55 protein-coding genes (1 of these 55 cut by a window edge) are annotated in these 55843 nt (G+C 62.3%); 33 read left to right on the top strand and 22 right to left on the bottom strand.

The window, feature by feature from the left end:
* Positions 1 to 222 precede the first annotated feature (222 nt).
* The gene (locus tag FIV38_RS19455; protein ID WP_092235507.1) at positions 223 to 807 is read right to left on the bottom strand and encodes a DcrB/PsbP domain-containing protein; all 585 of its coding nucleotides are present in this window, start codon (positions 805 to 807) and stop codon (positions 223 to 225) included.
* A 73-nt stretch (positions 808 to 880) separates the two neighbouring features.
* Positions 881 to 2689 (bottom strand): monovalent cation:proton antiporter-2 (CPA2) family protein, encoded by a 1809-nt coding sequence (locus FIV38_RS19460; protein WP_070995227.1) that lies wholly within the window; start codon positions 2687 to 2689, stop codon positions 881 to 883.
* Between the two features lie 195 nt (positions 2690 to 2884).
* Between FIV38_RS19460 and FIV38_RS19465 the strand changes: the two genes are divergently transcribed.
* Positions 2885 to 4459 carry a DUF726 domain-containing protein gene (locus tag FIV38_RS19465; protein WP_092235510.1) on the top strand — a complete coding sequence of 525 codons (1575 nt, stop codon included), beginning with the start codon at positions 2885 to 2887 and terminating at the stop codon, positions 4457 to 4459.
* 102 nt (positions 4460 to 4561) lie between these two features.
* Complete coding sequence (locus tag FIV38_RS19470; protein WP_092235513.1) at positions 4562 to 5881, top strand: Nramp family divalent metal transporter; 1320 nt, start codon at positions 4562 to 4564, stop codon at positions 5879 to 5881.
* 1 nt (position 5882) lies between these two features.
* Here the strand turns inward: FIV38_RS19470 and FIV38_RS19475 are convergent, their stop codons facing one another.
* Positions 5883 to 6815, bottom strand: a complete 933-nt coding sequence (locus FIV38_RS19475; RefSeq protein ID WP_092237392.1) for a LysR family transcriptional regulator — start codon at positions 6813 to 6815, stop codon at positions 5883 to 5885.
* Between the two features lie 116 nt (positions 6816 to 6931).
* Here FIV38_RS19475 and FIV38_RS19480 point away from each other — a divergent pair, with 116 nt between their 5' ends.
* The 4 genes from FIV38_RS19480 (at position 6932) to FIV38_RS19495 (ending at position 8631) form a co-directional block, all read left to right on the top strand.
* Positions 6932 to 7423 carry a DMT family transporter gene (locus FIV38_RS19480; RefSeq protein ID WP_208602578.1) on the top strand — a complete coding sequence of 164 codons (492 nt, stop codon included), beginning with the start codon at positions 6932 to 6934 and terminating at the stop codon, positions 7421 to 7423.
* A gap of 4 nt (positions 7424 to 7427) precedes the next feature.
* Positions 7428 to 7883, top strand: a complete 456-nt coding sequence (locus FIV38_RS19485; protein WP_092235516.1) for a DMT family transporter — start codon at positions 7428 to 7430, stop codon at positions 7881 to 7883.
* Between the two features lie 90 nt (positions 7884 to 7973).
* Positions 7974 to 8144 (top strand): metallothionein, encoded by a 171-nt coding sequence (locus FIV38_RS19490; RefSeq protein WP_029293082.1) that lies wholly within the window; start codon positions 7974 to 7976, stop codon positions 8142 to 8144.
* Positions 8145 to 8214: 70 nt separating this feature from the next.
* Positions 8215 to 8631: an SRPBCC family protein gene (locus tag FIV38_RS19495; protein WP_029293080.1), complete on the top strand. Its 417-nt coding sequence runs from the start codon at positions 8215 to 8217 to the stop codon at positions 8629 to 8631.
* A 155-nt stretch (positions 8632 to 8786) separates the two neighbouring features.
* Here FIV38_RS19495 and FIV38_RS19500 read toward each other — a convergent pair whose 3' ends face one another.
* Together FIV38_RS19500 and FIV38_RS19505 are read right to left on the bottom strand one after the other, a co-directional pair.
* A complete protein-coding gene (locus FIV38_RS19500) occupies positions 8787 to 10175 on the bottom strand; it encodes a sensor histidine kinase (RefSeq protein WP_092235519.1) in 1389 nt (462 codons plus the stop codon).
* Positions 10153 to 10836, bottom strand: coding sequence for a response regulator transcription factor (locus tag FIV38_RS19505; RefSeq protein ID WP_092235523.1), 684 nt, complete (start codon positions 10834 to 10836; stop codon positions 10153 to 10155). Before FIV38_RS19505 ends, FIV38_RS19500 begins: the two co-directional genes overlap by 23 nt.
* Positions 10837 to 11231: 395 nt before the next feature.
* On the opposite strand from FIV38_RS19505, the gene FIV38_RS19515 reads away from it, so the two are divergent.
* Positions 11232 to 12119 (top strand): hypothetical protein, encoded by an 888-nt coding sequence (locus FIV38_RS19515; protein WP_092235530.1) that lies wholly within the window; start codon positions 11232 to 11234, stop codon positions 12117 to 12119.
* A gap of 144 nt (positions 12120 to 12263) precedes the next feature.
* On the opposite strand, the gene FIV38_RS19520 is transcribed toward FIV38_RS19515, so the two are convergent.
* Positions 12264 to 13169 carry a MurR/RpiR family transcriptional regulator gene (locus FIV38_RS19520; RefSeq protein ID WP_029293072.1) on the bottom strand — a complete coding sequence of 302 codons (906 nt, stop codon included), beginning with the start codon at positions 13167 to 13169 and terminating at the stop codon, positions 12264 to 12266.
* A 241-nt stretch (positions 13170 to 13410) separates the two neighbouring features.
* Between FIV38_RS19520 and FIV38_RS19525 the strand changes: the two genes are divergently transcribed.
* The 13 genes from FIV38_RS19525 (at position 13411) to FIV38_RS19580 (ending at position 28284) form a co-directional block, all read left to right on the top strand.
* Positions 13411 to 15348 (top strand): bifunctional 5-dehydro-2-deoxygluconokinase/5-dehydro-2-deoxyphosphogluconate aldolase, encoded by a 1938-nt coding sequence (locus tag FIV38_RS19525; RefSeq protein WP_092235533.1) that lies wholly within the window; start codon positions 13411 to 13413, stop codon positions 15346 to 15348.
* 87 nt (positions 15349 to 15435) lie between these two features.
* Positions 15436 to 16329, top strand: a complete 894-nt coding sequence (iolE, locus tag FIV38_RS19530) for a myo-inosose-2 dehydratase (protein WP_092235536.1) — start codon at positions 15436 to 15438, stop codon at positions 16327 to 16329.
* Positions 16326 to 17120, top strand: a complete 795-nt coding sequence (gene iolB / locus FIV38_RS19535) for a 5-deoxy-glucuronate isomerase (RefSeq protein WP_092235538.1) — start codon at positions 16326 to 16328, stop codon at positions 17118 to 17120. The genes iolE and iolB overlap by 4 nt, the downstream gene beginning before the upstream one ends.
* 33 nt (positions 17121 to 17153) lie before the next feature.
* On the top strand, positions 17154 to 19085 hold the full coding sequence (iolD, locus tag FIV38_RS19540) for a 3D-(3,5/4)-trihydroxycyclohexane-1,2-dione acylhydrolase (decyclizing) (RefSeq protein ID WP_092235541.1): 1932 nt from the start codon (positions 17154 to 17156) through the stop codon (positions 19083 to 19085).
* Between the two features lie 19 nt (positions 19086 to 19104).
* The gene (iolG, locus tag FIV38_RS19545) at positions 19105 to 20115 is read left to right on the top strand and encodes a bifunctional inositol 2-dehydrogenase/D-chiro-inositol 1-dehydrogenase (protein ID WP_029293063.1); all 1011 of its coding nucleotides are present in this window, start codon (positions 19105 to 19107) and stop codon (positions 20113 to 20115) included.
* Positions 20116 to 20252: 137 nt separating this feature from the next.
* Entirely contained in the window at positions 20253 to 21299 is a 1047-nt protein-coding gene (locus FIV38_RS19550; protein WP_092235544.1) for a Gfo/Idh/MocA family protein, read from the top strand.
* Positions 21300 to 21443: 144 nt separating this feature from the next.
* Positions 21444 to 21617: a hypothetical protein gene (locus FIV38_RS29990; protein WP_166647900.1), complete on the top strand. Its 174-nt coding sequence runs from the start codon at positions 21444 to 21446 to the stop codon at positions 21615 to 21617.
* Between the two features lie 48 nt (positions 21618 to 21665).
* The gene (locus tag FIV38_RS19555) at positions 21666 to 22601 is read left to right on the top strand and encodes a sugar ABC transporter substrate-binding protein (protein ID WP_029293060.1); all 936 of its coding nucleotides are present in this window, start codon (positions 21666 to 21668) and stop codon (positions 22599 to 22601) included.
* 62 nt (positions 22602 to 22663) lie between these two features.
* Positions 22664 to 24202 (top strand): sugar ABC transporter ATP-binding protein, encoded by a 1539-nt coding sequence (locus FIV38_RS19560; protein WP_092235547.1) that lies wholly within the window; start codon positions 22664 to 22666, stop codon positions 24200 to 24202.
* 21 nt (positions 24203 to 24223) lie between these two features.
* A complete protein-coding gene (locus FIV38_RS19565) occupies positions 24224 to 25261 on the top strand; it encodes an ABC transporter permease (RefSeq protein ID WP_029293056.1) in 1038 nt (345 codons plus the stop codon).
* A gap of 438 nt (positions 25262 to 25699) precedes the next feature.
* On the top strand, positions 25700 to 26104 hold the full coding sequence (locus FIV38_RS19570; RefSeq protein ID WP_010173153.1) for a TraR/DksA family transcriptional regulator: 405 nt from the start codon (positions 25700 to 25702) through the stop codon (positions 26102 to 26104).
* 630 nt (positions 26105 to 26734) lie between these two features.
* Complete coding sequence (locus FIV38_RS19575) at positions 26735 to 27955, top strand: methyl-accepting chemotaxis protein (RefSeq protein ID WP_420874891.1); 1221 nt, start codon at positions 26735 to 26737, stop codon at positions 27953 to 27955.
* Between the two features lie 125 nt (positions 27956 to 28080).
* Positions 28081 to 28284 carry a hypothetical protein gene (locus tag FIV38_RS19580; RefSeq protein WP_029293050.1) on the top strand — a complete coding sequence of 68 codons (204 nt, stop codon included), beginning with the start codon at positions 28081 to 28083 and terminating at the stop codon, positions 28282 to 28284.
* 7 nt (positions 28285 to 28291) lie between these two features.
* Here FIV38_RS19580 and FIV38_RS19585 read toward each other — a convergent pair whose 3' ends face one another.
* Both FIV38_RS19585 and FIV38_RS19590 read right to left on the bottom strand, forming a co-directional pair.
* Entirely contained in the window at positions 28292 to 28528 is a 237-nt protein-coding gene (locus tag FIV38_RS19585; RefSeq protein WP_029293048.1) for a DUF2789 domain-containing protein, read from the bottom strand.
* A gap of 67 nt (positions 28529 to 28595) precedes the next feature.
* Positions 28596 to 28862 carry a hypothetical protein gene (locus FIV38_RS19590; protein WP_092235554.1) on the bottom strand — a complete coding sequence of 89 codons (267 nt, stop codon included), beginning with the start codon at positions 28860 to 28862 and terminating at the stop codon, positions 28596 to 28598.
* Positions 28863 to 29250: 388 nt separating this feature from the next.
* Between FIV38_RS19590 and FIV38_RS19595 the strand changes: the two genes are divergently transcribed.
* The 3 genes from FIV38_RS19595 (at position 29251) to FIV38_RS19605 (ending at position 31029) form a co-directional block, all read left to right on the top strand.
* Positions 29251 to 29700, top strand: a complete 450-nt coding sequence (locus FIV38_RS19595) for a hypothetical protein (protein WP_208602579.1) — start codon at positions 29251 to 29253, stop codon at positions 29698 to 29700.
* Positions 29700 to 29897: a hypothetical protein gene (locus FIV38_RS19600; RefSeq protein ID WP_092235561.1), complete on the top strand. Its 198-nt coding sequence runs from the start codon at positions 29700 to 29702 to the stop codon at positions 29895 to 29897. Before FIV38_RS19595 ends, FIV38_RS19600 begins: the two co-directional genes overlap by 1 nt.
* A gap of 115 nt (positions 29898 to 30012) precedes the next feature.
* Positions 30013 to 31029, top strand: a complete 1017-nt coding sequence (locus FIV38_RS19605; RefSeq protein WP_092235564.1) for an ABC transporter substrate-binding protein — start codon at positions 30013 to 30015, stop codon at positions 31027 to 31029.
* Between the two features lie 147 nt (positions 31030 to 31176).
* Here the strand turns inward: FIV38_RS19605 and FIV38_RS19610 are convergent, their stop codons facing one another.
* Both FIV38_RS19610 and FIV38_RS19615 read right to left on the bottom strand, forming a co-directional pair.
* The gene (locus FIV38_RS19610; protein ID WP_092235567.1) at positions 31177 to 33291 is read right to left on the bottom strand and encodes a TonB-dependent receptor; all 2115 of its coding nucleotides are present in this window, start codon (positions 33289 to 33291) and stop codon (positions 31177 to 31179) included.
* A gap of 95 nt (positions 33292 to 33386) precedes the next feature.
* Positions 33387 to 33776: a DUF2946 family protein gene (locus tag FIV38_RS19615; RefSeq protein WP_070995238.1), complete on the bottom strand. Its 390-nt coding sequence runs from the start codon at positions 33774 to 33776 to the stop codon at positions 33387 to 33389.
* A gap of 90 nt (positions 33777 to 33866) precedes the next feature.
* Here FIV38_RS19615 and FIV38_RS19620 point away from each other — a divergent pair, with 90 nt between their 5' ends.
* Positions 33867 to 34304 (top strand): DUF3995 domain-containing protein, encoded by a 438-nt coding sequence (locus tag FIV38_RS19620; protein ID WP_070995239.1) that lies wholly within the window; start codon positions 33867 to 33869, stop codon positions 34302 to 34304.
* Positions 34305 to 34442: 138 nt separating this feature from the next.
* Here FIV38_RS19620 and FIV38_RS19625 read toward each other — a convergent pair whose 3' ends face one another.
* From FIV38_RS19625 to FIV38_RS19655, 7 genes are all read right to left on the bottom strand, one after another.
* On the bottom strand, positions 34443 to 34811 hold the full coding sequence (locus tag FIV38_RS19625; protein ID WP_029293034.1) for a Na+/H+ antiporter subunit G: 369 nt from the start codon (positions 34809 to 34811) through the stop codon (positions 34443 to 34445).
* Positions 34808 to 35086: a K+/H+ antiporter subunit F gene (locus tag FIV38_RS19630; RefSeq protein ID WP_003211751.1), complete on the bottom strand. Its 279-nt coding sequence runs from the start codon at positions 35084 to 35086 to the stop codon at positions 34808 to 34810. Before FIV38_RS19630 ends, FIV38_RS19625 begins: the two co-directional genes overlap by 4 nt.
* Positions 35083 to 35571, bottom strand: a complete 489-nt coding sequence (locus FIV38_RS19635) for a Na+/H+ antiporter subunit E (protein ID WP_070995240.1) — start codon at positions 35569 to 35571, stop codon at positions 35083 to 35085. Before FIV38_RS19635 ends, FIV38_RS19630 begins: the two co-directional genes overlap by 4 nt.
* Positions 35568 to 37250 (bottom strand): monovalent cation/H+ antiporter subunit D, encoded by a 1683-nt coding sequence (locus FIV38_RS19640; protein WP_029293029.1) that lies wholly within the window; start codon positions 37248 to 37250, stop codon positions 35568 to 35570. The genes FIV38_RS19635 and FIV38_RS19640 overlap by 4 nt, the downstream gene beginning before the upstream one ends.
* The gene (locus FIV38_RS19645) at positions 37247 to 37591 is read right to left on the bottom strand and encodes a Na+/H+ antiporter subunit C (protein WP_003202835.1); all 345 of its coding nucleotides are present in this window, start codon (positions 37589 to 37591) and stop codon (positions 37247 to 37249) included. The genes FIV38_RS19640 and FIV38_RS19645 overlap by 4 nt, the downstream gene beginning before the upstream one ends.
* Complete coding sequence (locus FIV38_RS19650; RefSeq protein ID WP_092235570.1) at positions 37591 to 40518, bottom strand: monovalent cation/H+ antiporter subunit A; 2928 nt, start codon at positions 40516 to 40518, stop codon at positions 37591 to 37593. Before FIV38_RS19650 ends, FIV38_RS19645 begins: the two co-directional genes overlap by 1 nt.
* 180 nt (positions 40519 to 40698) lie before the next feature.
* Positions 40699 to 41622: a DMT family transporter gene (locus FIV38_RS19655; protein ID WP_092235574.1), complete on the bottom strand. Its 924-nt coding sequence runs from the start codon at positions 41620 to 41622 to the stop codon at positions 40699 to 40701.
* A 92-nt stretch (positions 41623 to 41714) separates the two neighbouring features.
* On the opposite strand from FIV38_RS19655, the gene FIV38_RS19660 reads away from it, so the two are divergent.
* Positions 41715 to 42278, top strand: a complete 564-nt coding sequence (locus tag FIV38_RS19660) for a helix-turn-helix domain-containing protein (protein WP_029293015.1) — start codon at positions 41715 to 41717, stop codon at positions 42276 to 42278.
* Here the strand turns inward: FIV38_RS19660 and FIV38_RS19665 are convergent.
* Entirely contained in the window at positions 42275 to 42643 is a 369-nt protein-coding gene (locus FIV38_RS19665; protein WP_092235577.1) for a cupin domain-containing protein, read from the bottom strand. The two genes, FIV38_RS19660 and FIV38_RS19665, sit on opposite strands and share 4 nt — an antisense overlap.
* A 179-nt stretch (positions 42644 to 42822) precedes the next feature.
* On the opposite strand from FIV38_RS19665, the gene FIV38_RS19670 reads away from it, so the two are divergent.
* The 8 genes from FIV38_RS19670 to FIV38_RS19705 all read left to right on the top strand — a co-directional run bounded on the left by FIV38_RS19670 (position 42823) and on the right by FIV38_RS19705 (position 52761).
* The gene (locus tag FIV38_RS19670; RefSeq protein ID WP_081041736.1) at positions 42823 to 44982 is read left to right on the top strand and encodes a TonB-dependent siderophore receptor; all 2160 of its coding nucleotides are present in this window, start codon (positions 42823 to 42825) and stop codon (positions 44980 to 44982) included.
* 4 nt (positions 44983 to 44986) lie between these two features.
* Positions 44987 to 46333: an alanine racemase gene (locus tag FIV38_RS19675; RefSeq protein WP_029293010.1), complete on the top strand. Its 1347-nt coding sequence runs from the start codon at positions 44987 to 44989 to the stop codon at positions 46331 to 46333.
* A gap of 30 nt (positions 46334 to 46363) precedes the next feature.
* Complete coding sequence (locus FIV38_RS19680) at positions 46364 to 47368, top strand: hypothetical protein (protein WP_201975822.1); 1005 nt, start codon at positions 46364 to 46366, stop codon at positions 47366 to 47368.
* The gene (locus FIV38_RS19685; protein WP_070995244.1) at positions 47356 to 48747 is read left to right on the top strand and encodes an MATE family efflux transporter; all 1392 of its coding nucleotides are present in this window, start codon (positions 47356 to 47358) and stop codon (positions 48745 to 48747) included. The genes FIV38_RS19680 and FIV38_RS19685 overlap by 13 nt, the downstream gene beginning before the upstream one ends.
* A gap of 14 nt (positions 48748 to 48761) precedes the next feature.
* Positions 48762 to 49883, top strand: coding sequence for a histidinol-phosphate transaminase (gene hisC, locus FIV38_RS19690; protein ID WP_092235579.1), 1122 nt, complete (start codon positions 48762 to 48764; stop codon positions 49881 to 49883).
* 37 nt (positions 49884 to 49920) lie between these two features.
* Positions 49921 to 50931, top strand: a complete 1011-nt coding sequence (locus FIV38_RS19695; RefSeq protein WP_092235582.1) for a PLP-dependent cysteine synthase family protein — start codon at positions 49921 to 49923, stop codon at positions 50929 to 50931.
* A 59-nt stretch (positions 50932 to 50990) separates the two neighbouring features.
* Positions 50991 to 51497: a GNAT family N-acetyltransferase gene (locus tag FIV38_RS19700; protein WP_092235584.1), complete on the top strand. Its 507-nt coding sequence runs from the start codon at positions 50991 to 50993 to the stop codon at positions 51495 to 51497.
* A 196-nt stretch (positions 51498 to 51693) separates the two neighbouring features.
* Positions 51694 to 52761 carry an NAD(P)-dependent alcohol dehydrogenase gene (locus FIV38_RS19705; RefSeq protein ID WP_092235587.1) on the top strand — a complete coding sequence of 356 codons (1068 nt, stop codon included), beginning with the start codon at positions 51694 to 51696 and terminating at the stop codon, positions 52759 to 52761.
* A 218-nt stretch (positions 52762 to 52979) separates the two neighbouring features.
* Here the strand turns inward: FIV38_RS19705 and FIV38_RS19710 are convergent, their stop codons facing one another.
* From FIV38_RS19710 to FIV38_RS19725, 4 genes are all read right to left on the bottom strand, one after another.
* Positions 52980 to 53249, bottom strand: coding sequence for a DUF3325 domain-containing protein (locus tag FIV38_RS19710; RefSeq protein ID WP_092235590.1), 270 nt, complete (start codon positions 53247 to 53249; stop codon positions 52980 to 52982).
* A 1-nt stretch (position 53250) separates the two neighbouring features.
* Positions 53251 to 54789 carry a PepSY-associated TM helix domain-containing protein gene (locus FIV38_RS19715; RefSeq protein WP_092235593.1) on the bottom strand — a complete coding sequence of 513 codons (1539 nt, stop codon included), beginning with the start codon at positions 54787 to 54789 and terminating at the stop codon, positions 53251 to 53253.
* Positions 54786 to 55073 (bottom strand): DUF3649 domain-containing protein, encoded by a 288-nt coding sequence (locus tag FIV38_RS19720; protein ID WP_092235596.1) that lies wholly within the window; start codon positions 55071 to 55073, stop codon positions 54786 to 54788. Before FIV38_RS19720 ends, FIV38_RS19715 begins: the two co-directional genes overlap by 4 nt.
* Before the next feature lie 195 nt (positions 55074 to 55268).
* Positions 55269 to 55843: the final stretch of a sensor histidine kinase gene (locus tag FIV38_RS19725; RefSeq protein ID WP_029292990.1), read on the bottom strand. The gene runs 766 nt beyond the window's last position; only the last 575 of its 1341 coding nucleotides appear in the window; its start codon lies off the right edge, out of view; it ends in the stop codon at positions 55269 to 55271.

Below are 55843 nucleotides of genomic sequence, written 5' to 3' on the forward strand. Positions count from 1 at the left end.
CGGCGCTTAGGGTAGAAAGGGCGGGACGAGAAGTCTCCCACGGTCCGTACTGGCTAGAGTCGGAATCGGGCTTTTAGTCGCCGCCCACCCCTTCAAGTCTAAACATACAAGCGGGCTTGCTCGCGAAAGCGGTGTGTCAGTCAATACATCTACTGACTGACACACCGCTTTCGCGAGCAAGCCCGCTCCCACATTGGATGTTTGTTGTTTGACCTGGCGGGGTTATTTGCCGCTGGTAATCTGCCTGACCAGCAACTCATGCCCCGTCACATCTTCAGCCCGGGAGATGGCCTGGATCACCAGCAACCGGTTGCCAGAACCCGCTAGAAACATCGAGTTCAAGGTCTTGCCGCCGCCCATGCTGGCGGTGCCATCAACCTGGCGCAGACCCACGCCCTTGACCAGCAGTTTCTTCTGCGCCAGTTTCTTGTAGTCCGGCAGGCTGGTGCCTATCTCCTTGAGGAAACCTTTAACCGCGCTATCGAGAAACAGCGGTTCGTCGTCCTTCAGGTCGATGCCATCGTTGCGCAGGGTCTGGGCCACGACCACCACGCTTTTTGACGCCTTGTTGATATACATCGTGCTGTTGGCGCCCGCAGTGCCTTGGGCTTGTACGCCGGCGGGCAAGGCCTCGGCGACGTAGCCCTTGGGCAGGGTGAAGGTGAACTTGCCGTCCAGGGTCGAGACGATCTGGAATTCATCCGGCGGCACCGGGGCCGGCTTGGCGGCCGCGAACAGCGGGCTGGCGCCCAGGCTGACGGTCAGCGCCAGGGCCAGGCGGGCTGCGGTTTTGCTGAGGCTGAGCATGAGGTCTTCCAATGGATGAACGAAATTGCGTCATATTCTGTCAGAAAATTCGCAACTTCGTTCTGATCCATCCTCAGACCTTCCCGGACTCTTCCTCAAGGCGGTCCATTTCAAACAAACGGGCCAACTCCGCACGGGACTCCTGGGCCGACTGCATCACCTTGGCCGCATCGTCATACACCGCGTGCTGGGCGGTCAGCAGTTGCAGGTCGTGGTGCTTGAAGCGGTTGATCCGCGCATCGGCCTGGGTCTCGCTCAGTCCCAGGCCGACCAGGGTGCGGCGGCTCATTTCCAGGCTGGAATAGAAGGTTTCACGCACCGGTGACGCGTCCAGGTCCACCAGGCGATGCACGTGCTGACGGTTGCGGGCACGGGCGATGATTTTCATGTGCGGGTAGAGGTTGCGCACCAGTTCGGCGGTCTTGATGTTGATTTCCGGATCATCCATCGCGATCACAAAGTACTCGGCCTGGTCGACCTTCGCGGCATGCAGGATTTCCGGGCGCTGGGGATCACCGTAAAACACCGGCATGCCGCCGAAACTGCGGGTCAGCTCGATGGTTTCCACTGAGGTGTCGAGGGCGATAAACGAAATGTTCTGCGCCCGCAGGATCCGCGCCACGATCTGCCCCATACGGCCCATGCCCGCGATCACCACCCGTGGCGCGTCGCTCTCGATGGCGCGGTACTCTTCTGGCACTTCCACCGGTTTGGTCTTGGGTCGAAACAGCTTGGGGCACAGCAGCAACAGCAGCGGGGTGAGGGCCATCGACAGGGTGATGGTCAGCACTAACACGTCGTACAGATGCGGAGCGAACAGGCCCTGGTCGCGGCCGATCTTGAACACCACGAAGGCAAACTCACCACCGGCCGCCAGCACCACACCCAGACGCACTGCGCTCTCGCGGTTGAGTTCGCCGACCATCTGCCCGACCGCGTACAGCAGCGGCAACTTGATAGCGATCAGCAGCAGGGTCAGCCCCAGCACCACAAAGGGCGTGCTGAACAACAGGCCGATATTGGCGCCCATGCCCACGCTGATAAAGAACAGCCCCAGTAACAGGCCTTTGAACGGCTCGATTTGCGACTCCAGCTCGTGGCGGTATTCCGAGTCGGCCAGCAGCAGGCCGGCGAGGAATGCGCCGAGGGCCATGGACACGCCCACCAACTCCATCAGCCAGGCGGTGCCGATCACCACCAGCAGCGCGGTGGCGGTGGACACTTCGCGCAGACCGGTCTTGGCGACGATGCGAAACACCGGGCGCAGCAAATAGCGACCGCCGATGATCACCACGGCGATGCTGCCCAATACCTGCAAACCGTGGTTCAGGTCCTGGGCGGCGGTGGTGGTGTGGTCACTGCCGGCCAGCAGCGGCACCATAGCGATCAGCGGGATTGCCGCGATGTCCTGGAACAGCAGGATCGCAAAGGCCAGGCGTCCGTGGGGGCTGTTCAGCTCCTTGCGTTCGGCCAGGCTTTGCAGGCCGAAGGCCGTGGAGGACAGCGCCAGCCCCAGGCCCAGCACAATCGCGCTGTTCCACGACTGGCCAAACGCCCAGAGCGCCACTGCGCCCATCACCATGGCAGTCAACAACACTTGCGCCAGACCCACGCCAAACACCGCCTTGCGCATCACCCACAGGCGTTTGGGCGACAGTTCCAGGCCGATGATGAACAGCAACAACACCACCCCCAGTTCGGAGAACTGCGCGACGCTTTGCGGGTTGCCCACCAGGCCCAGTACCGAGGGGCCGATAATCACACCGGCGAACAGATAGCCCAGCACCGCACCCAATTTCAGGTGCTTGGCCAGGGGCACGGTGAGCACCGCGGCCAACAGGAACACCACGGCCGCTTGTAACAGGTTGCCTTCATGGGGCATCGCTTACTCCAGGATCTTTGAGGCGAATCGACAGGGCGCTATTAGAACGCGGTTTGGCGTTTTTGAATCTGAATTTTTACTAAAACCTTGGCCACGCGAGTGGCTCTGTCATCAGTAGATTGCTGTCTATCGCCATCCATGCAGGGCGGGTTCTTGCTACTATCTCCCTCCGTCGTCACCAGGAGCCAGCGCCTCATGCAACACCAGTGGGATGAAATGCACCGCACCCGCAAGCCTTCGTTCGTGCTGTGCGGCGAGCCCCAGGGGCAGGTGCTCAATCTCTATGTCCATGGCTATTCTGCGTTTTTCAACCAGCAACAGTTGGCCAGTTTCCAGGCGCAACTGGCGGGGATCGAGGGCTCGACCAACCTGATGCTGTTCTGGCCCGCCGGGCATTTCCTGGAAAACCTGTTCGCGCCCTTCAAGGACATCATCACCTCGATGCTCGGCGGCGGCACCCTGGGTGCGGCCACCGTGGGCCTGGGCAAGGCGGTGGGCTATTTTCTCGATCACTACAAAAGTGTCGAGGCGCGGGTGGACGAAGTGGCCAGGACGCTGTTGGAGGAACTGGCCAACTACCTGCACGCCGAGTCGATCGACGTGCGCCAGATCAACCTGATCGGCCATTCCCTGGGCGCTCGCCTGCTGGTCAAGAGCCTGCTGGCCAACCCGGAACTGGCCCGGGAGCTGCCGCTCAATCACCTGTTGTTGATGGGCGGCGCGATTTGCACGTCCAGCCCCTGGGAACAGGTGTCGGCGCCGCTCAAGGGGCGGGTGATCAACTGCCATTCCAGCAAGGACTGGGCCCTGGCACTCAAACCGGATGCCGAGCGCTGCATTGGCCGTTACGCCATCCCCCTGACGCCATCTCTCAAGGGCAAAGTGACCAATGTGCATCTGGTCACCTTCGACCACGCTGCCTACTGGCCGCAGTTGAAGACCGTGGTGCAGTACACCGACTTGCTGCACGAACGCCGCGGCATGATCCGTGCGGACCAGCGCAGTGCCGAGGTGCGTTTTGCCGAGGAAGACGTGGACCTGTTGCCGGTGCTGCGTCAGGCACGGGCGCCAGAACTGCAGTTTCTCGCCGAGTTGATGGCCGCCAAGCGCAGCGCGACCATCGATGCCCAGGTGCGCGACCCATTGCAACTGGCCATCGAGTTGCAGCGCATGGGCGGTGACAGCTTTATGAACCTGGCCCGTGGGCATGGGGTGAGTTATCGCCAATTGGCCCAGGACGTGGCCCTGCGCGTTGGGCTCAAGTTTGACCAGCCCCTCGACAGTGTGGCCCTGGTGAGCCTGGAAGAGCGGGTCGCCGAGACCCTGATCGAGCAGTACAAGGACAAACTCAGCCTGGCCGACCGCGCGGTGTTCGAGGCCGAACTCCGGGCGGCGGCGCAAAAGGAGCAGGGCTTTTTCAACCGATTCGATGTCGGCCGTTCGGCCACCACTGCCTTGAGCGGCACGGCGTTGGCCGGGCTGACCGGGTTTATCCTGCGCCGAGGTGCGGCCACGGCGATTCCGGTGGTGGGGCAGGCGCTGGCGGCGGCTATGCTGCTGGTGAGCGGGGTGCGGGCGTTTTCCGGGCCGGCGTATTCCATCACCACCCTGGCGGTATTGGTGCTGGGGGTGATTCGCCAGCGTATGGAACGTGAGGCGCTGAATCAGGAAATGGATCTGGTAGCGCAGGTAGTCGAGGCGCTTGATCTCCGTGGCGAGGTGGCTTGTCCCCCGTTGGGCTGCGCAGCAGCCCCAGTAAGCCTCACCTAGATACCGGGATAGCAGGTTTTGGGGCTGCTGCGCAGCCCAGCGGGGGACAAGCCCCCTCGCCACCGGTAACACCGATACCCATATATTTGTCTGGTACCCAACGTGAAATTCAGCCTGCCGAAAATTGCCACTGCCCCGTTCTGCCCTCCGGAAGTGGCGGGCACCATCCCCGTTGATCCGCGCGCGTCGTTTTTCAAACGGGTGCTGCAGTTTGCCGGCCCTGGCCTGCTGATCTCCATCGGCTACATGGACCCCGGCAACTGGGCCACGGCCATCGAGGCCGGCTCACGCTACGGCTACAACCTGCTGTTCGTGGTTTTGCTCGCGAGCCTGGCGGGGATGGCGGTGCAGTGCCTGTGTTCGCGGCTGGGCATCGCCACTGGCAAGGACCTGGCGCAATTGTGCCGCGAACGCTACAGCCAGCGTTCAGCGCGCACGCAATGGGTGCTGGCGGAAATCTCGATCATCGCCACCGACCTGGCCGAGGTCCTTGGCTGCGCCCTGGCGTTTCACCTGCTGCTGGGGGTTTCGCTGACGACCGGCATTGTCATCACGGCCTTTGACACGCTGCTGATCCTGGCCCTGCAAAACCGTGGCTTCCGGCGTCTGGAAGCGATCATGCTGGCGCTGGTGGCGACCATCGGCGTGTGTTTCTTCGTCGAACTGGTGTTGATCAAGCCTTATTGGCCGGACGTCATGCGCGGTTTCACGCCGTCCCTCTCGGCGATCAGTGACGCCGCGCCGCTGTACCTGGCCATCGGTATCCTCGGGGCTACGGTGATGCCCCATAACCTGTACCTGCACACGTCCATCGTGCAAACCCGCCTGTTCGGCAAGGACCTGGCCAGCCGCCAGGACGCGGTCAAGCTGGCGCGCATCGATACCATCGGCTCCCTGGCCCTGGCCCTGCTGGTCAACTCGGCGATCCTGGTGCTGGCGGCTGCGGCGTTCCACCAGACCGGCCATACCGAGGTGGTAGAAATCCAGGACGCCTACCACCTGCTGGACCCGCTGGTGGGCGGTGCCTTTGCCAGTATCCTGTTCGGCATTGCCTTGCTGGCGTCCGGGCAAAGCTCGACCTTCACGGGCACCATCGCCGGCCAGGTGATCATGGAGGGCTACCTCAACCTGCGGATTCCCTGCTGGCAACGCCGCCTGATCACCCGTGGCCTGGCGCTGATCCCGGCGTTCCTCGGGGTGTGGTTGATGGGCGACGATGCCATCGGCAAATTGCTGGTCCTCAGCCAGGTGGTCCTCAGCCTGCAGTTGCCCTTTGCCTTGTACCCGCTGATCCGCATGACCGGCGACCGGCAATTGATGGGGCCGTTCGTCAATCGCCTGCCCACCCGGATCCTGGTCTGGAGCCTGTTCAGCGTGATCAGTGGCGCCAACGCCTGGTTGATCGGCCAGTGGCTGTTCTGATTCAGCGGTCCCAGTAGGGCACGCTGCCGAAGCGTTCGACAAAAAAGTCGATGACCGTGCGGACCTTCACCGACAACCGCCGGCTGCCGGGCCACAGGGCGGCAATCTGCTGCGGCTCCAGGGTGGTTGCCACTTCGTAGTCGGTCAGGACCGCCTGCAAGCGCCCGGCGCGCAGGCTGTCGCCGATCAGCCAGGAAGGAAACACCACGAACCCCAGGCCTTGTTCGGCAGCGCGTGCCAGGGTGTCGGCGTGGTTGCCGGTGATCGGGCCCTTGACCGTGTAGGGCGTCCAGTCGCCCTGTTCGCGGCGAAAGTACCAACGCTGCTGGCCGTTCACGCCCTTGTACGCCAGGCATTGGTGATTGATCAGCTCATCGGGATGGCGCGGCGTGCCGCAGCGCGCCAGGTACTCGGGGCTGGCGGCGATGCGGTAGCGCTGGGGCGCAAAAATGCGCGCCTGCATCCCGGAGTCGTTGAGCACACCGATTCGGAACAACAGGTCGGCGCCTTCCTGCAAGGGGTCGACGTAGGTGTCGGTCTGCTGGATATCCAGTTGCAGCTTGGGGTATCGCTGGCACAACTCGGCCAGCCAGGGCGACAGGTGCCGTTGGCCGAAGACCATGGGCGCATTGATCCGCACCAGGCCGCTGGGTTCGCTTTCCTGTTCTTGCAGGGCCTGCCCGGCCTGTTCCAGCTGTTGCAGCATCAGGCGCGCATGATGCCCGAGCAAGCGCCCGGCTTCCGTGGGGCTGACCGCACGGGTATGCCGATAGAGCAATTGCTGGCTCAGGGCCTGTTCCATCAACTGGATCTGCCGGGAAATGGAGGAGGGCGCCAGGCCTTCGCGGCGTGCGACTTCGGAGAAGCTGCCGTGGTCCAGCACCGCCACAAACAGGCGCAGCGCCTTGAAACTCAACTCGTTGAAGCCCTGCATGGCCACTCCGTTCTGTGCGTGTTGCGCAAAGGTGTTGTCTGCATGCTCCCATTTATCGCACAGCAGGGCCACCGGATAATGCGCGCCATTGTTCTTCTCTGACGTGTAGGTGGTGTATGCAAACTTCTTCTCTCGAGGCCGCGACCCAGACGCCGGCCCGCCCCAAGCACCGGCTGGGCCTGCTGCTGTTACCGCTGGTGATCCTGGCGGGCATGGGCCTGTCGGTGGAAGCTGGCCTGTTGGGCCCGTTGGGCGTCCAGGTGGGGCACCTATGGGCGACCTTGAGCATCTTCGGGGTGGGCACGGCAATCCTGCTGCTGCTCCTGCTGTTCAGCGGCCCGCAAAAAGGCCCGGCCCTCAATGAACTGCCGCGCTGGCAACTGATCGGTGGCTTTCTGGGGCCGATGTATGTGGTGGTGCTGACCCTGGCCACGCCCCATATCGGGATTGCCATGACCATGATTGCGATCCTCTCCGGCCAGGTCGGCAAGAGCGTGCTGATCGACCACTTCGGCTGGTTTGGCACTGCCCGCAAGCGGGTCAATGGCGAACGCTGGATTGCGCTGCTGTTGATTGTGATAGCGCTTGTTTTGATTGCACGGGGTTAAGGCGATGAATCTGATTCTATTGTTGGTGCTGGTGGTTGCCGCAGGCGCGGTGTTGAGTGTGCAAGCGGCGATCAATGGGCGCCTGGGGCAAACCGTCGGCGTGCTGCGCAGCAGCCTGGTGACGTTCTCGGTGGGCACGCTGGTGACCGGCCTGTTGATTCTGTTCTTCGAACCGGCCCAGGCGGTGAGCCTGCTCGAGGTGCCCAAGTGGCAATTGACCGGGGCGTTGTTCGGCGTGGTGTACATGATGGTGATGGTCGGCGCGGTACCCATCGTGGGCACGGCGGTGGCGACGGTGGCGGTCATCGTCGGCCAATTGGCCATGGGCATGCTGATCGACAACTTCGGCTGGATGGGCAACACGGCCATCGAACTGTCTGCCAGCCGGGTGTTGGCGATGCTGTGCCTGGCATTGGCGTTGGTGTTCATGTATCGCAGCAGTACACGCCAGGCTGATTAACGGCGCTGAACCTTGGGTGTCGGCCGGCAGTCACTGCTTAAGGTGCCGGCATTCGCTGCACCGGGACGACCATGAAAAAGGAGTCTGATCATGCCAGATCCAACCTGTGCCTGCCCTCATTGCAAATGTGTACTGGGGCAGAACGCTGTGACCAAAGACGGTAAGGGCTATTGCTGCCAGGGTTGTGCCGAGCATCATGCCCATGGTGAGCCGTGCGAGTCGGCCACCGGGTGCGAGTGTGCCAAGTCGGCCCACGGCTGACCGGCCAATAGCGCCAACACCGCCAGGCAGCGTAAGCTGCCTGACTTTCCCCCTGTCGTGGAGTTTTATCGTGGCCAAAGCAGCTGCTTGCATTGAAATCCCGGTCTCGGCCGATCAAGTCTGGCAACTGGTTGGCGGGTTCAACTCGTTACCCGATTGGCTGCCGCTGATTGCCAAGAGCGAACCGGGCGAAGGCGGGCGTGTGCGCCACCTGCAAACCGTGGATGGCGCGGTGGTGGTCGAGCATTTGCAGACCTTTGATAACGTGGCGCGTACCTACAGCTATACCATCAGTGAGTCGCCGTTCCCGGTCAGTGCGTATCTGGCGACATTGCAGGTTCAAGCGCTGGGCGAGCACTCGGCCAAAGTCACCTGGTCGGGTGTGTTCACCCCGATTGCCGGTGTGACCGATGCAGAGGTTGAAGAGCTGTTCAGCGGCGTTTACACCGGCGGCGTTGAGGCGCTGCGCAAAAACTTCCCGGCCTGATTGCTGTGGCGAGGGGGCTCGTCCCCCGCTGGGCTGCGCAGCAGCCCCAAAACCGGCGCCCTCGAATGAACAGACACACCTCGGCGGTCTTATTGGGGCTGCTGCGCAGCCCAACGGGGGTGTAGCCCCCTCACCACAGGGGGGGGCTAGGGCTTCTACAGAGGGGTTTGTGCGCGGCAGTGCAGGGTCAATCGCGCGCCGCCGCGCTCGCTGCTGCCGACTTCCAGCCCAAAGTCATGCAGGTTGACGATCGCCGCCGCAATCGACAGGCCCAGGCCAAAGCTGCCCTGTTGCTGACCGTCACCAACCCGGTAGAAACGCTGGAACACGGCCACCCGTTCCGCTTCGGGAATCCCTGGGCCGGTGTCCATTACCTCGATGCATGTGCTGCCGGCATCATTGATGCCGCGCAGCAGCACCTCGCCGCCCGGCGGGGTGAACTTGATTGAATTGCTCAGCAGGTTGGCCAGGGCCTCGAACAGCAGCGCCCGGTCGCCGGTAACCGAGGGCAATGCTTCGGGGGCTTGCAACAGCAGTTCCAGCTGACCTTCTTCCGCCAACGGCAGGTAGAAGTCATGGAGTTCCTGGAGCAAGGGCAAAGGATCGAATACCTGGAAACCGGAGCGGCGTTGACGGTCTTCCAGTTCGGAGATGCGCAGCAAACCGCGAAAGCGCGCCATCAACGTGTCGGTCTCGCTGATCACCTCATCGAGCTGCAAAGCCTGGGGCGAGCCGTCGGCGGTCTGCTGCTTGATCCGATACAACTGCGCACGCAAGCGGGTCAGTGGGGTGCGCAGGTCGTGGGCAATGTTGTCGCATACGCCCTTGACCTCGTTCATCAGCTTTTCGATGCGCTCAAGCATGGCGTTGACGATGGCCGCCAGCATGTCCAGTTCGTCGCGGCGGTTGGACAGCGGCAGGCGATGGGTCAGGTCGCCGGCGACGATGGCTTCGGCGCTGGCCTGGATCCCGCGAATCCGCCGCAAGGGGCGCCGGCGTAGCAGGTGCCAGCCGGCGACGCCGGGGATGATGGTCAGCGAGATTGCCCAGAGCAGGGCCTGCAGAATGATCCGGGTCACGCCCAGCAACGAGCCGTTATCGCGTACCAGCACCAGCCAGCGGCCATCCTGGGTGTGGGTCGCCACCGCATCGCAACTGCCCCGGGGCAGTTTCGGGTCGTCCGATTCGGTGCAGTTGGCCAGGGCATGGATGTGCCCGTCGAGGGGCAAGTCTGCCGGGATCTGCTGGATTGGGCCGCTAAGGGGCCGTTGTTGCCCATCGAACAGGCCATAGGCGTCAATGCCCTTCATATCGAAGGTCATGCTGGTGGCCAGGGCTTCATCCAGTTGCGCGCCCTCGAAGCGCTGGAACAGGTGTTGGCGTTGCATCAGCGAGTGGCGCGAGAGGTCGCCCAGGTAACCCGAGACTTCGTAATAGAGCACCCCCATGAGGATGCAACTCCAGGCCACGAACAGCGAGCTGTACAGGGCCAGCAGGCGGCTGCTGGAGGAGCGCCAGCCGTTAGACGGGTTCAGCAATGACATAGCCCGAACCTCGTACCGTGCGGATCAGCGGCGTCAGGCCCGGCGGGTCGATTTTCTTGCGCAGGCGGCCAATGTGCACGTCGATCAGGTTGGTGCCCGGGTCGAAGTGATAGCCCCAGACTTCCTCGAAGATCATCATCCGCGAGAGGATCTGCCCGGTGTTGCGCATCAGGAATTCCAGCAATTTGTACTCGGTGGGCAGCAGGCTCAGTGGCTGGTCGGCGCGACTGGCTTCGCGGCTGATCAGGTTCAGCTCCAGGTCGGCCACGCGCAATGCGGTTTGCGCGGCCTTGAGCGCATTGTTGCGCCGCAGCAGCACCTCGACCCGGGCCGCCATCTCGTCGGAGGCAAAGGGTTTGGTCAGGTAGTCATCGCCCCCGGCGCGCAGCCCGCGCACCCGCTCATCCACGTCGGAGAGGGCGCTGATCATCAGGATCGGCGTCGCCACCCCGAGGGTGCGCAAGGTGGTGACGATGGCCAGGCCATCGAGCTCCGGGAGCATGCGGTCGAGGGTGATCAGGTCGTAATCGCCACTCACCGCCCGCGACAGGCCCTCGCGGCCGTTGTCGACCCAATCCACGTCCAGTCCATGACTGCTCAACTCGGCGACGATCTCGCGGGCCGTCACGGCGTCGTCTTCGATGGTCAAAATGCGCGTCATAAGGGTTACCTGGTCACACGGAAATGGGGGGCATTTTGCCAAGAAATGATCGCGAGGTTTCTAAAAGAAAATTCATGTAGGCAGTTCTTAAGGCTACCTCGGTCAACAGGTGGGAGCGGGCTTGCTCGCGAAAGCGGTGTATCAGTACATGCACCCGGTGCTGATACACCGCTTTCGCGAGCAAGCCCGCTCCCACAGGGGTTGGCGGATGGCTTGGGAATGCATAACGCCCGCCACTTACGCGGCGTTCTTGCAAGTTGCATGATCCTAGGAAGTTCAACTTACTTATCTCATTGAAATTAAAAGGTTTTTATTTTTGTGGCTACTGGCACGGCGCCTGCACTGTCCCTTTTGACAGATGTAACACCATTTTTCATGCCTGGAGCACAACAACAATGATGACATCCTCATCCACTTTGCAAGAGTCGAGCACGCTCTCCGGGGTTTCCTGGGGGGCGATCTTTGCCGGGGCCGCAGCTGCCGCTGCATTGTCCCTGGTCCTGGTGTTGCTGGGCTTCGGCCTGGGCTTTTCGGCGGTGTCGCCGTGGGCCGACAGCGGCATCAGCGCCAAGGGCCTGGGCATTTCCACGATTGTCTGGCTGGCCTTCACCCAGATTGTCGCGGCGGGGCTGGGCGGTTATATCGCCGGCCGGCTGCGGGTCAAGTGGGCCAATATGCATGGCGATGAGGTGTACTTTCGCGACACCGCCCACGGCTTTCTCGCCTGGGCCGTGGCCACGCTGGTGACCGCAACCCTGGTGGTCGGCTCGGTCAGCAGTATTGTCGGTGGCGGTGTACAGGCAGGTGCGAGCGTGGCCTCGGGCGCCGCCAGCGGCTTGACCCAGGCTGCCGGCAACGCGGCCAATGGCGATGACTTCGGCTATTACGTCGACAGCCTGTTCCGCGATGATCGCCCGGCAGCGGCCAGCGATGACGCAGTGCATGGCGTGGTGGCGCGGATCTTCGCCCGCACCCTGGGCAACGATGGCCAACTGGCCCCGCAAGACCGTGCCTACCTGGCGCAGTTGATCAGCCAGCGCACCAACCTCAGCCAGGCCGATGCCGAACGGCGTGTCGACCAGGTCTACGGTGATGCCCGCAAAGCCCTGGAAGATGCCAAGTTGAAGGCCAAGCAGGCCGCCGATACCGCCAGCAAGATCGCCGCCGTGACCTCGTTGTGGACCTTCGTCGCGCTGTTGCTCGGTGCCTTCTTTGCCAGCTTCGCCGCAACCTTCGGCGGTCGCCGCCGGGATGCCGTGGTGTACCTGGAAACCATTCGTTAATTAAAGGAGAACGTCATGCGCTCATTACTGCTGTGGTTCCTCGGTGTGCCTATCCCGGTCATTATCCTGATCGCGATCTTTATGCACTGATCCACTGAGGTGCTTGATCAAGGCCGCTCCTGCATTGCAGGGGCGGCCCTTTTTTTAATCGTCAAACCCCACCTGCTCGTGAATCTCATCGACCTTCAGCTCCAGCCGGTACGCCACGGCAATAAACAGCGCCTGGCACAGGCACAGCGTGGCACTCAGCGAGCGGAACGCAAACGACGACCCTTCATTGACCAGCAACACCGTGTTGGCACGCTTGGCCAGCGGTGACAGGTTGCTGTCGGTGATGATCAGCGTCTTGGCCTGGTGATGCTGGGCGATGCGCAGGCAGTGCTGGGTTTCCTTGCCGTAGGGGGTGAAGCTGATGGCGATCACCAGGTCATTGGCACGCACGCTGCGCATCTGTTCGCGGTAGCTGCCGCCCAGCCCCGAGACCAGGTGGATGCGCTTGTTGGTGTGCTGCAGGTTGTAGACCAGGTAGTCGGCCACTGCAAAAGACCGGCGCACCCCGACCACGTAGATATTGTCGGCGTTGACCACCAGGTCCACGGCTTTCTCGAAGGCGGCGTCGTCCAACTCCAGGCCCAGGCGCTCGATACCAGACAGCGTGGCATTCACGCATTCACGGGCCAGATCGCCGGCGCTGGCTTTCTGCGACTTGTTGGCGATCATGCTGCGAATGCGCTGCTGGTAGTTCTGCACCGGCGTGGTCTTGTGGGTATACGCCTCGCGAAACAGCGCCTGCATTTCACTGAAACCGCTGAAACCAAAGCGCTGGGAAAAGCGCACGATGGCCGATGGGTGGACTTCGCATTCCCGGGCGATATCGCTGATGCGATCGACCATGATCCGATCGCTCTGCTGGCTCATGTAGCTGGCGATGCGCTTGAGCTGGCGGGGCAGGCTTTCGTATTCATCGGTGATCAGCTGCAACAGACGCTCGGCATTGATCGGAGGGCTGGCGAGCGTCTCGGTGGGAGCCTGCTGATCGGTGCGGGACATGGGCAATCCTTTTGGCTTGTTCTTACAGGGCAGGTGAGCGGCACCTTGCCCCTGACAATAGGTCGATGGGCGCAAGTCTACAGGGAAGGCGGCAAAAAATATCTTAATGGAATATATATTCCACATAAAATATTTATGGAATAAATATTGATTGATGGCGTGGGACGTCCTAGTCTGCATCCACCAAGAGCGTCGCCATCACGATGGCCGGCGCGGGCTGATAAAAATAACAGGAGCCAGCATGGGCCAGACTCGTTTTGCCAGTGGGCGTCAATTGGATCTGATTTGTCTTGGGCGCCTGGGCGTCGATCTGTATGCGCAGCAAGTCGGGGCGCGGCTGGAAGATGTCACCAGTTTCGCCAAATACCTGGGGGGTTCTTCCGCCAACATCGCCTTTGGCACCGCGCGGTTGGGGCTCAAGTCGGCGATGTTGAGCCGGGTCGGCGACGATCATATGGGGCGCTTCCTGGTGGAGTCGTTGGTGCGTGAGGGCTGCGATGTCAGCGGTATCACCGTCGACCCGCAGCGCCTGACGGCCATGGTCCTGCTGGGCCTCAAGGACCGCGAAACCTTCCCCCTGGTGTTCTACCGCGAAAACTGCGCCGACATGGCCCTGTGCGCCGCGGATATCCGCGAACCCTTGATTGCCAGCAGCAAGGCGCTGTTGATCACCGGCACCCATTTTTCTACCGATGGCGTGTACCAGGCCAGCCTCCAGGCCCTGGACTACGCCGAGCGGCACGGCGTCAAGCGCGTGCTGGATATCGACTACCGCCCGGTGCTCTGGGGCCTGGCGGGCAAGGCTGACGGCGAGACGCGTTTTGTTGCCGACCAGAACGTCAGCCAGCACCTGCAAGGCATCCTGCCGCGCTTTGACCTGATTGTCGGCACCGAGGAAGAGTTCCTGATTGCCGGCGCCAGCCAAGACCTGCTCAGCGCCTTGCGCACCGTGCGTCAACTGACGACCGCCACGCTGGTGGTCAAGCTCGGCCCGCAAGGCTGCACGGTGATCCATGGGGCCATCCCGGCGCGCCTGGAAGACGGCGCGATCTACCCCGGTGTGCGGGTCGAAGTGCTTAACGTGCTGGGTGCCGGCGATGCGTTTATGGCGGGCTTTCTCAGCGGCTGGTTGAACGACGCCGATGACGCGCGCTGCTGCCAACTGGCCAATGCCTGCGGTGGGTTGGTGGTGTCACGCCATGCCTGCGCGCCGGCGATGCCGACCCCGGCCGAGCTTGAGTACCTGTTCAGCAGCCCGGTGCCGATCACCCGGCCGGACCAGGACCCGGTGTTGCAGCGCCTGCATCAGGTCAGTGTGCCGCGCAAAGCCTGGAAGCAGCTGTTTGTGTTCGCCTTCGATCATCGCTGGCAACTGCTGGAGCTGGCGCAAAAAGGCGGCCAGGACCCGGCGCGGATCGCTGCGATCAAGCAGCTGTTTATCCAGGCGGTCGAACGCGTGGAGGGCAAGCTGCGCGAGCAGGGCGTCGAGGCCGATGTGGGCATTTTGGCCGACCAGCGTTTTGGCCAGGATGCGCTGAACGCCGCCACCGGCCGTGGCTGGTGGGTCGCGCGCCCGGTGGAGGTCCAGGGCTCGCGGCCGCTGGCGTTCGAGCACGGCCGCTCGATCGGCAGCAACCTGATCGCCTGGCCCCAGGAGCAAATCATCAAGTGCCTGGTGCAGTTTCACCCCGACGACGAGCCGCTGCTGCGCCTGGAGCAGGAAGCGCAACTCAAGGCCCTGTATCAAGCGGCGCAAACCAGTGGCCATGAACTGCTGTTGGAAGTGGTGCCACCCAAGGATCATCCCTCGACCTACCCGGATGTGCTCTATCGCAGCCTCAAGCGTTTGTACAACCTGGGCATCTACCCGGCGTGGTGGAAGATCGAGGCGCAGACGGCCGAGCAGTGGCGCAAGCTCGATGAGCTGATCGAGGAGCGCGATCCCTATTGCCGGGGCGTGGTATTGCTGGGCCTCAATGCCCCGGCAGATTCTTTGGCCGAGGGCTTCCAGCAGGCCAGCCAGAGCCGGACCTGCCGTGGGTTTGCCGTGGGCCGGACGATCTTCCAGGAGCCGAGCAGGGCATGGATGGCGGGTGAAATTGACGACGAAACGCTGATCCAGCAGGTGCAGCAGACCTTCGAACAACTGATCCAGGCCTGGCGCAGCGCGAGAACTTAAACACGCTCAACTGTAGGCGCAGGCAAGCCAGCTCCCACAGAAGCAGATTTCAGCAGCCTCAAGGTTAAAACAATAAAAGGTGCAGCCATGCCCGCAATCCGTATTGGCATCAACCCCATCTCCTGGAGCAACGACGACCTGCCGGCCCTGGGCGGCGAGACGCCCTTGAGCACCGCGCTCGGCGAAGGCAAGGCCATTGGCTACGCAGGTTTCGAGCTCAACGGCAAATTCCCCAAGGACGCCAAGGGCGTGGGTGATGTGTTGCGTCCCTACGACCTGGCGCTGGTCTCCGGCTGGTACTCCAGCCGCCTGGCCCGGCGCTCGGTGGCGGAAGAAATCGACGCCATCGCCAGCCATGTGCAACTGCTGCGCGACAATGGCGCCACGGTGCTGGTCTACGGCGAGGTGGCCGACTCGATCCAGGGCGCGCCGATCCGCCTGCTCGAGCGCCCGCGCTTTCACAGCGAACAGGCTTGGCAGGCCTATGCCGACAAGCTCACCGAACTGGCGCGCTTTACCCTGTCCCAGGGCGTGCGCCTGGCCTATCACCACCATATGGGCGCCTATGTCGAATCCCCGGAAGACATCGACACCCTGATGCGCCTCACTGGCCCCGAGGTTGGCCTGCTGTTCGATTCGGGGCACTGCTATATGGGGGGCGGCGAACCGGTGGAGGTGCTGCGCAAGCACCTGGACCGTATCTGCCATGTGCATTTCAAGGACGTGCGCAAACCGGTGGTGCAACTGGCGCGCAACCAGATGTGGAGCTTCCCCGACTGCATCGTCAACGGCACCTTCACCGTGCCCGGCGATGGCGATATCGACTTTGCCGAGTTGCTGGACGTGCTGCTGGGCGCCGGCTACAGCGGCTGGTTGGTGGTGGAGGCCGAGCAGGATCCGGCTGTGGCGCCCAGCTATGTCTATGCGAAAAAAGGCTTCGATACCTTGCGCGCGCTGTTGGATGCGAGGGCCGGACAATGAGCCTGTTGGTCAAAAGCACGCCCCGCGGGCAAACCCTGGTCGCGCTGCCGGCCGGCGGCCTGGAGTATGTGGGGTTTAGCGCTTACCGCCTGGGCCTGGGGCAAACGCTGGCGGTCAGTGCCGACGACAAAGAGCTGTGCCTGGTGCTGCTCAGTGGCCGGGTGACGATCGACGGCGAAGGTTTCAGTTGGCAGAACCTCGGGGATCGCCGGTCGGTGTTCGAGGATAAATCGCCGTTCGCAGCCTACCTGCCGCCAAACACGGTTGCCCAGGTGACGGCCCTGAGCGATGTGCAGATCGCCGTGTGCGCTGCGCCGGGCTCTGCTGCCGCCGGTCTTGCGCCCCGGCTGATCCGCCCCGAGCACTGCAAGCGCAGCGTGCGCGGCAAGGGCGCCAACACCCGCTATGTCTGCGACATCCTGCCCGATAGCGAACCGGCTCATTCGCTGCTGGTGGTGGAGGTGCGCACGCCGTCCGGGCATTCGTCCAGCTACCCGCCGCACAAGCACGATACCGATGACCTGCCGCACCAGAGCTTTCTGGAAGAGACCTATTACCACCAGGTCAACCCGCCCCAGGGCTTTGTGTTCCAGCGGGTGTACACCGACGACCGCAGCATCGACCAGGCCATGGCCGTGGAAAACCACGACCTGGTGGTGGTGCCCAAGGGCTATCACCCGGTCAGCGTGCCGTATGGCTACGAATCGTATTACTTGAACGTGATGGCCGGGCCCAAGCGCGCCTGGCACTTTCACAACGACCCGCAGCACAGTTGGTTGCTGGATCTCTAACGACGCCAAATCCAAAAGACACGGGTGCCAAACATGACCACAACCCGATTGACCATGGCCCAGGCCCTGGTGAAGTTTCTCGATAACCAGTACATCGAAGTCGATGGCGTGCAGAGCAAGTTCGTCGCTGGGGTGTTCACCATTTTTGGCCACGGCAATGTATTGGGCCTGGGCCAGGCCCTGGAGCAGGACAGTGGCGACCTGGTGGTGCATCAGGGCCGCAACGAGCAGGGCATGGCCCATGCCGCGATTGGTTTTGCCAAGCAGCACCTGCGGCGCAAGATCTACGCCTGTACGGCGTCGGTCGGCCCCGGCGCGGCGAATATGCTCACCGCTGCCGCGACCGCCACGGCCAATCGCATCCCGCTGTTGCTGCTGCCGGGCGATGTGTATGCCTGTCGCCAGCCGGACCCGGTGTTGCAGCAGATCGAACAATTCCATGACCTGAGTATCAGCACCAACGATGCGTTTCGCGCCGTGAGCAAATACTGGGACCGTATCAACCGCCCCGAGCAGTTGATGAGTGCGGCGATCCACGCCATGCGCGTGTTGACCGACCCGGCCGAAACCGGCGCCGTGACCCTGGCCTTGCCCCAGGACGTGCAGGCCGAGGCCTGGGATTACCCCGATTACTTCCTGCAAAAACGCGTGCACCGCCTGGACCGCCGCCCGGCCACCGACGCGATGCTGCAAGATGCCGCCGCGCTGCTCAAATCCAAGCGCAAGCCGCTGATTATCTGCGGTGGCGGGGTCAAGTACTCCGGCGCGAATGCCGCGCTGCAAGCGTTTGCCGAGCGCTTTCAGATCCCCTTTGCCGAGACTCAGGCCGGCAAGAGCGCCATCGTCTCCAGCCACCCCTTGAATGTCGGTGGCATCGGCGAAACCGGGTGTTTGGCCGCCAACCTGCTGGCCCGGGACGCCGACCTGATCATCGGCGTTGGCACGCGCTACAGCGATTTCACCACCTCCTCAAAATCGCTGTTCCAACACCCCGAGGTGCAGTTTCTCAACCTCAATATCAGCCCTGGCGATGTGCTGAAACTCGACGGGGTCCAGGTGTTGGCCGATGCCAGGGTCGGGCTGCTGGCACTGGCCGACGCGCTGGGCGATTACACCGCGCAATGGGGCGAGCAGCCACGCCTGGCCCGTGCGCAAGGGGATGCCGAGGTCGACCGGGTCTATCAGGCGCGCTACACCGACGCCGACTTCACCCCCGAGATCAATGACCACATGGACCCGGCGGTGCTGCGCGAATTTATCGAGCTGACCGGCTCCTGCCTGACCCAGAGCCAGGTACTGGGTGTGCTCAACCAGACCCTGGCCGACGACGCGGTGATTGTCGCCGCCGCCGGCAGCCTGCCGGGGGATTTGCAGCGCAGTTGGCGCAGCAAGGGGGTTAACACCTATCACGTGGAGTACGGCTATTCGTGCATGGGCTACGAGATCAACGCGGCCCTGGGCGTGAAGCTGGCGGAGCCTGCGCGCGAGGTCTACGCCCTGGTCGGCGATGGCTCCTACATGATGCTGCATTCGGAGCTGGCGACCTCGATCCAGGAGCGGCGCAAGATCAACGTGGTGCTGCTGGACAACATGGCCTTCGGGTGCATCAACAACCTGCAGATGGGCAACGGCATGGACAGCTTCGGCACCGAGTTCCGCTTCCGCAACCCTGACAGCGGCAAGCTCGATGGCGGCCTGGTGCCGGTGGATTTCGCCATGAGCGCAGCGGCCTATGGCTGCAAGACCTACAAGGTCACAACCCTTGCGCAACTGCACGCCGCGTTGGCCGATGCACGCGGGCAAAGCGTGTCGACGCTGATCGACATCAAGGTTTTGCCCAAGACCATGATCCACGGCTACCTGTCGTGGTGGCGGGTCGGTGTGGCCCAGGTGTCCACCAGCGAGCGCACCAATGCCTGCGCCAAACAACTCAATGAACGCCTGGCCAAGGCCCGGCAGTACTGACAATAAGAGGAGTGTTGCCATGTCTTTGAAGCTGGGTGTGATCGGTACGGGCGCGATCGGCCGGGACCATATCCGCCGTTGCAGCCAGACCTTGCTCAACAGCCAGGTGGTGGCGGTCACCGATATCAACCTTGAACAGGCGGCCCAGGTGGTGGCGGACCTGCAACTCAATGCCGAGGTGTACGCCGATGGTCATGCGCTGATCCAGTCGGCGCAGGTCGAGGCGGTGTTGGTCACCTCCTGGGGGCCGAGCCACGAGGAGTTTGTACTGGCGGCGATTGCCGCGGGCAAACCGGTGTTCTGCGAAAAGCCCCTGGCAGTCACGGCCCGGGGCTGCCGCAACATCGTCGAGGCCGAGGTAGCCCACGGCAAGCGCCTGGTCCAGGTCGGATTCATGCGCCCGTACGACCAGGGTTATCAAGCCCTCAAGGCGGTCATCGACAGCGGCCAGATCGGTGAGCCGCTGATGCTGCACTGCGCCCACCGCAACCCGACGGTGGGCGAGAACTACAACACCGGCATGGCTATTACCGACACCTTGATCCACGAACTGGACGTGCTGCGCTGGTTGCTGGCCGATGACTATGTGTCGGTGCAGGTGGTGTTCCCGCGTAAAACCAGCAAGGCCCTGAGCCATTTGCGCGACCCGCAGATCGTGCTGCTGGAAACCGCCAGGGGCACGCGGATCGATGTGGAAGTGTTTGTGAACTGCCAGTACGGCTACGACATCCAGTGTGAAGTGGTGGGGGAGACCGGGATTGCCAAATTGCCGGAGCCGTCCCAGGTGCAATTGCGCAGCGGCGCCAAGCTGTCGAATGCGATTTTGATGGATTGGAAAGACCGCTTTATCGCCGCCTATGACGTCGAGCTGCAGGCCTTTATCGATGGCGTGCGTGCCGGCCAGGTGGGTGGGCCATCGGCCTGGGACGGGTTTGCCGCGGCAGTGGCGGCGGATGCGTGTATCGAGGCCCAGGGCAGTGGGCAGATCGTCAAGGTCAGCTTGCCGGATCGCCCGGCGTTCTACGGCTAGCGCGGTCAATGTAGGAGCTGGCTTGCCGGCGATGGCGTTGGATCAGTCAAGTATTTCTAACCTGATCCACCGCCATCGCCGGCAAGCCAGCTCCTACATTTTGATTGGGTTTGCAGATCACGAAGAGGAGTTGGTTCATGCGCATCGGACTGGTTGGGTACGGCCACGGTGGCCGTTTTTTTCATGCCCCGCTGATTGCCACATTGCCTGGGGCGACGTTTGTTGGCGTGGTGACACGCTCCCCCGAGCGGCGCCAGCAACTGGCGACGGAGCATCCCGGATTGCCCGCCTTCGACAGCATTGGGCAGATCGTCGAGGCCGGGGTGGATGTGCTGGTGATTTCCACCACCCTCAAGGGCCGCCCGGCGCTGGTGCTGGAGGCTATCGAATACGGTGTGGCGGTGGTCAGCGACAAACCTTTTGCCAGCAATGCCGAGCAGGCCCGCGCGCTGATTACCGCCGCCGAGCGCGAGGGGGTGAAGCTCAGCGTCTACCAGAACCGGCGTTGGGACTCCGATTACCTCACCTTGCGCAAGCTGATCGACGCTGGCGCCCTGGGCACCATCACCCGCTTTGAGTCCCGTGTGGAACGCTACACCCCACACGCGCTGGGCAATGCCAGTGGCGGCGGGTTCCTGCGGGACCTGGGCAGCCATCTGGTGGACCAGGCCTTGCAACTGTTCGGCCCGGTGGAGCGGGTGTTTGCGCAATTGCAGTACAGCGCCGAACACCCCACGCTCGATCATGGCTTCTTCGTCTGCCTGACCCACGTCAACGGGGTGATATCCCACCTGTGGGGCAGCGCCCTGCAAAACTGCCCGGCCCCGCGCTTGCGGGTCAATGGCACGGCGGGTTGCTATACCGTCGAAGGCCTGGACGGCCAGGAGGAGGCGCTGTTGGCCGGCAAGAATCCAAAGACCGAGGGCGAACACTGGGGCGCCGAAGAACACCGACGCTGGGGCTGGTTTGAACAGGGCGCGGAACGCGAGCGTATCCCCTCGGAAAAGGGCGCCTGGAACCAGTTCTATCGCCAGTTGCAAAGCGCCGTCCAAGGCCAGGGCGAGTTACCGGTGCAGGCCAGGGATGCCTGGGAAACCACCCATGTACTGGATGCCGCCAGGCTCAGCGCCGAGCGCCGGCAAGTGGTGGAGATGGCGACGCTGGAAGGCCGAGAGTGGAAATAGAATAAAATTCTAAAATCAGTTGATATGGAAATTATTTTCCAATAAAGTCATTTCCAGGTTGCCGAAAGTCCCTCTCGACCTTCCTTTATAAAGAAGGCTTGGGGACTCAACAAAAACAAGATCAAAACAACCAGGTACCGTCAGATGAAAATCTTCAACGCTGTACTGCGCGTGTTACGTACTGCCTTCCCGCCCCGCACACGACCCTTCTATTTTTCTTTTCTCAATGTCCTTTGCGTCGAAAGCAAGGGCGCCCTGGTGTGCTGCATTCCAGGTGCGCCGGTGGTACGGCTGCCTGCCGCAAACTCATCGCTCTGATAGACGCTACTTCCAGAAAACCAACAAGAAAGTGGAGACAGACCGTTCATGAAGACCCAGATCCGTTTCGCCTCGCTGGCCTTGTCGATGATGCTCGCCAGTGGCGTGGCCGCGGCCGCCGATATCAAGATTGGCGTCAGCATGTCGCAGTTCGACGACACCTTTCTCACTTACCTGCGTGAAGATATGGACAAGCAGGCCAAGTCCTACCCCAAGGGCGATGGTGTGCAATTGCAGTTCGAAGATGCCCGCGCCGACGTGGTCAAGCAACTGAGCCAGGTCGAGAACTTTATCAGCCAGAAAGTCGATGCCATGGTGGTCAACCCGGTGGACACGGCCTCTACCGCGCGCATCACCAAAGCCGCTGTGGCAGCCGGTATCCCGCTGGTGTACGTCAACCGCCGCCCGGATCAGACCGACCTGCCCAAGGGGGTGGTGACGGTGACGTCCAATGACGTCGAGGCCGGCAAGCTGCAAATGCAGTACCTGGCCGAAAAGATGGGTGGCAAAGGCAAAATCGTGATTTTGCTGGGCGACCTGGCCAATAACTCGACGACCAATCGCACCAAGGGCGTCAAGGAGATCCTGGGTAAGTATCCGGATATCAAGATTGAGCAGGAGCAGACCGGGATCTGGCTGCGGGACAAGGGCATGACCCTGGTGAACGATTGGCTGACCCAGGGCCGTGAGTTCAATGCGGTGGTCGCCAACAACGATGAAATGGCGATTGGCGCGGCCATGGCGTTGAAAACCGCCGGCGTCAAACCGGGTAGCGTATTGATTGGCGGGGTTGATGGCACGCCCGACGGGTTGAATGCGATTACCAAGGGTGAGATGGCGCTCTCGGTGTTCCAGGATGCCAAGGGGCAGGCGGTCGGTTCGGTGGAGGCGGCGGTGAAAATGGCCAGGGGCGAGGCGGTCGAACCAAACGTCGTGGTGCCTTTCCAACTGATCACCCCGGACAATGTCGCGTCATTCAAATAGCGTTCAATCACAACAATAAGCCAGCAGGGTGGTCACGATCGCCCTGCCGATGGAGCCCCGATATGCTCGCTCAAGCGACTGCTTTGCAGCCCACAGGTCTGGAACAACCCTACCTGCTGGAAATCGCCCATATCAGTAAAGGCTTTCCCGGCGTCGTGGCCCTGGACGATGTGCAACTGCGGGTGCGCCCCGGCTCGGTCCTGGCGCTGATGGGGGAGAACGGCGCCGGCAAGTCGACGCTGATGAAAATCATCGCCGGCATTTACCAGCCTGATGCCGGCGAAATCCGCCTGCGGGGCAAGCCGGTGGTATTTGATACGCCCCTGGCCGCCTTGCAGTCGGGTATCGCGATGATCCACCAGGAACTCAACCTGATGCCCCATATGAGCATCGCCGAGAATATCTGGATCGGCCGCGAGCAGCTCAATGGCCTGCGCCTGGTCAACCACCGGGCCATGCACCGCTGTACCGCCGAGTTGCTGGCGCGGCTGCGGATCAACCTCGACCCCGAGGAGCAGGTCGGCAATCTGAGCATTGCCGAGCGGCAGATGGTGGAGATTGCCAAGGCGGTGTCCTACGACTCCGACATCCTGATCATGGATGAGCCGACGTCGGCGATTACCGACAAGGAAGTGGCCCATCTGTTTTCGATCATTGCCGACCTCAAGGCCCAGGGCAAAGGCATCATCTATATCACCCATAAAATGAATGAAGTGTTTGCGATCGCCGATGAAGTGGCGGTGTTTCGCGACGGCGCCTATATCGGCCTGCAACGGGCCGACAGCATGGACAGCGACAGCTTGATCTCGATGATGGTCGGGCGTGAATTGAGCCAGCTGTTCCCGGTGCGCGACACACCCATTGGCGAGTTGCTGCTGTCGGTGCGCGACCTGCGTCTGGATGGGGTGTTCCAGGGCGTGTCCTTCGACCTGCATGCCGGTGAAATCCTCGGCATTGCCGGGCTGATGGGGTCGGGCCGTACCAATGTGGCGGAAACGATCTTCGGCATTACCCCAAGCGACGGCGGCGAAATCCGCCTCGACGGCCAGGTGCTGCGCATCAGTGACCCGCACATGGCTATCAAGCAGGGCTTTGCGCTGTTGACCGAGGATCGCAAGCTCACCGGCCTGTTCCCGTGCCTGTCAGTCCTGGAAAACATGGAAATGGCGGTGCTGCCCCATTACTCGGGCAATGGCTTCATCCAGCAAAAAGCCTTGCGGGCCTTGTGCGAAGAAATGTGCAAGAAGCTGCGGGTAAAAACCCCCTCCCTTGAGCAGTGCATCGACACCCTGTCTGGCGGCAATCAGCAAAAGGCCCTGTTGGCGCGCTGGCTGATGACCAAGCCAGGGCTGTTGATCCTCGATGAACCGACCCGTGGCATCGACGTCGGCGCCAAGGCGGAGATCTATCGCTTGATCGCCTTCCTGGCCAGCGAGGGCATGGCGGTGATCATGATTTCTTCGGAGCTGCCGGAAGTGCTGGGCATGAGCGACCGGGTGATGGTGATGCACGAAGGCGATTTGATGGGCACCCTGGACCGGGCCGAGGCCACCCAGGAAAAAGTCATGCAGTTGGCTTCCGGTATGACGGCAGTCCACTAACCAATAAAAAGGTGACGGGTAATGAACGCAATACTGGAAAGCAAACCCGAGGAAAAGAAGCCCGCCACGGCACCGGTAAAGAGTCGGCGGCGGTTTCCGACCGAGTTGAGCATTTTCCTGGTGCTGATCGGTATCGGCCTGGTGTTTGAAGTGTTTGGCTGGATCGTGCGGGACCAGAGCTTTTTGATGAACTCCCAGCGCCTGGTACTGATGATCCTGCAGGTGTCGATTATCGGCTTGCTGGCGATTGGCGTGACCCAGGTGATCATTACCACGGGGATCGACCTGTCCTCGGGCTCGGTGCTGGCGCTGTCGGCGATGATTGCCGCGAGCCTGGCGCAAACTTCGGACTTTTCCCGCGCGGTGTTTCCATCGCTGACGGACTTGCCGGTGTGGATCCCGGTGGTGGCCGGGCTGGGCGTGGGCCTGCTGGCGGGGGCGATCAACGGCAGCATCATCGCCATTACCGGGATCCCGCCGTTTATCGCGACCCTTGGCATGATGGTGTCGGCCCGCGGCCTGGCGCGCTATTACACCGAGGGCCAGCCGGTGAGCATGCTGTCGGATTCCTACACGGCCATCGGCCATGGCGCGATGCCGGTGATCATTTTCCTGGTGGTGGCGGTGATCTTCCACATTGCCCTGCGCTACACCAAGTACGGCAAGTACACCTACGCCATCGGCGGCAATATGCAGGCGGCGCGTACCTCGGGAATCAACGTCAAGCGGCATTTGATCATCGTCTACAGCATCGCCGGGCTGCTGGCGGGGCTGGCCGGTGTGGTGGCCTCGGCCCGTGCGGCGACCGGGCAGGCCGGGATGGGCATGTCTTATGAGCTGGACGCGATTGCCGCTGCGGTGATCGGCGGTACCAGCCTGGCGGGCGGGGTAGGGCGCATCACCGGCACGGTGATTGGCGCGCTGATCCTCGGGGTGATGGCCAGCGGGTTTACCTTCGTGGGGGTGGATGCCTACATCCAGGACATCATCAAGGGCCTGATCATCGTGGTGGCAGTGGTGATCGACCAGTACCGCAACAAGCGCAAGCTCAAGCGCTGAGCGGGTCCTGAACCTATAAAAGCTCAAAATCCGGGCTTGGCTTGTGTGGGAGCGGGCTTGCCCGCGATAGCGGTGGGCCAGTTGATAAACAGTTGACTGACCCACCGCCATCGCGGGCAAGCCCGCTCCTACATCTGTCCACCGGTAGCCGTTCGCTAACCGTTTGTCTTCTATATAGCTCCACAACACTGAATTTCTTGCTATAAACGCACTCCGATAACCGCCTGCCGAGCCCGTCCTGGTGCCTTTTGGGGGAATGTCGGACAAATTGCCTGTCATTTCAGTTGCTGCGCCCTCAAGTCAGCCGTAGACTGCCGCCCCTCGTAAATTGAGTGCCGGGTGGCGCTTGGAATGGACGGCGTCTTTCCCCGATCTGCAGAGGTTGGCCGGAACGCTCCCTTATTCGCCTTAATGCACGTATTTTTTATAGAGAAATCAATGACAAAGGAAAAGTTGCTGGCCATGCCGGCGGATGACTACATGAATGCCGAGCAGCACGCTTTTTTCGAGCAGTTGTTGCAAGACATGAAAGTCGAGCACCACGAGCGCATTGAGCAGAACCGCATCGCCATTGAAAGCCTGGATACCCCGGCTGACCCGGCTGATGCAGCTTCGGTAGAAGAAGAGCGCACCTGGTTGGTCAATGCCATCGACCGTGACCAGCGCATGCTGCCGCAACTTGAGCAGGCCCTGGGCCGGATCAAGGAAGATTCCTTTGGCTGGTGTGACGACAGCGGCGAGCCTATCGGCCTCAAGCGCCTGCTGATCAGCCCGACCACCAAATACTGCATCGAAGCGCAAGAGCGCCACGAGCAAATCGACAAGCATCAGCGCCAAGCCTGATCTGTCCGCCCCTGTAGGAGCGAGCTTGCTCGCGAAAGTCGTCAACGATTACACGTGTATTCTGGATAAACGTGTTGTCCCTGAGTTCTTCGCAAGCAAGTTCGCTCCTACATCAGGTGAGCGTCAGCAACCTCATCCCCCAGTCTATTGATCTGCTGCAAGCCCTAACACCAAAGGCCCATAGATAATGGCTAATTAGTGGCGTTTAATGCAGAGACAATAATGACAAGCAGTGGGGTGACAAGCATGGCCGGGGATGGATCTCTGATGGGCGCCGTCGTGGCGCCGCACGCGGTGAGCCGCCAACTGCCTGGCTGGGTAACACCGCTCCTGCAAAGCATCGCCCTGGTGCTGGTCCTGTTGGGCCTGGCGTTTGTCGACCTGTCGATCTACCTCTGCGTGCCCGTCGCCCTGCTGCTGGTCTGGCTGCCGCGCCTGAAAAAAACGCCGCGCAGCCTCGCGCCTGATGTGGCCGAGGATGCCATGGGCGCGTTGACTCGCGATTTGTCCTACACCACCAGCCATAATGCGTTGTCAGCCGCTGGCGTGGCCTATTCGGTCAAGCAACTGGCGGCCCGGGTGCAATCGCAATTGGGCGCCGCCCAGCAAATTGTCAGCAGTGCCGAAGTGATGATTGGCACCGAGCAGCTGACATCCCAACTCAGTCGTGAAGCCCTCGGCGCGGCGGGCCAGGCCCATCAGCGCAGCACCGAGGGGCGCGCGGTGCTGGGGGAGTCCATCAGCCGCATGCATCAACTCAGCCAGCGCGCCAGTGATAGCCGGCAATTGATCGAGGCCCTGAGTCAGCGCAGCGAAGAGATCCAGCGCGTGACCCTGGTGATTCAGTCCATCGCCAGCCAGACCAACCTGTTGGCCTTGAATGCCGCCATTGAAGCCGCCCGTGCCGGCGAGCATGGGCGCGGGTTCGCCGTGGTGGCCGATGAAGTGCGTGGGCTGGCGGGTCGTACGGCGACCGCCACCGATGAAGTGGGGGTGATGGTGGCTGATATCCAGCAACGTACCGCGCAGGTGGTAGAGCAAATCCGCCAACTGTCCGTGGATCTGCAGGCTGGTGTCGAGCAGGTGGAGCACGCCGGCGAGCAACTGGAGAGCATTGCCACCTTGGCGGCGGGCGTGGAAGGCCAGGTCAACGCCATTGCCCAGGGCACGGAGACCAATCGGGTGCAACTCGACAGCCTGTTCCACGCGGTGGAGCAGATGCGTAGCGACTTGACCGTCAGCGACCAGCAAACCCAGCAGTTGGCCGAGGCCGCGGTGCAAATGGAAGGGCAGGCCGAAACGATCAGCGAGCGTCTGGCGGAAGTCGGGCTGGACGACTATCACCAACGAATCTACGACTTGGCCCGCGAAGGCGCGAGCCGCATCGGCGCGCAGTTCGAGGCGGATGTCCAACAGAACCGCATCACCCTCGATGACTTGTTCAATCGCAGCTACACCCCGATTGCCAACAGCCACCCAACCAAATACCACAGCCGTTTCGACGGCTACACCGACCAGGTGTTGCCGGCTATCCAGGAAGCCTTGCTGCCCCGTCACGAAGGTTTGGTGTTCGCCATTGCCTGCACACCACAGGGCTACGTGCCGACGCACAACAAGGCGTTTTCCCAGGCACTGACCGGCGATGCCGCGGTGGATGCCGTGAACAATCGTACCAAGCGCAAATTTGAAGACCGCACCGGGATTCGCTGCGGCAGTCACCAGCAGGCGGTGCTGTTGCAAACCTATACCCGCGATACCGGGGAGCTGATGCACGATCTGTCGGTGCCGATCATGGTCAATGGCCGACATTGGGGTGGCTTGCGCCTGGGCTACAAACCCGAAGGGCGCTAGGCCCAGGCACCGATTGTTGCGCGTTATGCAAGGAAGCTTTTACGCCGATAGCTTTTTCCAGCGAAAGGAACCGCTTAAGATGCTGCACATTGTTAGCTAGCTAACTAATCCTGCGGAGAACGTCCATGCAAAGCAAAGTCGATGTGGCGGTGATGATTGGCAGTGGTGTGCCACAGACCCTGCGTGCGCTGGGCCTGAGGGCCTGTTGGGTGGTGTTGCTCAATGGTGAACAGCGCGGCACGGCCTTCGCCAGCCGCGACGAAGCCCAGGAATGCCGTGCCGCCTGGCAGGCACTGCTGGACCTGGAGCAATCCGACCGCCTGCATTGAGTGGCGGTTAAACGTTTTGGTGCAGGCGCTGGTTGAGTTCATCCACGGCAATCGCCCAGTCCGCATCTTCGCGTAGTTCTTCCTTGAGGAACTGCGCCTGTTGCGGGCTCCAGAAGGGGGCGTCGATCAGCTTCACATCTTCTGCCAGGGGATGTTGATCGATAAAACGATCGATTGCCGCCGGCGAGGCTTCCAGCCCCAATTGTTCGAACAGGTCGTGCAGGGTATGGGTGGGCGCGTCCATTTCATTCTCCAAAAGAGTGAGTCTCTACGGGTATGGGAGGCGCACCAGCGCGCATAGTTCGATTTGTTCAAGCCACGCCTTGACGGGACGTCTTGCCCAGAAGCGCTTCCAACTCCTTGGCCAAGGCACAGGCCTTGTTGTGATCGCTGCGAAAGCCTTTGATCCTGCCACTGGGCACTTCCAGGATATGGAAAAAATTCCTCCCGGCCGGGACGACCCGGTACAGTGCAAAACCTGCGCACACGCCATGGGCGTACACGCTGTAGAATAGCGCGCTATCCTTGCAGGGCAGGGTGCCGGAAGTCTGTGTCGGTTGGCGTTGAACTCGTTGCATGGCCAGCTCCTGTCGATCTGTTGACCTGCTTGCAGCATTTCGGGTGGTTTTAAGCCGTGTTGCTGTTCTAATATTGTTGTTGGCAGCCCACGTTCGGTTCCATCCAACGTTTTTCCGTTGTTTTTGGCTGTCGGAAACCACTCTTTCAAATGGGGTATTCTCTGAAGTGGGGCGTCCAGTGTTCTCTGGCCGATAAACCTGTGATTTGCTGCACTGCCTGACGACTTGTACAAGGACTGTCAGGCCAGGCTGTACGAGTCTGGCGGGAATCAACTTCAGTATGTTTTTTCAATGTGTCGTGCCGTATCGGCCTTTTTTGTGCTGCCTGCCTGGCGGGCAGCGCTTTTTTTGATGTGGGGGCGTTTCCTTGGCAGTCAGTAATCTGGATATGCACGCATTGTTCGTGCTGGGTGATTTGCGCGCGAAGTTGGTTAAACAGTTTCAGTCGCGGTTTGTTTACATCACTGAACAAACCCCTGAAGGCATTTACATTGCCGAAATCGATACCGAAACAGCGCTAGTGGTAGATGACAAACCGCGTTTGGAACTCAAGGTCGGCGATCATTTTCGCGCGGCGGTACTGCCCAGTCGTGAAGGTGGCAAGTTCGAACTTAAGTTTCGCGACATCAAGTTGACGGTCTATGGCCTGGGGGACTACGCGTTTGTTTCCACGGCGCAGGGCGAGGGCATTGTGTTCAAGGAAGGCAACAGCGTGATGCTGGTGTTCGCGGCCAATGAACAATTGCAGGAAGGCCTGAGCAAAACCCTCAAGGCCGTGACCGGCAAGGCCGCCAAGTGGCGCAAGGGTGAGCTGGTGAGCTTCAAGGCCAGCGAATAATGAGTGAAGGCCGGGCCCTGTTTCACCAGCAACACCAAGCGCAGGCCCAAGCCAAGGCCGCCGAACTGCTTGCCCGCAAAGATGATCTGCAGGGCGCCTGGTTGAGCTGGGTCGCCAGTCAACTCTATGCACTGCGGCCCGCCGAGTACGCCAGCATGGTGCGCCGGGAGCTGCAGCGTTTGCACCAACAGCCCTGAATACCTGCAACCCTTTGAACCTCTACTACAGTTCTGTGGACTTAATTGTTCAGGGCTTTGGCGGTGTGAAAGCAAAGCCATCCGCCATGGCTGTGTAAACGCGAGGTTCAAAGGCATGAAAGCAATTCGAGCGCTGTTGGCAGCGTCCCTTACCACCCTGGGCCTGTCGATGGCGGCCGCACCGGTAACGGCTGCCCAGGCGCCCATTCACTTTGCCGACCTGAATTGGGAAAGTGGCAGCCTGATCACTGAAGTTCTGCGGTTTATCGTCGAAAAGGGCTATGACCTGCCCACCGATACGCTGCCTGGCACCACCATCACCCTGGAAACCGCCCTGGCCAAAAATGATATCCAGGTGATCGGCGAGGAATGGGCGGGACGCAGCCCGGTTTGGGTCAAGGCGGAATCTGAAGGCAAGGTGGTCGGCCTGGGCGATATCGTCAAGGGCGCGACCGAAGGCTGGTGGGTGCCTGAATACGTGGTCAAGGGCGACCCGGCCAAGGGCATCGCTGCGTCGGCGCCTGAGTTGCGCAGCGTGACCGACCTGGTGCGCTACAAAGACGTGTTCAAGGACCCGGAAGCCCCGGGCAAGGGGCGCTTTCTCAACAGCCCTATCGGCTGGACCTCGGAAGTGGTCAATAAGCAGAAGCTCAAGGCTTACGGCCTGGACGAGAGCTACGTCAACTTTCGCAGCGGTTCTGGCGCGGCGCTGGATGCCGAGATCGCCTCGTCGATCCGCCGTGGCAAGCCGATCCTGTTCTATTACTGGTCGCCGACGCCACTGATGGGGCGCTACAAGCTGATCCAGCTGGAGGAGCCACCGTTCGACGCCGAGGCCTGGAAGACCCTGACCGACGCTGACAACCCCAACCCCAAGCCAACGCGCTCGTTGGCGTCCAAGCTGAGCATTGGCGTGTCTACGCCGTTCCAGCAGCAGTATCCGCAGATTGCGCAATTCTTTGAGAAGGTCGATTTCCCGATTGAACCGCTCAACCAGGCCCTGGCGAAAATGAGCGAAAAACACACCCCACCCCGTGAAGTGGCGCAGGCGTTTCTCAAGGAACATCCGCAGGTATGGAAGGCCTGGCTGACAGAGCACGTGGCCGCCAAGGTCGAAGCCAGCCTCAAATAACCTTTGATATGAAGGTCCAAATGTGGGAGCGGGCTTGTGTGGGAGCGGGCTTGCTCGCGAATGCGCAGTGTCAGTCACCAGATGTATAGACTGACCCACCGCATTCGCGAGCAAGCCCGCTCCCACAGGTTTAACTGCATTCCAGCTCTAGAACCTGGTCTGCACCGCCAACTCGAAGGTGCGCGGCGATCCCAGGTAATACGCTGGCGACACATGGGCAAACTGCGCATACACCTCATTGGTCAGGTTGCGCACCCGGCCTGTCACCGAGGTGTGTTGATCGACCTTGTAGGTCAGGAACGTGCCGAACAGGGTGTATGCCGGCACGGTCAGGGTGTTGGCATTGTCGGCGTACACCTGCGCCACGTACCGCGCGTCCACGCCACCTTGCCAGGCCGGGGTGATGTCATAGGTCAGCCACAGGTTGCCCACCCGTTTCGGCACGTTGGTCGGGGTATTGCCCTTGCGCGACACCACCGCACCGCTGGCGATTTTCTCGTTGAAGTCATCGTATTGCGCGTCGACCCAGGCGAAGTTGCCCTCTGCCAACAGCTTGGGAGTGATGCGCAACGAACTGGCCAACTCGATGCCCTTGGACGACTGCGCGCCCACCGCAAGGCTGCGGGTGGGGTCTTGTGGGTCGGTCACCGCAAAGTCCTTGCGTTCGATGTGGTAGGCGGCAACGGTGGCTGAGCCGCGCCCGTCGAGGTAATCGAACTTGCTGCCCACTTCCCATTGCTTGCCAGTGGAGACATCAAACACCTGGGTGGTGCTGGTGGGCTGTTCGGCAGCGGTGCTGTATTGCACATAGACATTGGCCGCAGGGATGAACTGGTAGGTCAGGCCCACGCGCCCGGTGACCGGCTCCCAACGGCGTTTGACGTTAGGCTGATTGTCGCGATGGCTGGTCACGTCCAGGTCGATGGCGTCATAACGCAGGCCGGTCAGCAGCGACAGCTGGTCGGTCAGGCTCAGGCGGTTCTCGATGAACAGCGCCTTGGTCGTCACTTCGGTGGTCTTGTCCTTGATAAAGCCTGGTTTGGTGCCAGGGAGGTCGTAGAAATGCCCAGGATCGTAGTGGTTCGGGTCCACTGCGTTCTTGCCGGGCACATTCAGCGGGCTGGCGGTGGTGCTGTTGACCTTGTATTCGAAACCGCCCGACCAGGTGGTGGCCAGGCCGAACACGCTACTGTCATGGCGCAGCTCGAACTGGTTGCCGTCCTGCTCGCCCTGATGGCGTACCTGATAGGCCGTCGAACGGTTCACCACGCTGTTGTCCGGGCTGTACTGGTAGGTCTCCAGGTTGCGGTAGTCGCGCTGGCTGTCGAGGTGATAGAGGGTGTTGCGCAGGGTGGTGCTGTCGTTGATTCGGTAGTCGATGATCGAGCGGGCCCAGATCGTGCGTTGCTCGTAGCGGCCATCGGCGACGTTGTAGTTGTTGAAACGGTTGTGCTTGTCGATCTTCAGCTCGCCGGCCTTGGGGTTGAGCACCGGGGTGCCCCAGTAGGGGCTGTCCTCGTGTTCATCCTGATACTCCAGGGCCAAGGTGTGGGACAGGTTGGGCGTCAAGTCACTGAGCAAGGAGAAGGCCACGCTCCAGGCATCGCGTTGCTGGCGGTCGATATGCGTGTGGTTGGTGTTGCGGCTGACGTCCAGGCGCGCGTAGTGCTGGACCTCGGCGCCGGGCGCGGTCAGGGCGTGGTTCAGGCCCAGGGCGATGCCGGTGGTGTCGTAGCTGCCGTAGTTGAGCTGGCCTTCGACGGCCTGTTCTTCGCGGGTGGCGAGCTTGGTCACGTAGTTCAGCGAGCCGCCCACGGAGCCGGCGCCGTTGATCAGTGAGGAAGGGCCGCCCACCAGTTCGACGCGGTCATAAATCCATGCATCCACGGGGCGTGCCAGGCCACCGGCGACGTTGATGCCATTGAACATCTGGGTGATCTGGCTGCTGGTAAATCCCCGATAGGAGATAAACCCGCCAAACCCCGGCGGCGCACTGGCGTTGACCCCGGGCAAGGTGTTGGCCGCATCCTGGAAGGTCTTGGCGCCACGGCGCTCGATATCGTTGCGGTCAGCGATGCTGATCGAGGCCGGGGTTTCCCGCACGCTCAGGCCCAGGCGCGAGGCCATGCCGCTGGATTGGTCCAGGGCCAGGCCCGGCTCGTTGGCGGCGGCACCGTCAATGGTGGTGGGCGCCAACTCAAGGGCCCAGGCGCAAAAAGGCAGGCAGCCGAACAGGCCCGCCAATAGTGGTAAATGTTTCATCGATAAATCCTGAAAAGCATGGCTTGCAAGCAGCGCACAGCCTTGCGCGCTTCCCTGGGGAAACAGCAACGTGTGCGGATCAAAAAGCGCAGGGATCAGGCGTAGGCGGGCGGGGCGCGCGGATTAGCCGCAGGCCAGGTGAAACGGGCGGGAATGTCAGCGGTGAGCACCACCGCCGGTGGTGGTGCGTGGGGTTGAGGCAGCACCGCAACGTTAAGGCTGGAGTTGAGTGCCGGGCCCATGCCGCCGGTGGAACACAGCGGGCAACCGAAGGCCTTGGACAGTGTGGGCAGGGACTCATCGCCCGTGTTTACGGGGGCTGGCGCCTGGGTGCGAGGGTCTACGGTACAGAACTGGCCGCCAATGCCGTTGAGCTGCATGCCGACCATTTGCCCATGACCAATACTGCAGGCGAACACGTTGAACAGGACGCAGCCATAGAGCATCCAGGCAATCAACGAGCGGTCGGCACGGGCGAGTTTCATGGGGCGGCACTTTATCACCAGACGACTAAATGCCTGCAAAAAATCTGAAAAGGACTATCCTCTTTCGGACTTTTTAAGGGGTATCCAGCCATGAGCTTTGTTATTGCGAGGTGGGTCGTCGGGGTATTTGCATTTATCAGTATGGTCCATGTGTACTGGGCCGCGGGTGGCAAGCTAGGCAGTACGGCGGCGATCCCGCAACTGCCCGGCGAGTTCGCCAGTGGGCCGCGCCCGGCGTTCAAACCGTCGGCGTTGGGCACCTTCCTGGTAGCGGTGGGGCTGGTGCTGATTGCATTGCTGGTGTGCCTGCGGGCGGGGCTGTTTTTCCAGCCGGTGGGGCATCAGGCTTTGCAGTGGGGGATCAGCGCGATTGCCCTGATCATGTTTGCACGGGCAATTGGTGATTCGGAGCTGGTGGGCTTTTTCAAGAAGGTCGGTGGGTCGCGGTTTGCCCGGCTGGATACGTTTTTCTACTCGCCGCTGTGCCTGGTGTTGGGGACGGGGCTGTTGGTCGTCGCCTGGACCTGACTGACGGTATGCAGGGCCAAATGTGGGAGCGGGCTTGCTCGCGAAGGCGGTGGATCAGTTGGTAAATATTTGACTGACCCACCGCCTTCGCGAGCAAGCCCGCTCCCACATTTTTTTACCGCGTATATTCCACAGGGATCAGCTACCGCTGTCAGTCCTGCGGCTGCTGACCTCGGCCGGTACATTTTCCCCCGCCATGCGCTTGCGAAACAGCGACGTGCGCGCCAGCAACAGGGTGGTCACCGGCACCGTGATCGCCAGCAGGATCGGAATCAGCCAGCCGTGCAGCACCGGCCCGGACTTGAGGGTCGAAAAATAGATAATCGACGCCAGGGCCACGCACCAGGCGCCAAGGGTCGAAGCCAGCGCCGGTGGGTGCATGCGCTGGAAAAAATCCTTCATCCGCAACAGCCCGATCGCGCCAATCAGCGCAAACAGGCTGCTGAGCAGCAGCAGGATCGCCACGAGGATCTCCACCCACAGTGGCAGTTCACTGACATTGATCATTCGATCACCTCACCACGCAGCAGGAATTTGGCCAAGGCAAACGAGCCGACAAAGCCGAACAGCGCAATCAGCAGCGCCGCTTCGAAGTAGGTATCACTGGCATAGCGAATGCCCAGCACCAGCATCATCAGCATGGCCAGGATATACAGGTAGTCCAGGGCCAAAACCCGGTCCTGGGCCGAGGGGCCCTTGAACAGCCGCACCAGGGTCAGGACCATGGCCAGGGAAAACAGGAACAGGCTGAACAGGATCGCATTGGAGAGCAGGGCACTCATTCGAAGATCTCCATCAGGGGCCGTTCGTAGGCCTGCTTGAAGTGCTCGATAAATTGCGCGTCGTCATCCAGGTCGAACACGTGCAGCAGCAGGATGCTGCGGTCCAGGGCCAGTTCCGACCAGATGGTGCCGGGGACCACGGTGGTAATCATCGACAGCGCCGCCAGGCCGTTGGCGTCGCGCAGGTCCAGGGGGATCTTGACGAAGCGCGAGCGCGGCGGGCGTGAGCCGCAGGTCAGCACGCCCCAGGCCACCAGCAGGTTGGAGACGATCACGTCGCGACCCACCAGGAAAAACAGGCGAATGATTACCCAAGGCCGGCGAATCCGGATCGGCAACGGGCGCAGCGGCGCCATCATCAGCGGTGCGAGAACGCCCAGGATCGCCCCCAGCAGCAGGTGGCCGGGGCTGATCGACAGGTTCAATACCAGCCACAGTATCCACAATGCCAATGACAGCCACGGGGCAGGGAACAGGCGTTTCATGGCTGCACCTCCACGGCGGCGGCCTGGGCTTGCGGGCCGGGCACCGGGCGGGTGGCCATGACGGCCATCACGTAGTGCTCGGGGTTATTGAGGCTGGTGGCGGTGTCCTGGGTAAAGCGCATGAGCATTTCTGCCTTGAAGGTCAGGCCGATCGCCAGGCCCAGCAAGATGAAAATCGGCACGCACTCAAAGCGGCGCAGCAGCGGCGACGGCCGCTCTTCCGGGGTCCAGAAGCGCTGGATGCCCAGGCGCGCAAAGGCGATCAATGAGGCCAGGCCCGAGAAGATCAACAGCGCCACCAGGCCCCAGGCTGCCGGGCGGATCGGCTCACTCACCGCATGGCCCAGGCCCAGCGGGTTGATCAGGGCACTGAGCAGGCTGAGCTTGCCGATGAACCCCGACAGCGGCGGCATGCCGATGATCAGCAGGGCGCAAGCTATAAAGCTCAGGCCGAGGAAAGCCATGGTCCAGGGGATGACTTGGCCGACCACGGCCTTTTGCTCATCATCGAGGTTGGTGCCCTTGGGCGGGTGCAGGGACTCCACCGGCCGTGGCAACACTTCGATTTCATCGTCCAGGGGCAGTTCATTGGCCGAGCGCGAGCGTTCGATCAGTTCGGCGAGCAAGAACAGCGCGCTCAAGGCCAGGGTCGAGCTGACCAGGTAAAACAGCGCACCGGCGGTCAGGCTGGGCTGGGCAAAGCCCACTGCCGATAGCAGGATCCCGGCTGACACGAGGATGCTCAGGCTGGCCATGCGCTCCAGGCGCTGGGCGGCGAGCATGGCCAGGGCCGCGCAGAGGATGGTAGCCATGCCGCCGTACACCAGCCAGTCACCGCCAAACAGTGCCGAGGCGCCGGCCTGCCCGGAAAACAGCAGGGTCCACAGGCGCAACACGGTGTACACGCCGACCTTGGTCATGATCGCAAACATCGCCGCCACCGGGGCGCTGGCCGAGGAGTAGGCCGGTGCCAGCCAGAAGTTCAGTGGCCACATGCCGGCCTTGGCCAGGAAGGCGGTGGCGAGGATCGCCGCGCCGGCATGCAGCAGGCCGCGATCGGCTTCCGGCACCAGCGGGATCTTCAGCGCCAGGTCAGCAAAGTTCAGGGTGCCGGTGACCCCGTAGATCAGTGCCGCGCCAATCAGAAACAGCGACGAAGCCAGCAGGTTGATCGAGATGTAATGCAGCCCCGACGACACCCGCGCCCGGCCCGAGCCGTGGAGCATCAGGCCGTAGGACGCGGCCAGCAGCACCTCGAAGAACACGAACAGGTTGAACAGATCTGCGGTGAGGAAGGCGCCGTAGAGGCCCATCAACTGGATCTGGAACAGCGCATGGAAACTGGTGCCGGCGCGGTCCCATCGCGCCATGGCGAACAGCAGGGCGCTGACGCCAATGATCCCGGTGAGCACCAGCATCAGGGCCGACAGCTGATCCACCACCAGCACGATGCCGAATGGCACCTGCCAATTGCCTGGCAGGTACACGCCGATGGAGGCCGGGCCGCCTTTTTGCGTCCAATACAGCATCAGCATCGCGATGCCCAGGCCGGTCATGCTCGACAGCAGGTTGATCTTGGCCTTGAGCGGGCGGTGTTTCTCGCCCAGCATCATCATCAACGCGGCAGTCAGCAACGGCAGCAGGATCGGCGCGATGATCAGTTGGTTCATCCAGCTCATTCCTTGGGCTCCCGGCCGTCCACATGGTCAGTGCCGGTCAGGCCCCGGGAGGCCAGCAGCACCACCAGGAACAGCGCCGTCATGGCGAAGCTGATCACGATCGCCGTCAGCACCAGGGCCTGGGGCAGGGGATCGGTGTAATGGAGCAGGTCCTGAGGCACGCCGTCCTTGATGATCGGCTCCTTGCCGATAAACAGGCTGCCCATGCTGAAGATGAACAGGTTCACCCCATACGACAACAGGCACAGGCCCATCACCACCTGGAACGTCCGTGGCCGCAGCACCAGCCAGACGCCGGAGGCCGCCAGGACCCCAATGGCAATTGCGATGACTTCTTCCATCAGGCGGCAGCTCCTTGTGCGGGTGTGGCGGCGGCTTTCGCCTGGTTGCCGGGTTTATGGGCCCGCACCGATTGGTGACCGAGGGCGGTGAGCATCAGCAGGGTCGAGCCAACCACCATGGCGTACACGCCGACGTCGAAGAACAGCGCACTGGCGATATGAATATCGCCCAGTACCGGCAGGCTCAGGTGCAGGGTGCTGGTGGTGAGGAACGGATAGCCGAAGAACAGCGCGCCAAGCCCGGTCAAGGTTGCCGACAGCAGTCCGAACCCCATCCAGCGCATCGGCCGCAGGTTCATCTGGGCCTCGACCCACTGGGTACCGGCGACCATGTATTGCAGGATAAACGCCACCGACATCACCAGGCCGGCGACAAACCCGCCACCCGGCTGGTTGTGGCCGCGCATAAACAGGTAGAACGACACCACCAGGGCAATCGGCAGCAGCAGGCGCACCAGCACCGCTGGCACCATCATGAAGCCCAGGGCGGTGTCGCTGGCCTGGCGCGGGTTGACCAGGTCGGTGTCCACATCCGGTGCCAGCAGGCGCTGTTGCGCGGGTAGTTGCTCGCTTTCCTTGGGCGGACGGAAGCGGCGTAGCAGCGCATACACCGTCAAGGCCACGGCGCCCAGCACGGTGATTTCGCCCAGGGTATCGAAGCCCCGGAAGTCGACGAGCATCACATTCACCACATTGCTGCCGCCGCCTTCAGGCAGGGCGCGGCTGAGGTAGAACGAGGAAATGTCGTTGGGGGTCTGGCGGGTCAGCATCGCATAGGACAACAGCGCCATGCCGCCACCGACCACCGTGGACAGCAGCAAGTCGCGCAGCCGGCGAATGCGTGCCTTGCGCAACGAACTGGGGAGTGGCGAGACCTCTTCGATCCGTCGTGGCAACCAACGCAGGCCCAGCAGGATCAGGACCGTGGTTACCACCTCGACCACCAGTTGCGTCAACGCCAGGTCTGGCGCGGAGAACCACACAAAGGTCACGCAGGTCATCAGGCCGCAGACGCTGACCATGGTCAGGGCCGCCAGCCGGTGATACTTGGCTTGCCAGGCGGCGCCCAGGGCGCAGGCAATCGCCAGCAGCCACAGGGTGACGAACACGATGGAACCCGGGATTTTCGGCCGGTCGCCCCAGCTCAGGCTGTTGCCCAGCATGGGGATCATCCCGGCGATCACCGCCACCAGCACCAGCAGGAACAACTGGGTCTGCAGGCGCTTGGTGCTGATGCGTTTCTCGATCTTGCGTACGCCGCGCATCATCACCACCAGGCAGCGTTCGAACATGCGCTTGCCATTGAAGTAGCTGATGATCGGCGGGTACTTGAAGCGCCCGCGCTTGAGTTGCTTGCGCAGCAGCAGGTACAGGACCACGCCACCGGTCATGGCCACCAGGCTCATGATCATCGGTGCGTTCCAGCCGTGCCAGATCGCCAGGCTGTACTCGGGCAATACGCCGCCGACCACCGGCAGGGCGGCAGCGGCGAGGATCGAGCCCACCACCTGGGCCGGGAAGATCCCCACCAGCAGGCAGGTGAACACCAGCAGTTCCACCGGGGCACGCATCCAGCGCGGCGGTTCATGGGGCGTGTGTGGCAGGTCGGTGGCGGCCGGGCCGAAGAACACATCCACGGTGAAGCGCAGGGCATAGGCCACGCTGAAGGTACCGGCGATGGTTGCGATCACCGGCAGGGCGATTTCCACCCATTGGGTGGAGGAGATAAACACGGTTTCTGCGAAGAACATTTCCTTGGACAGGAAGCCATTGAGCAATGGCACCCCGGCCATGGAGGCGCTGGCGACCATGGCCAGGGTCGCGGTAAACGGGATCAGGCGTACCAGGCCGCTGAGCTTGCGGATATCACGGGTACCGCTTTCGTGGTCAATGATGCCCGCAGCCATGAACAGCGAGGCCTTGAGTGTGGCGTGGTTGAGGATATGGAACACTGCCGCGACGGCGGCCAGCGGGCTGTTGAGGCCCAGCAGCAGGGTGATCAGGCCCAGGTGGCTGATGGTGGAGTAGGCCAGCAGGCCCTTGAGGTCGTTCTGGAACATCGCGCAATACGCGCCGAGCAACAGGGTCAGGGCGCCGGCGCCACCGACTATCCAGAACCACTCTTCGCTGCCCGACAACGAAGGCCACAGGCGGGCCAGCAGGAACACGCCGGCCTTCACCATCGTGGCCGAGTGCAGGTAGGCCGACACGGGAGTCGGTGCGGCCATGGCGTGGGGGAGCCAGAAGTGGAAGGGGAATTGCGCGCTTTTGCTCAGGGCGCCGATCAGGATCAGCGCCAGCAGAATGGGGTAGAGGGAGTGGGCACGGATCTGGTCACCGGCGGCGAGCACCTGGTCCAGGTCGTAACTGCCGACGACATGGCCGAGCAGCATCACCCCCGCGAGCAGGCACAACCCCCCCGCACCGGTCACCATCAGCGCCATGTAGGCGCCACGGCGGGCATCGGAACGGTGGTGCCAATAGCCGATCAACAGGAACGAGAACAGGCTGGTCAGTTCCCAGAAAAACACGATCTGGATCAGGTTGCCGGAGATCACCAACCCGAGCATCGCGCCCATGAACGCCAGGAAAAACGCGAAGAAACGCGGCACCGGGTCATCCGGCGACATGTAATAACGGGCGTACAAAGACACCAGGCTGCCGATACCCAATACCAGCATCGAGAACAGCCAGGCAAAGCCATCCATGCGCAACACGAAGTTCATGCCCAGGCTGGGCAGCCAGGAGAACTCTTCGCGGATCACGCCACCGTCGGCGATCTGGGGGTAGAGCAGGGCGACTTGTACAGTACCGACCAGGGCCACAAGGCCGGCCAGCAGGGATTCAGTGTTACGTGCGTTGTGCGGCAGCAAGGCCGCCAGACAACTGCCGATGAAAGGCAGAAGCAGTAGAACTATCAGGGACATAGGCTTCTAATCTGCGGTGGTTTGGGATGCATCATACGTGCCGGAAACCGGATTACCAAACGGCAACCTGTGGCAGGATCCTACAAGATGGACCGAAAACGCCCATCTGTCCCTGTAGGAACGAGCTTGCTCGCGAAAAACCTGAGAGCGCTGCGGGCCATCAGGTTACCCGCGTCATCGTTAACGCTCTTCGCGAGCAAGCTCGCTCCTACCATTGGATTTCTGTTGCCGGGTTTTCATCTCGCTGACAATCACCGCCGCCACAATCAACACCGCCCCGAACATTGCAATTGGCGGGAAGCGCTCACCGGCGATCCGCCCGATCACCCCGGCCCATACCGGTTCACCGGCATAGATCAGAGTGGCGCGGGTCGGCGAGACGCTTTTCTGCGCCCAGTTCATCGCCAGTTGAATCACCGCACTGGTCAGGCCCAGGCCCACCGCGCTGAACAGCAGTACCCATGAAAAGTCCGGCAATGCCTCGCCCGTCGGTACTACCAGCAGGAATGAAAGAAGCGACGCAGTGGCCAGTTGCACCACCGTCACCCGGCGCACATCTACCTGGCCGGCATAGGCGCTGATCAGGATGATTTCGGCGGCAATCGCAATGGCGCCGATCAGGGTGGCGATTTCGCCGGGGCTGAAATTCAGCGATGCGCCGGCCGGCCCCGTCAGCAGCATCAAACCGGCGAAGGCCAGCATAATGCCAATACTTGGCATCAACCCCGGACGGCGTCCCAGCACCAGCCATTGCAGCAGTGGCACAAACGGCACGTAGAGCGCGGTGATAAACGCCGACTGGCTGCTGAGGATGGTCTGCAGGCCAATGGTTTGCAGGCCATAACCAAACATGATCGCCGTACCGATGAACGCGCCGGCCTTGAGCTCGAATCGCGTCAGGCCACGCAGGTTGCGCAGGGAAAACAGGCCGACCACCAGCGCCGCCGCGGCAAAACGCAGGCCGACGAAGAACATCGGCCCGCTGACGGTCATGGCGTGTTGCACGAGGATAAAGGTGCCGCCCCAGATCATGGTGATCAGCACGAGCACGCATTCGGCTTTGCTGAAGCGGGAAAACAGCGGGGAGGCGGTCGAGGTGGTCATGGCGGCTCTGGTCTTGCACAGGAAGGGCGCGGAACGCACAATGCGCCGCAGCTGGGCAGTATACTGCGCAAACCCACCGAGTGAGCAATATAGTGCACAAAGAAAATTCGCAACGGGCTTCGGTTCTGCAGCACGTCAGCCAGAACGTTCGTCGCCTGCGTCACGCCGCCGAACTGAGCCAGACCGCCCTGGCGGAAAAATCCGGGGTCAGCCGGCGCATGTTGGTGGCCATCGAGGCGGGCGAAAAGAACGTCAGCCTGTCCACCCTCGACCGCGTGGCCGAAGCCCTGGACGTGGCCTTCAGCGACCTGATCCAGGCGCCCGACGCCCGTGACCACAGCCGCATCAACGAACTGGCCTGGGCCGGCGAAATCGAGGGCAGCAAGGCCGTATTACTGGCCAAGGCCACCGCCCGGCGCGAAGTCGAGTTGTGGGAGTGGCGCCTGGAACCGGGCGACCGCTATTGCCCGGATCCCGACCTGGAGGGTTGGAGCGAACAGTTGTTCGTGTTCGAAGGCAGCCTGACCCTGGTGGTGGACGACGTCGAAACCATCATCGCCGCCGGTGAGTTCTTCATGTTTCCCAGCCACCAGCCCCATGCCTATCGCAATGAGGGGCCTGTGGCGGTGCGGTTTATCCGCAATGTGGTGATCTAGACCCACACATCATTGAGCATGGTCCGCTCGCCGCCCTGATCGCCGGTATTCAACACCCCACAGGGCTCGACCAGCAGTAAATTCACCTCGCCCTCGGCATACGGCTTGTGTTCCACGCCCTTGGGCACCACGAACATCTCGCCGGTGCCGATCTGTACCGCGCCATCGCGAAAATCAATACGCAGCACGCCATCGAGGACGATAAACGTCTCATCGGTATCCGCGTGGCTGTGCCAGACAAAATCCCCCTCGATCTTTACCACCTTGAATTGGTAGTCGTTCATCTGTGCGACGACCTTGGGCGTCCATTGCTCGCTGAACAGGCTGTATTTGTGCGCAAAGTTGATGGCGGTGTAGGCGGGCATGGCAGTCATCTCCGTTGATTCGGGAAAGGCCTGACCTTAAGTGCAACGCGAAAACCGGTATTGAATGATCGTGCGATTGTCAGCTCAATAGAAACGTTATATTGTATCTATCAATAACGATTCTCATGTGCCGCCAAGCCTGAGGTCGGCTTGTTTATTTTCGGCTCAAGGGATTGCAGATGAACCAGTTGCACGGGATAGCTCCGCGGTTTTCAACATTGTTGGTGGCGGGCGTGCTGTCCTCGCTTCCCGGCGTGCCCGTAGCGGCGCAGGAACGCGAAGAGTCAGTCACCGAACTTGAAGCCACCCAAGTCAGCGCGCCGCTGAACAAGGCGCTGGAGGTCAATGCCGGTGGTTTCGGCGCCAAGGACGCCATGGAAATCCCCCTGGCCATCCAGAGCTATTCCAGCAAGACCATCGCCGACAGCTCCGCGCGCACCGCCGTGGATGTGCTGAGCCTCGACCCTTCGGTGCTCAGCTCGTCTGGCGGCAGCGGCTTTGACAACTTCCGCCTGCGCGGCTTTGCCATGGATAACTTCAACACCATCCGCCGCGACGGCCTGACCCTGGCCCCGCACCACGATGTGCCCCTGGAAAACGTCGAGCGCATCGATGTGCTCAAGGGCCCGTCGGGTTTCCTCTACGGCTTCAACTCGCCGGGCGGCACCATCAACTACATCCTCAAGCGCCCGACCCTGGAGCCGCTGCTCAATGTCAGCGTACAGGGCTCGTCATTGCTCGGCCGCTACGTGGCGATTGATACCAGCGACTCATTCAACGACGGCGCCTTTGGCTATCGCCTGAATGCCGGCTACGAAAAAAACGGTGACTTCGATCACGCCCGCGACATGGAGCGCAAGTTTATCGGCCTGGCCACCGATTTTCGCTTGAGCGACCGTGCGCTGTTGCAACTGAACGCCGACTGGTCACGCAAGTCCACGGTCTCCGACCCGTTGCTGCGTGCCGACCAGAGTGGCCGGGCCAACCCGCTGGACCCCTCCAGCTATGTACTGCCGCCCAAGGTCAATCGCCGGGATCTGCTGACCGGGTCCTGGTTCCGTCACCAGACCGAGGGCGCCAACCTTGACGCCAAGTTCGAGTACGAACTGGATGACAACTGGACCTCCGTGACCCAGGGCAACTACTCTCGGGTCGAGCGCCATGGCGGCTACAACGATCTGTTCGGGATCAAGCCCAACGGGGACATTGGCTCGGCCGACTTTTACGTGTCCCGTGGTGAAGTGTTCAGCACCTGGTCGCTGCAGTCTTACCTGGCCGGCAAGTTCGCCACCGGCAACATCTACCACGACGTGTTCTTTGGCACCGGCTACAAACAGTTCAAGGATGTCAGCCCGTTCTGGGATTCGGTGGACAGCGGCACTGCGGGCATTGGCATCGGCGACGTCTCGGTAGGCAACATCCTGCACCCGGTCAACCCGCCCAAGTGGCATTTCGGCCCGGAGCGGCCCACCGACTTTGTGTCCTCCATCAAGGAAACCTCGGTCTTTGCCAGCGACCTGATTTCCCTCACCGAACAATTCCAGGTGATGCTCGGCGGGCGTTATATCTGGTACCGCGCCGATGAGCTGTCGGCCATCGCGCCCTCGCAAAGCCATAACGTGTTCGTGCCCAGCGCCGCGCTGATCTACCGGCCGTGGGACAGCCTGATGACGTACGTCAGCTACTCCAAAGGCTTTGAAAAGGGTGACTACGCACCCTACAACGCGAGCAACGCCAACCAGCCCACCGATGCCATCGAGTCCAAGCAGTACGAGGTAGGCCTGAAGCTGGACCTCAATGAGCGCCTGAACCTGGGCCTAGCGGTGTTCGATATCCGGCGCCGGGCCAGTTACCTGAACACCAGCAACACCTATGTCAGCAACGGCGAATACCATCACCGTGGCGCCGAGTTGACCCTGTCCAACCGCGTCACCGATGCCCTGACCCTCACCGCCAATGCGGCTTACCTGTCCACGCGCATGGAAGATGTCGATGACGTCACGGTAGAAGGCAAGCGCACCGAAAGCGTGCCCAAGTGGAAAGGCGCGGTCGGTGCCCTGTATAGGGTGGCCGCCGTGCCCGGCCTATCGTTGGACAGCACCGTCAGCTATGTCGGCAGCCGCCCGGTGGATGCGCAGAACAGCGGCTACATCCCCAGCTATACCTTGCTCGACGCCGGTGTCAGCTACCGCTCGAAACTGGCGGATACCCCCGTGACCTACCGCCTGCACGGCAAGAACCTGACCAACAAGTACTACTACGCCAGTGCCTACTATCAAGGCGGGCTGGATGTAGGGCGTGAGCGCGAAGTATTCCTCTCGGCCAAGTTCGAGTTCTAGAACCATGACTTATTCCAGCTCATTGCCCGGCCTGCGCCACCTGTGGGTCGAGCGCTTGCTTGAGCAGCATCCGGGCACGTTGACCGAGCTGGTTGACGGTCTCGGCTCGCCGCTGCATCTGCTGTGCCCGCAGGTATTCCACGCCAATGTCGAAGCCTTCCAGCACAGCTTTACCCAGGCCCAGACGCGCGGCAGCCTGTTGTTCGCGAAGAAGGCCAATAAGGCCAACTGCTTTATCCAGGCCTGCGCCCAGTGTGCGATTGGCGTGGATGTAGCCAGCGTCGGTGAGCTGCAAAAGGCCCTGGCGGGCGGGGTCGCCGGCAGTGATATCGGCGTGTCCGGACCGCGCAAGAGCGATCAATTGCTGGGGCTGAGCCTGAGCCATCAATGCCTGTTGGCGGTGGACTCGCTGGAGGAACTGCTGCGTATCCAACAACTGGCCCAATCCCTGCGGCAACGGGCGCATCTGTTGCTGCGTTATTGCCCCAGCAACCAGCCCCACAGCCGTTTCGGCCTCAATGCGCGGGAGTGCGACCAGGCCTTGATGTTCTGCCGCCAACATGCCGCGAACCTGGACCTGCAAGGCTTTTCTTTTCACCTGGGCGGCTACGACACCGAACAGCGTGCGCAAGTCGCCAGCCATTTGGTCGACCTGTGCCTGGCCAGTGAGTTGGACAATTGCCGCACCGTCAACCTGGGCGGTGGTTTTGCCGTGCGCTATGTCGACCCGGCGCAATGGCAGGCCTTTATGGCCGAGGACTGCGCCGAGCGCTATCACAGCGACAAGGGCTTCGCCGGTTTCTACCCCTATGGTGCGCCGCGCGCCGGCGCCGAGGCCCTCGACGACATCCTCGCCACACCCGTCAGCCCCGGCCTGAGCCTGGCGCAAAAAGTCATCGAATACGGCGTGCGGCTGCTCATCGAACCCGGCCGCGCCTTGCTCGACCAGGCCGGCATCAGCGTGTTCCGCGTGCAGGGTGTCAAGGACCGCAGCGCCAGCGACGGCTATGCGCTGGTCACTGTGCAGGGCAGCAGCTTCAACCTCTCCGAGCAGTGGTTCAACAGCGAATTTTTGCCCGACCCACTGTTGCTGCCGGCCACACCGCGGGCGCGGTCGCCCTTTGTCGCCTGCATCGGCGGGGCCACCTGCCTGGAGTCAGACATGCTGACCTGGCGCAAGGTCGCCTTCGATTACCCGATCCAGGCGGGTGACTTGCTTATCTACCTCAATACCGCCGGCTATCAGATGGACTCCAACGAGTCGCCCTTTCACGAAGCCCCGTTGCCACACAAAGTGGTGCTGGAGCTGCGTAACCGACACCTGCGCTGGAAGCTGGACAGCCTGGCTTGAGCGTGCAAACCCTTCCACAAGGAGTCTTGAGTGAACAGTTTGAAAAAAGCCGCGGCCCCCGCCGATCTATGGGTGCTCCCCCAGGCCGCGCTCGAAGACCTGGGCGTGAGTTACCGCGAAGTCCTGCAGGTGGTCGAGCAGGCGTACAAGGCCTTGCGCAGCGGCGATTCGCAGAACCCGCTCAAGACCATTGTCGAGCCGGCTGACCGCCACTCCATCAGCTACTCGATGGTCGGCCGCGATGGTGCCAGCCACACGGTGGGCTTCAAGGTGGTGTACGAACACGATCCGCAACGCACCCGCGATGCCTATCAGTTCCACTCGTTTATCTTCCTGTGTGATGACCGCACCGGCCACCCGATTGCCCTGATGGACGTGGTCAAGCTCGGCCCGCTGCGCACCTCGGCGACCTCGGCACTGATGGCCAGGGCTGCGTGCCCGGATGCTCGCACGGCGCTGGTGGTGGGTACCGGTGTGCAAGGCCAGATCGCCTTGCCGATGTTGCTGGCGGCCATGCCTGACCTGGAGCGCTTGTATGTCTACGGGCACTACGCCGAGGGCTTGCGTGCGGTGCGCGAAAACCTGCACAAACACTACCCGCTGCGCGATGTGATCGTGGTCGATGACCTGCAGGCTGCGGCGGGCGAGGCCGATATCATCCTCGGCGTGGCCGGGCTTTCGGCGCGCCAGCAAGTACAGCGTGCCTGGCTCAAGCCTGGCGCCGTGGCGGTGCTGGTGGGCTATGGCATCGATGCCGACGTGCTGCACGGCGCCGACTACCGCATCGCCACCGATACCGCGCAAATGCAGGTCACCAGCGCCGACCTGGCGGCCGCCGATGGCAGCCTGCCTGAGGTGGACGCCGAACTGCCGGATATCCTTCTGGGCCGGGCGCCCGCACGGCGCCATCCCGATGATGTGGTGTTTGCCTACAACAGCGGCATGGTGGTGACCGATGTCGCCCTCGGCCGCTTGATGGCCGATCGCGCGCTGGCGCAGAACCGTGGGCAGAGGGTCCAGCTATGGTCGGCCTGAATGCCGCACAACCCGGCGCCTGGCGCGCCGACAGCCGGGCGCTGCTGTTGCTGGCACTGCCGCTGATCCTGACCAACCTGGCGTATGTGGCCCTGACCACCATCGATATCGTGGTGCTCGGCACCCTGGGCGCCAAGGAGTTGGCCGCCGGTGGCCTGGCGCTCGCACTGTTCAACCAGTTGCGCACCACCGGCACCGGGCTGGTCACGGGCGTCAGCAATCTGGTGGCGCAAGCCAACGCAAGGGGCGATGAGGCTCAAGTGCGTGCGCTGCTGGTGGCGGGCCTGTTCTGGGCCACCGTCAGTGGCCTGGTGTTTATGGGCGTATTGTTGGCGTTGCGCCAACCACTGACATGGCTCGGCCAGGACGCCAGCGTAGTGGCCGGTGCCATGGACTTCCTATTGATTATTGCCCCTGGCCTGTTGCCGTGCCTGTGGTTCCAGGCGCTGCGCCACTTCACGGTCGGCCTCAAATTCCCCGGCCCGTTGCTGGCGATCACCTTGGTGTCGATCGTTCTCACGGCGGCCCTGAACTACGTACTGGTGTTCGGCAAACTGGGCCTGCCGGCCTATGGGCTGGCGGGGGTGGCGATTACCAGCGCGGTGGTGTTCTTGCTGTCGTTCCTGATGTTCCTCGCGGTAGTACTGACCCATCGGCGCCTGGCCGGTTACTTCACGCTTGCGCACTTGCGCTTTTCGCCGGACGCGCTCAAGGCGGTGTGGAAGCTCGGCCTGCCGATTGCCGGGACCTACGCCAGCGAGGCTGGGTTCTTCAGCGTGCTGACCTTGCTGATCGGCACCCTGGGCATGGAAGCGCTGGCGGCGCAGACGGTGCTCAACCAGATCATCTACATCGTGTTCATGTTCTCGGCGGGGATCTCCCATGCCGCTTCCATCCATATCAGCGAGGCCTGCGGCACCGGGCAGTATCAGCGCGCCCGGCAACTGGGGCGCCTGGGGCTGGGCCTCGGGGTGCTGGTGATGCTGTTGTTTGCGATTCCCTACGCGCTGCTGCCCGAACAGGTGATAGGCCTGTTTATCAGCACCGAACACGCCAACAACCTGGATGCCGTGCGCCTGGCGACCACCGGTTTGTTGATCGCCATCGTCCTGCAGGTGTTCGACGCCAGCCAGAACATCGGCAACGGCATCCTGCGCGGCATTGGCGATACGGCGGGGCCGCTGCGGATTTCACTGTTCGGCTACTGGCTGGTGGGCCTGCCCGCTGCCTGGTTGCTGGGCATTGTCAGCCCTTACGGGATCTTTGGCGTATGGGCCGGTTTGGCGATTGGCCTGGCGGCCACGGCGTTGCTGCTGATCGTCTCGTTTGAACGGCAACTCAAGGCGCTGGACCGCGCGGGCGCCATCGCACTGTCATAACAAGGAGGTGTTCCATGCATCAAGACAACCCCGCACAGCGCATTGAGGCGCTGGTGCGGCCCAGTGTGCGGCGCTTGCCCCTGTATGATCCGGGCGCCGATCCACGTCAGTTGGGTACGCCCACGGTGACCAAACTGTCCAACTGCGAAAACCCGCTGGGCATGTCGCCGGCAGCCGCGGCAATGCTTGCGCAACAGGGCGGGGCAGGGCTTGCGCGCTACCCCGACCCCACAGGCCGTGCGCTGCGGCAACTGATCGGCGGGCATTTGGATGTGGATCCCGCCAGGCTGATCCTCGGCAATGGCTCAGAAAACATCCTCGAGCTGTTGTGCCTGGCGCTGCTTGATCCCCAGGATCGGGTAGTCACCCAGCAACCCTGTTTCAGCCTGCATGAAAGCCTGCCGCTGATGATGGGCGCGACGGTGGACAAGGTGCCGCTCAACCCGGACTTCAGCGTCAACCTGCACGCCTGGAACACGGCGCTCAAGCAACCGGCCAAGCTGTTGATGCTCAGCACCCCCTGCAATCCGGTGGGCACGGCGCTGTCCAGTGCCGAGCTGACGGCCCTGATCGCCGCCGCCCATCCCGACACCTTGCTGGTGATCGATGAGGCGTACTTCGAGTTCGTCGAGGACGGCGCCGATGCCCTGGCGATCCTCGGTGCACAGTCGCGGCCGTGGATCATCCTGCGCACGTTCTCCAAGGCGTATGGGTTGGCGGGGCTGCGGATCGGTTATGGCATCGCTTCGCACCCCAGCCTCATCGATGCGCTGCACCGGGTGCGCACGCCGTACAACGTCAATCAAGCGGCCCAAGAGGTGGCCAAGGCCGCCTGGCTCGACCCGCACCATGTGAAGCGCAGCCGCGAGTTTGTCGCCAGCGAGCGCCGACGCCTGACTGAAGGGTTGCAGGCTGCGGGGTTTCGCGTGGCGCCGTCCCAGGCCAATTTCCTGTTTATCGATACCGCCTGCAACGCCCTGGAAGTGGTCGACGAACTGCTCAAGGACGGGATCATCGTCAAGGCCTGGCGTGAGCCTGGGTACAGCGGTTTCATCCGCGTGTCCTTGGGCCTGGCCCACGAAAACCAGGCGTTTCTCGCCAGCCTGCAACGCGCCGTCACGGCCCTGGCCGGATAAGCGCCGCGCCGGTTTTTCATACTGCCCAGAGGTTGCCATGATCAACACTTGCCTGTCCGAGCTGATCGGCGATACGCCGCTGCTCAAATTGTGCGTCACCGAAAACGGCAGCTGCGTGCTGCTCAAATTGGAGCAATTCAACCCCACCGGCACCGCCAAGATCCGCATGGCCCGGCAGATGCTCGACGAGGCGCAGGCCTCGGGGCAGCTCAAGCCGGGTGGGCGGATTGTCGAGTCGACCTCGGGCAACACCGGGTTGGGCCTGGCGTTGCTGGCTGCCGAGCGAGGTTACCGCTTCACTGCGGTGGTCGACGAACACGCCAGCCCCGACAAACTGCTTGCGATGCAAGCCTTTGGTGCGCAACTGGTGCGGGTCGGCGACCCCGGTGGCGGGCTGGCCACCGCCGACCGCGATGCCACGGCCGAGCGCATCGCCGTTGAGCAGGGCGCCTACTGGACCCGCCAGCATCACAACCCGGCCAATGCCAACGGCTACACGCAACTGGCCGAGGAACTGCGCGCGGTGCTTGGCGATGAAGTCCACTACCTGGTGGGCGCCGTAGGCACCGGTGGCTCGCTGTGCGGCACCGCGCGCGCCTTGAAACGCCATGCCCACAGCCTGCAAGTGATCGGTGTCGAACCCTGCGGCTCGGTGATCTTCGGCGGCCCCGGTGCGCCGTATCACCAGTCCGGCACCGGCACCCCACAAGGCGCAGAAATCGGTGCCGTGGTCGACTACGCACTGATCGACAAAGGTCTTACCGTCAGTGATGCCCAGGCCTTTGAGACCGCGCGCTACCTGGCCCGGCATTACGGCCTGCTGCTGGGCGGTTCGGCAGGCGGAGTTATCTACCAGGCCCTGCGCGAGGCACGGCACGCGCCGGCCCACAGCGTGATCGTGGCGCTGGTGTGCGATGGCGGCGAAAAGTACCTGGATACGGTGTTCAACGACCAATGGATGGCAGATCGGCAGTTGCTGGCGCCCCAGGTGCATCGCGAACTGGAGCAGTGGTTGGGCGCGCTGCCCCAGCTCAAGCAGCAAGCCTAGCGGCTTGCCTGGGGCGCCGGCCTTCGCTACTGTGGCGCCCCGCCCGCGTGAGCCCCGCCATGAGTGACACCACTGTCGAACTGATCCAAACCGGCCCGGAACAGGCCGAACTGATCTGCAACCTCTACCAGTTTTATGCCTATGAATCCTCGGATTGGGAACAGGAAGATGTCGAGCAGGACGGCCGCTTCTACATCCATGAAGAACACCTGGCGCGCTACTGGCAAGAGCCGCAGTGGAGCGCCAACCTGCTGTTGGTGGACGGCTACATCGCCGGATTCCTGCTGATCGAGCGCAGCGAGCTGCCGGGGATCAACGCGCTGGAGCTGGCCGACCTGTTTATCCTCAAACGCTACCGACGCAAGGGCATAGGCCGTGCCCTGGCCACCCAGGTATTGACCAGCGGCGACGCTGACTGGCTGGTGCGTTTCTACGACCAGGACGAAGCCTCCCAGGCGTTCTGGCGCAGTGTGCTGGACAACCTGCCGCGCCCGGTGCAGGCCATTGAGCTGGATGACGAACCGCAGTTGTTGAGCTTTTTGGTAACCCGGGCGGTGGTTCACTGACCTGTGGGAGCGGGCTTGCCCGCGATAGCGGTGTAGCAGTGGCTGCATTCGGTACTGACCCACCGCTATCGCGGGCAAGCCCGCTCCCACAGAGGGTAGGTGTTTGTCTGGATTACCGCCGATTGACTTCGGTTGAACGGTGGGGCGGCTATGCTGGTCAACTGACCTTCAATGTCGATGCAAACAGGTGACCGCAATGGCCAAGACTTACAGCTACGCCGCCCGTGACGCCAAGGATGCCCTCAAACCCTTTACCTTCGAGCGCCGTACCCCCGGTGCTGACGATGTACAGATCGATATCCTCTATTGCGGGGTGTGCCACTCCGACTTGCACACGGTACGCAACGAGTGGAACAACACCCTCTATCCGTCGGTGCCGGGCCATGAAATTGTTGGCCGGGTGACAGCGGTGGGGGCCAATGTCAGCCGCTTCAAGGTCGGCGACCTGGCTGGCGTCGGTTGTATGGTCGACAGCTGCCAGCACTGCGAATCCTGCGCCGAGGGCGAGGAGCAGTACTGCGAGAGCGGCTTTACCGGCACCTACAACGGTCCGGTGTTTGGTGGCGAGAACACCTTTGGCGGTTACTCGGACAACATCGTGGTCAAGGAGAAGTTCGTCCTGCGCATCTCCCACGACGAGGCGCAACTGGCGGCCGTGGCGCCGCTGTTGTGTGCCGGTATCACCACCTATTCGCCGCTGCACCACTGGAAGGTCGGGCCTGGGCAGAAGGTCGGCGTGGTCGGCCTCGGTGGCCTGGGGCATATGGCGGTGAAAATTGCCCATGCCATGGGCGCCCACGTGGTGTTGTTCACCACCTCGCCGAACAAGCGCGAAGACGGCCTGCGCCTCGGGGCCGACGAAGTGGTGGTGTCGAAAAACCCGGACGAAATGGCCAAGGTCGCCAACAGCCTGGACTTCATCCTCAATACCGTGGCCGCGCCCCATGACCTGGACGCGTTCCTCAACCTGCTCAAGCGCGACGGCACCATGACCCTGGTGGGCGCACCGGACAGCCCGCACCCATCGCCCACGGTATTCAACCTGATCTTCAAGCGCCGCAGCCTGGCCGGCTCATTGATCGGTGGCATCCAGGAGACCCAGGACATGCTGGACTTCTGCGCCCGGCACGGCATCGTCTCGCAGATTGAGATGATTGATATCCAGGGCATCAACGAATCCTATGAGCGCATGCTCAAAGGCGATGTGAAATACCGCTTCGTGATCGATATGGACAGCCTCAAGCGCGAGATCCAGGGGGCCTGACAGCCCTCCAGGAAGCCCGCTGTGGTGCTAGGGCTTTTCGTGGCGAGGGGGCACCCCCGCTGGGCTGCGCAGCAGCCCCAAAACCTGCTATCTCGGTTTATCTGATAGACCGGGGTGAGGCTTATTGGGGCTGCTGCGCAGCCCAGCGGGGGACAAGCCCCCTCGCCACAGCAGGCCCTCTGGCCACAAGCCCCCAGCCACAACCGGCCAGCCGCCACTCAGCGGGCGCTATAGGGCAACAGAAACGCCACGCTAAGCCCCGCCAGCGAAATCAAGCCAAACCACGCCACTGGCCCCATGGCCCAGCCCCACACATGCACACTCACGGCAAAGCTGGCCGCCAGCAGCACCCAGCCCATCCCCCGCAAGCCACGCCGCAGCATGGGCGAGGGCAGGCGGTGCCAGAGCTGTTTGTAGTGCCGTTCCAAGCCTAGGCATAAGCCCAGCATTCCACCGCAGGCCAGCAACAAGGCGGCTATCAATGCCATCTCAGTTGACCTGCGCTACAGGTTGCTTGCCCACGCGCCGTGGGGCGCGCTCCTTGGGCGCCTGGTACAGCTTCCAGCACGGCCAGGCCAGCAGCAGGCCGAGGGCGACGCTGGTCAATTCCAGGTAGAGGTAATCACCCAGGCTTTCCCCCAGCAGGCTCAGGGCCGGCAGGCTGATACACAGGGCGGCGGCCAGGCCCAACTGTTCGCGCCAGGCACTGCGCCAGGGGCGGATAATCGCGTGGCCCAGGCTCAGCAACCACACCAGGAAAAACACCCGCACCTCCCAGCCACCGCGCTGGGCCAGTTCCACCGGCAGCAAGCGGTTGGCCCACAGGAAGGCCACGCACGCCACCATCAACCCGGCCACCACCGTCACATTCAGGCGTTCGGCGATGTGGTAGAGCAGGGCGCCCACAGCCCCTTCGCCATCGTGGCGCCGACGGCGCTTGACGGTAAACAGCACCACCCCGGTCGCGAGCATCGCGCAACTGGCCAGGCCGCAGACAAAGTACAACCAGCGCATGGAGTAGCCACCAAACTGGGCAAAGTGCAGGCCGGCCATGACCTTTTGGGTCAGCAGGCTTGGCCGGCTGACGGCGGGTTGGCGCAGGACTTCACCGCTGACCCCGTCAAACAGCATGCTCTGGCCCTTGGTCAGTTCGATGCGATTGCCCAGCACCGGGCGCGCCTCGATCCGCGCGTTGCTGCGCCCTGGGTTGTGGATCGACAGACTGGACACCGGCCCCATGGCTCGCTCGGCCTCGGCCAGCAGGGGCTCAAGCGCGGTCAACTCGGCCGCCTCGCTGCGCGTGGGGCGTTCGCCGCGCACCTGCTGTTCGGCGGGCGCACCCCGCAGGGCGCGGCCCAGGTTGTCGCGATCGCCATCGAACAGTGCATCCACCGCCGCCGGCATGTAGATCAGGTAGAAAATCACCAGCCCGGTATAGGTGATCATCAGGTGAAAGGGCAGTACCAGCACTGCCGTCGCATTATGCGCATCCAGCCACGAACGCTGGCCCTTGGCGGGACGGAAGGTGAAGAAGTCCTTGAAGAACTTCTTGTGAATCACAATCCCGCTGATCAGCGCCACCAGCATCGCCATGGCGGCCAGTCCGACGGTCCAGATCCCCAGGTCACGGGGCAGGTTGAGGGTGAAGTGAAAGCGGAAGAAGAACCCGCCACCGGCCGTTTCGCGCACGGCCAGGGGCTCGCCGGTGCGCGGGTCGAGCGCGGTGCCGCCGCCACGGCGTTGTTCGCCGGCCGATACCGTCAGGGTGTCGGAACGCTCGCCAGGCAAGCCGATGTTCCAGGTCTTCGCCTGGGGATGCTGGCGCGCCAGATAACCGAGGGCCTGTTGCGCGGCGGCGCTTTGCGACAGGCTGGTGGCGGGGATTTCCGGGCGCATCCAGCCGTCGATTTCCTTGTCGAACACCGCCAGGGTGCCGGTCAGGAAGATCGCAAACAGCAACCAGCCAAAAATCAGCCCGCTCCAGGTGTGCAGCCAGGCCATGGATTGGGTCAGGGTCTTGTGTTTCATCCCAGCACCTCGCGCCATTGTGGCCAGAAGCCGATGGCGGCCAATGGCAGCGCCAGGGCCATCCCGGCCCAGGCGCGCCAGGCGTTGCGACAGGCGAAGGTCCAGAGAATCGCCAGGGTATAGATCAGGAAGGAGGGCAGGCTGGCGACCACCAGCGCGTCGACCTTGTCCATGGGCAACAGGCGCGCCAGGGCGGCGGTAAACGCATAGGTAAACAGGTAACCGCCGATCAGCGCGGCGACAATCCGCGAGAGAGTCGGCCAGGCAGGGGATTTGCTTTTCATAGAGGGCTCATCAGCGTTAGACCTGTGGGAGCTGGCTTGCCTGCGATGCAGACGCCTCGGTCTATCAGGTAGTTTTGAGGTGATGCCATCGCAGGCAAGCCAGCTCCCACACAAGCCAATCCCACCTAGATTGAGTGGGTCACAAGTAATCCAGGGCTCGAATGCTAGTGATTCTCATATGGGAGTAAACGCAATTTACAACTTATACACTTTGAGGCGCAGATGCAGGCTCAGCCCGGGCGTGGTGTTCTGCGCCCATAACTGACCGCCTTGCAACTGCACGATGCTGCGCGCAATCGACAAGCCCAGCCCATAACCGTCACCGCCCGGGCGGGCGGCATTGAGGCGGGTGAACGGCAGGAAGATCTGCTCCAGCTTGTCGGGCTCGATGCCCGGGCCTTGGTCCTGGATGCACAGGTGCCAGAAGTCGCCCTCAAGCTTACCGGTCAAGCGCACCACGCCCTGTTCGGGGGAGTGGCGGATGGCATTGCGCAGGATATTTTCCAGGGCCTGGGCCAGGCCATTGAGGTTGCCCAGCACCCAGACGCCTGCGGGCAGCTCGCAGGGCAGGCGCTCGCTTGACCAGCCGCTTTCAAAGCAGGCGTCTTCGCGCAACAGGTCCCACAACGGCTCCATCTCCACCGCTTCCACCGGCATGGATGGGCGTTCGGTATCCAGCCAGACCAGCTCCAGGGTGTTGCCGATCAGGCGTTCCATGCCTTGCACTTCGCGCTCCAGGCGTTGGCGCAGGGCGCCCGGATCGGGCTCGC

This window comes from Pseudomonas proteolytica (assembly GCF_007858275.1).
Classification (GTDB): Bacteria; Pseudomonadota; Gammaproteobacteria; order Pseudomonadales; family Pseudomonadaceae; genus Aquipseudomonas; species Aquipseudomonas proteolytica.

Coding starts and splice junctions, on each gene's coding strand:
- FIV38_RS19455 (WP_092235507.1), bottom strand. CDS start 807: ATGCTCAGCCTCAGCAAAACCGCAGCCCGCCTGGCCCTGGCGCTGACC.
- FIV38_RS19460 (WP_070995227.1), bottom strand. CDS start 2,689: ATGCCCCATGAAGGCAACCTGTTACAAGCGGCCGTGGTGTTCCTGTTG.
- FIV38_RS19465 (WP_092235510.1), top strand. CDS start 2,885: ATGCAACACCAGTGGGATGAAATGCACCGCACCCGCAAGCCTTCGTTC.
- FIV38_RS19475 (WP_092237392.1), bottom strand. CDS start 6,815: ATGCAGGGCTTCAACGAGTTGAGTTTCAAGGCGCTGCGCCTGTTTGTG.
- FIV38_RS19480 (WP_208602578.1), top strand. CDS start 6,932: ATGCAAACTTCTTCTCTCGAGGCCGCGACCCAGACGCCGGCCCGCCCC.
- FIV38_RS19485 (WP_092235516.1), top strand. CDS start 7,428: ATGAATCTGATTCTATTGTTGGTGCTGGTGGTTGCCGCAGGCGCGGTG.
- FIV38_RS19490 (WP_029293082.1), top strand. CDS start 7,974: ATGCCAGATCCAACCTGTGCCTGCCCTCATTGCAAATGTGTACTGGGG.
- FIV38_RS19500 (WP_092235519.1), bottom strand. CDS start 10,175: ATGTCATTGCTGAACCCGTCTAACGGCTGGCGCTCCTCCAGCAGCCGC.
- FIV38_RS19505 (WP_092235523.1), bottom strand. CDS start 10,836: ATGACGCGCATTTTGACCATCGAAGACGACGCCGTGACGGCCCGCGAG.
- FIV38_RS19515 (WP_092235530.1), top strand. CDS start 11,232: ATGATGACATCCTCATCCACTTTGCAAGAGTCGAGCACGCTCTCCGGG.
- FIV38_RS19520 (WP_029293072.1), bottom strand. CDS start 13,169: ATGTCCCGCACCGATCAGCAGGCTCCCACCGAGACGCTCGCCAGCCCT.
- FIV38_RS19525 (WP_092235533.1), top strand. CDS start 13,411: ATGGGCCAGACTCGTTTTGCCAGTGGGCGTCAATTGGATCTGATTTGT.
- iolE (WP_092235536.1), top strand. CDS start 15,436: ATGCCCGCAATCCGTATTGGCATCAACCCCATCTCCTGGAGCAACGAC.
- iolB (WP_092235538.1), top strand. CDS start 16,326: ATGAGCCTGTTGGTCAAAAGCACGCCCCGCGGGCAAACCCTGGTCGCG.
- iolD (WP_092235541.1), top strand. CDS start 17,154: ATGACCACAACCCGATTGACCATGGCCCAGGCCCTGGTGAAGTTTCTC.
- iolG (WP_029293063.1), top strand. CDS start 19,105: ATGTCTTTGAAGCTGGGTGTGATCGGTACGGGCGCGATCGGCCGGGAC.
- FIV38_RS19550 (WP_092235544.1), top strand. CDS start 20,253: ATGCGCATCGGACTGGTTGGGTACGGCCACGGTGGCCGTTTTTTTCAT.
- FIV38_RS29990 (WP_166647900.1), top strand. CDS start 21,444: ATGAAAATCTTCAACGCTGTACTGCGCGTGTTACGTACTGCCTTCCCG.
- FIV38_RS19555 (WP_029293060.1), top strand. CDS start 21,666: ATGAAGACCCAGATCCGTTTCGCCTCGCTGGCCTTGTCGATGATGCTC.
- FIV38_RS19560 (WP_092235547.1), top strand. CDS start 22,664: ATGCTCGCTCAAGCGACTGCTTTGCAGCCCACAGGTCTGGAACAACCC.
- FIV38_RS19565 (WP_029293056.1), top strand. CDS start 24,224: ATGAACGCAATACTGGAAAGCAAACCCGAGGAAAAGAAGCCCGCCACG.
- FIV38_RS19570 (WP_010173153.1), top strand. CDS start 25,700: ATGACAAAGGAAAAGTTGCTGGCCATGCCGGCGGATGACTACATGAAT.
- FIV38_RS19575 (WP_420874891.1), top strand. CDS start 26,735: ATGATTGGCACCGAGCAGCTGACATCCCAACTCAGTCGTGAAGCCCTC.
- FIV38_RS19580 (WP_029293050.1), top strand. CDS start 28,081: ATGCAAAGCAAAGTCGATGTGGCGGTGATGATTGGCAGTGGTGTGCCA.
- FIV38_RS19585 (WP_029293048.1), bottom strand. CDS start 28,528: ATGGACGCGCCCACCCATACCCTGCACGACCTGTTCGAACAATTGGGG.
- FIV38_RS19590 (WP_092235554.1), bottom strand. CDS start 28,862: ATGCAACGAGTTCAACGCCAACCGACACAGACTTCCGGCACCCTGCCC.
- FIV38_RS19595 (WP_208602579.1), top strand. CDS start 29,251: ATGCACGCATTGTTCGTGCTGGGTGATTTGCGCGCGAAGTTGGTTAAA.
- FIV38_RS19600 (WP_092235561.1), top strand. CDS start 29,700: ATGAGTGAAGGCCGGGCCCTGTTTCACCAGCAACACCAAGCGCAGGCC.
- FIV38_RS19605 (WP_092235564.1), top strand. CDS start 30,013: ATGAAAGCAATTCGAGCGCTGTTGGCAGCGTCCCTTACCACCCTGGGC.
- FIV38_RS19610 (WP_092235567.1), bottom strand. CDS start 33,291: ATGAAACATTTACCACTATTGGCGGGCCTGTTCGGCTGCCTGCCTTTT.
- FIV38_RS19615 (WP_070995238.1), bottom strand. CDS start 33,776: ATGAAACTCGCCCGTGCCGACCGCTCGTTGATTGCCTGGATGCTCTAT.
- FIV38_RS19620 (WP_070995239.1), top strand. CDS start 33,867: ATGAGCTTTGTTATTGCGAGGTGGGTCGTCGGGGTATTTGCATTTATC.
- FIV38_RS19625 (WP_029293034.1), bottom strand. CDS start 34,811: ATGATCAATGTCAGTGAACTGCCACTGTGGGTGGAGATCCTCGTGGCG.
- FIV38_RS19630 (WP_003211751.1), bottom strand. CDS start 35,086: ATGAGTGCCCTGCTCTCCAATGCGATCCTGTTCAGCCTGTTCCTGTTT.
- FIV38_RS19635 (WP_070995240.1), bottom strand. CDS start 35,571: ATGAAACGCCTGTTCCCTGCCCCGTGGCTGTCATTGGCATTGTGGATA.
- FIV38_RS19640 (WP_029293029.1), bottom strand. CDS start 37,250: ATGAGCTGGATGAACCAACTGATCATCGCGCCGATCCTGCTGCCGTTG.
- FIV38_RS19645 (WP_003202835.1), bottom strand. CDS start 37,591: ATGGAAGAAGTCATCGCAATTGCCATTGGGGTCCTGGCGGCCTCCGGC.
- FIV38_RS19650 (WP_092235570.1), bottom strand. CDS start 40,518: ATGTCCCTGATAGTTCTACTGCTTCTGCCTTTCATCGGCAGTTGTCTG.
- FIV38_RS19655 (WP_092235574.1), bottom strand. CDS start 41,622: ATGACCACCTCGACCGCCTCCCCGCTGTTTTCCCGCTTCAGCAAAGCC.
- FIV38_RS19665 (WP_092235577.1), bottom strand. CDS start 42,643: ATGCCCGCCTACACCGCCATCAACTTTGCGCACAAATACAGCCTGTTC.
- FIV38_RS19670 (WP_081041736.1), top strand. CDS start 42,823: ATGAACCAGTTGCACGGGATAGCTCCGCGGTTTTCAACATTGTTGGTG.
- FIV38_RS19675 (WP_029293010.1), top strand. CDS start 44,987: ATGACTTATTCCAGCTCATTGCCCGGCCTGCGCCACCTGTGGGTCGAG.
- FIV38_RS19685 (WP_070995244.1), top strand. CDS start 47,356: ATGGTCGGCCTGAATGCCGCACAACCCGGCGCCTGGCGCGCCGACAGC.
- hisC (WP_092235579.1), top strand. CDS start 48,762: ATGCATCAAGACAACCCCGCACAGCGCATTGAGGCGCTGGTGCGGCCC.
- FIV38_RS19695 (WP_092235582.1), top strand. CDS start 49,921: ATGATCAACACTTGCCTGTCCGAGCTGATCGGCGATACGCCGCTGCTC.
- FIV38_RS19700 (WP_092235584.1), top strand. CDS start 50,991: ATGAGTGACACCACTGTCGAACTGATCCAAACCGGCCCGGAACAGGCC.
- FIV38_RS19705 (WP_092235587.1), top strand. CDS start 51,694: ATGGCCAAGACTTACAGCTACGCCGCCCGTGACGCCAAGGATGCCCTC.
- FIV38_RS19710 (WP_092235590.1), bottom strand. CDS start 53,249: ATGGCATTGATAGCCGCCTTGTTGCTGGCCTGCGGTGGAATGCTGGGC.
- FIV38_RS19715 (WP_092235593.1), bottom strand. CDS start 54,789: ATGAAACACAAGACCCTGACCCAATCCATGGCCTGGCTGCACACCTGG.
- FIV38_RS19720 (WP_092235596.1), bottom strand. CDS start 55,073: ATGAAAAGCAAATCCCCTGCCTGGCCGACTCTCTCGCGGATTGTCGCC.